Genomic DNA, 57,671 nt, shown 5'->3' with positions numbered 1-57,671 from the left:
GATTGACGCGGCCGATCTTGTTGTCCTTCAGATACTTCTTGATGACGTCGGCGACACTCGGATAATCCGCGCACGGATAGACCTGCACCGAGCCGATTTCGCCGGGGCCGGTCTCGAGCGCGAAACGCGCGTTGGTGCCGCCGATGTCGGCCAGCAGCCTCGGTCCGTCGGCGTGCTGCCCCGCGCCCGGGACAGCCTTAGTTTGCACACCAGTAGACATCGAGTCTCACTCCCTTGTCGGTTGCCAACTGCGAGATGGCATTTTTTTGTGGCGAAGCGGCGGCTGCGTTGAGCACGTCCAGCTTGCGCGGTCCTGCGATCAGCAGAAACAGATGTTTGATTTCCTTCAGCGCGGACAGCGACCAGCTGATACGCGCATGCGGCGCCGCGCCCGGATGCACGGCGACGAAGCGCTCGCGCGTGGTGATCGCGTGATCCCATTCGGGCGCGTCGGCGAAGATTGATGCGGTGTGGCCGTCCTCGCCCATGCCGAGCACCGCGACGTCGGGCGCCGCGGCAAAGCGCGGGTCGGCGTTCAGCGCGGCGACGTGCGCGTCGAGCGGCTGGCTGAAGTCGACCAGCGGCCAGAAGGTCGCGTCTTTGGCCGCGTTCTGCAGCAGCGTCGCGTGCGCGAATTGCGCATTGCTCGCGCTGTCGGTGTCGGGCACCCAGCGGTCGTCGACCAGCGTGACCGCGATCCGCGGCCAGTCGAACGCTTGCGTGGATAGCGTTTGCAGGAACGGTCGCGGGCTGCTGCCGCCGGACACGGCCAGTAGCGCCGGGCGTGTCTGCGCGGCGGCCTGTGCGGCCAGCGACGCATGTAACGCGTCGCCCACCGCCTGCGCCAGCGCGTCGGATTGGGCGCGCTGGTCGTCGAAAGCGTGAAGCTCGATCACTTCTCCTCCGTGCTGCATTCTTGTTAGATGTGCGCAATCAGCGCTGCTGCTCGCGCGCGGTCAACCAGTCAATTCTCTTCTTCGAGCCAGCAGGTGCCGTGCTGCGCGAGCATCGCGCTCGCCGCGGCCGGTCCCCACGTTCCCGCCGCGTATGGCTTGGGCGGCTTGTGCGACGCCTGCCATTCGTTCAGGATCGGCTCGACCCAGCGCCATGCGGCTTCCTGCTCGTCGCGCCGCACGAACAGCGCGAGGCGGCCGTGAATCACGTCGAGCAGCAGCCGTTGATAAGCCTCCATCTGGCCTTCGCGGAAGAACTGGTCGAACGCGAGGTCCAGATGCACGCTGGCAAGGTTCATCCCTTCGCCGGGCTGCTTGGCGAGGCAGTACAAACGGATCGTCTCGTTCGGCTGCAGCCGGATCACCAGCCGGTTCGCGCCGGCGCGCAACGCCGACGCGCCGAGCGCCGAATGCGGCACTGGGCGGAAGTTGACGACGATCTCGGCGACCCGGTCGGCGAGCCGCTTGCCGGTGCGCAGGAAAAACGGCACGCCGGCCCAGCGCCAGTTCTCGATTTCGACCTTCAGCGCGACGAAGGTTTCGGTCGTGCTATCCGGCTTCACGCCATGCTCGGTCGCATAGGCGGGCACCGGGGTGCCGCGGATCACGCCCGCATGATACTGGCCGCGCACCGCGACCTTGCCGATTTCCAGCGGATCGATCGGCTTGAGCGCGCGCAGCACGCGCAGCTTTTCGTCGCGCACCGAGTCCGAATCCATCGAGTGGGGTGGTTCCATCGCGACGATCGACAGCAGCTGCAACAGGTGGTTCTGCACCATGTCGCGCAGCGCGCCGGTATTGTCGTAGAAATCGCCGCGCGCTTCGACGCCGAGTTCCTCGGCGATCGTGATCTGGATGCTCTCGACCCATTCGCGGCGCCACAGCGGCTCGAACAGCGCATTGCCGAAGCGCAGCGCGAGCAGGTTCTGCACCGGCTCCTTGCCCAGGTAATGGTCGATCCGGTAGATCTGCTCTTCCGCGAAGATTTCGCCGACTGCGTCGTTGATCGCGTTCGACGACTTCAAATCGTAGCCGAGCGGTTTTTCGAGCACGATGCGCGCGTTCGTATTGAGTCCGACCGCGGCGAGCGCGCGGCAGATCGGCACGAACAGCGACGGCCCGGTCGCCAGGTAGAACACCCGGATGCCCGGCAGGTCCCGCAGCGCGTCGCGCAGCAGCGCGAAGTCGTCCGGTTGGCCCAGATCGATCTTCACGAACTCGATGCGCGCGAGGAAGCTTTCCCACGCGCTCTGGTCGAGTCCCTTCTTCGACACGTGCGGTTTCACGTGTTCGTCGACCCATTGCAGGTACTCGCCGCGATCCGCGACGTGCCGTGCGACCGCGACGATCTTGCCGGTCTCGGCGAGCATGCCGGGAGCACGATGGGCCTCGAACAGCGCGGGCAGGATCTTGCGCATCGACAGATCGCCGGTGCCGCCGAACAGAACAAAAGTGAAGCTTGAATCGGTTTGCATGAGTCTCCGTCGATGTCCTGAGGGGCCGCCGAGCCGACTGGACACTGAACGCGCAGCGACCGTGAAGAGCGACCGTAGTCCGATAAAATATTTTTTGACACTGAATTGTAGTTTAACTACAATCCAAATCAAGAGGTAACGCTAATTCGATCAAAAAAGCGTGCGCTGGTCAGACCGAACGCACGTTGCCCGCGACCTGGAGTACGGGCCGGAACCGGGTTGGCGTATGAGGCACCTCGAGTCTGCCGCGCGAAGCGGGCAGGCAAAAATCAAAAGAGGAGACAGTCAGTTGCATCCCGAACCACTCACCTCTTGAGCGTCCAGCGGCCGGACATCGGTCCGCCGGCACATGCCCTCGCGCATGCGCCCGACCGTGCTCGATCGCCCAGTGTTTTGCCTGTTTGAACCAACCACAGCACCCTGGCGACATCAGGGGCCATTCGTTTTTTTGTTCAGGTGTCTGGAGGAGATAAGCAATGAAATTTCGCGCGATCATGGGCGCTCTGTGCGCTGCGGGTCTGATGTGTGGCGTGTCGGCCGTGCAGGCCGCGGAGTCGATCGAAGTGCTGCACTGGTGGACTTCGGGCGGTGAATCGAAGGCCGTCGGCGTCCTCAAGGACGACATGACCAAGCAGGGCTACACGTGGAAGGACTTCGCGGTTGCGGGCGGCGCGGGCGCTGCTGCAATGACCGCACTGAAGACCCAGGTGATCTCGGGCAACGCCCCGAGCGCCGCGCAGATCAAAGGTCCGCTGATCCAGGACTGGGCTTCGCAGGGCGTGCTGGTGCCGATCGACCCGGTCACCGGCGACTGGAAGAAGAACCTGCCGCCGGAAATCGACAAGATCATGCACGCGGATGGCCACTATGTTGGCGCACCGTTCGGCGTGCACCGCGTGAACTGGCTGTACATCAACAAGGCGGCACTGGACAAGGCAGGCGGCAAGGTGCCGACCACGTGGGCTGAGTTCTTCGCGGTGGCCGACAAGATGAAGGCCGCCGGCATCCAGCCGATCGCGATGGGCGGCCAGCCGTGGCAAGACCTGACGCTGTGGGAAGACGTGGTGCTGTCGCAAGGCGCGGACTTCTACAAGAAGGCGCTGGTCGACCTGGACGAGAAGACGCTGACCTCGGAAAAGATGGTTCAGGTGTTCGACACGGTCCGCAAGATCCAGGGTTACTTCGACGCGGGCCGCACCGGCCGTGACTGGAACCTCGCAACCGCGATGGTCATCAACGGCAAGGCCGGCATGCAGTTCATGGGCGACTGGGCGAAGGGCGAATTCACCAACGCCGGCAAGAAGTCGGGCAGCGACTTCATCTGCGCGGTCGTGCCGGGTACCGAGAAGGCCTACACGTTCAACGTCGACTCGTTCGTGTTCTTCCAGCAGAAGGGCCAGAAGGCAGCCACGCCGGGCCAGCTCGCACTCGCGAAGACGATCATGACGCCCGAGTTCCAGGAACAGTTCAGCCTGTACAAAGGCTCGATCCCGGTGCGCCTGGGCGTGCCGATGGACAAGTTCGACGATTGCGCGAAGAAGTCGTACGCGGATGAGCAGGTCGCGATCAAGGCCGGCGGTTATGTGCCGTCGCTCGCGCACGGCATGGCTCAGCCGGATGCGGCAGCCGGCGCGATCTCCGACGTCGTCACGAAGTTCATGAACTCGCAGCAGGATTCGAAGACCGCGGTTCAGGCCCTCGCGAAGGCAGCGAAGACGAAGTAACGCAGTCACCGAAGCGTTGCGCCCGGCGTTCGATGTAGCACGCGCCGGGCGTGTCCTTCGGGCCGCCTCGCGTGGACCCTCGCGATTGCCGCGCGCTGTTGCGCGCCCGCTCGCGAGGTTCGACGCGAGGCGGCGCGAGCCAGGTTTCATGAAGTCACATCCAGGCCGTCGGGCCCGCGCGCGATCCGCACACGAAGCGCCCCACGGTACAGTTTCAGCAGGAGTCGAGTAGTGACTGCTTCCATCAGCGGGAACGGCAAAACGGCTGCCGTCACCCGCCGCGCGTCGCCCATGGCGGCCCTTGCCGATCGCTATATCCCGAAGCTGGTGCTCGCGCCCAGCGTCATCATCAGTCTGATTTTCGTGTATGGCTTTATCGCCATCACCGGCTATCTGTCGCTGTCCACCTCGCGGCTGATGCCGCGCTGGGAGTTCGCCGGTCTCGACCGCTATCGCGAACTGTTCGACAACGACGTGTTCTGGACCTCGGCCGCCAATCTGGGCTGGTTCGGCATTCCGTTCATCGCGATCTGTATCGGCCTCGGCCTCTTTCTCGCGATTCTGCTCGATCAGCAGATCCGTAACGAAGGCGCGCTGCGCGCGGTGTTCCTGTACCCGATGGCGCTGTCGTTCATCGTCACCGGTACCGCGTGGCAGTGGATTCTGACGCCGAGCATCGGCATCGAGAAGGTGTTTCACGACTGGGGCTGGACGAGCTTCTCGTTCAACTGGCTCGGCGACCCGGACCGGGCGATCTTCTGCGTCGTGATCGCGGCCGTGTGGCAATCCACCGGCTTCGTGATGGCGCTGTTCCTCGCCGGTTTGCGCGGCGTCGACGGCGAAATCTTCAAGGCTGCGCAGATGGACGGCGCGGGCTTGCCGACCATCTATCGCAAGATCGTGATTCCGAGCATGCGGCCGGTGTTCTTCTCCGTGCTGCTGATTCTTTGCCACATCACCATCAAGACCTTCGACCTCGTCGTCGCGCTGACCGCCGGCGGTCCGGGCACGTCGTCGTCGCTGCCGGCCATCTTCATGTACACGTTTTCGTTCAATCGCGGACAGCTCGGCGTCGGCGCGGCATCGTCGATCATGATGCTCGCCACCGTGGTGGCCGTGCTCGTGCCGCTGATGTATCTGGAATCGAGGAGCACCCGCAATGCAGCCTAAGATGACGATCAGCCGTGCCGTCATTTACGCGGCCCTGATCCTGTTCGCCCTCTACTTCCTGTTCCCGCTGTACGTGATGCTGTCGACGTCGTTCAAGGATATCGACCAGCTGCGCACCGGCAACCTGCTGACGCCGCCCACTTCGTGGAGCTTCGCGCCGTGGATCAAGGCATGGAGCGGCGCCTGTACCGGCGTGCGTTGCGACGGCATGCAGCCGTTCTTCATGAACTCGGTGCGGATGGTGATTCCGGCCGTGCTGATCTCGTCGATCATCGGCGCGTTCAACGGCTACGTGCTCACGCACTGGCGCTTCCGCGGCGCCGATCCGATCTTCACGATGCTGCTGGTCGGCTGCTTCATCCCGTTCCAGGCGATCCTGCTGCCGATGGCCCGCTTCGAAGGCATGATGGGCCTCTCGAATACCACGACGGGTCTGGTGCTGGTCCACGTGATCTACGGCATCGCGTTCACCACGATGTTCTTCCGCAACTTCTACGTGAGCATTCCGGCTGAACTCGTGAAGGCCGCGCGGATCGACGGCGCCGGTTTCTTCACGATCTTCACGAAGATCCTGCTGCCGGTATCGCTGCCGATCTTCATGGTGTGTCTGATCTGGCAATTCACGCAGATCTGGAACGACTTCCTGTTCGGTATCGTGTTCTCCGGCGTCGATTCGATGCCGATCACGGTGGCGCTGAACAACCTCGTGAACACCTCGACCGGCGTGAAGGAATACAACGTGGACATGGCCGGCGCGATCATCGCGGCGCTGCCCACCTTGCTCGTCTACATCATCGCCGGACGTTACTTCGTGCGCGGCCTGACGGCCGGTGCCGTGAAGGGCTAAGCGGGTTCAATCAGCAGAGAAGCAGGGGTGTGCCCCTTCCGGCGCGGCGGCGGTTGGTTCAATCGCGCCGCTCTCAGACAGACGTTTTCAGGCAGTACCAGAGACTAGAGGATTCACAGCATGGCAAGCCTTTCCATCCGTGACGTGTACAAGACCTACCCGAACGGGGTGCCGGTTCTGAAGGGTGTCAACATCGACATCGAAGACGGTCAGTTCCTGATTCTGGTCGGCGGCTCGGGCTGCGGTAAGTCGACGCTGCTCAACATGATTGCCGGTCTCGAGACCGTGACCAAGGGCGAGATCCAGATCGACGGCAAGACGGTGAACAACCTGTCGCCGAAAGATCGCGACATCGCGATGGTATTCCAGTCGTACGCGCTGTATCCGTCGATGACGGTGCGCGAAAACATCTCGTTCGGCCTGAACATCCGCAAGGTGCCGAAGCAGGAGCAGACGCAGATCGTCGAGCGCGTGTCCAACACGCTGCAGATCACGCATCTGCTCGACCGCAAGCCGGGTCAGCTGTCCGGCGGCCAGCGCCAGCGCGTCGCGATGGGCCGCGCTCTCGCGCGCGATCCGGTGATGTTCCTGTTCGACGAACCGCTGTCGAACCTCGACGCGAAGCTGCGCATCGAGATGCGTTCGGAAATCAAGCTGCTGCATCAGCGCCTCGGTACGACGATCGTCTACGTGACGCACGACCAGATCGAAGCGATGACGCTCGGCGACCGCATCGCGGTAATGAAGGACGGCATCGTCCAGCAGTTCGGCGCGCCGCAGGAAATTTACGACTCGCCGTCGAACCTGTTCGTCGCGGGCTTCATCGGCGCGCCGCCGATGAACTTCATCGAAGGCAAGCTGGTCGAGCAGGGCTCGGCTGTCGGCATCGAACTCGATACGGGCGTGACGCGCAAGGTGCTGGCGCTGCCGTTCGAAGCGGCGAAGCTGCGCTCGCACGTCGGCAACAAGGTGATTCTCGGCCTGCGTCCGGAGCGCATCACCGACGCGCGCGGCGCGCACGGCGACGATTCGAAACTGCAGCCGGTTGAAGTGAAGGTCGACGTGATCGAGCCGACCGGTCCGGACACGCTGGTGTTCGCGCAGGTCAACGGCAAGCGCATCGTGAGCCGTGTGCACCCGGCGTCGAACCCGCAGCCGGAGAACAACGCGACGCTGCTGTTCGATACGTCGAAGGCGGTGCTGTTCGATCCGAGCAACGAAGAGCGGATCGCGTAAGCGGTGGCTGTTGCGCTCGCTGTAAAAGCGTAGCGAAACGAAGCGAAAACCCCATGCGTTGTAGAGCGCATGGGGTTTTGTTTTTGCGGCGGCGGATTGGCGCGAGATGGGGCGGGCGGCGCGCAGCTCGCGAACGCGCTAGGCCGCCGCTGCCGGCACGCGCAGATCCGGGTTATTGGCCGCCAGCTCGCTGACCCAGTCGATGAATGCGCGCAGCCGCGAACTCAGATTGTGGCGATGCGCGTACAGGATCGACAGCGGCGTGCCGGGGCTGCGGTAATTGCCGAGGATTTCCGTCAGCGCGCCTTGCTCGATCAGCTCGGCGACCATGAAGCGCGACGGCTGGATGATGCCGTGGCCGAGCACCGCGGCGCTGATGTACACGGAGCCGTCGTTGACCGCGAGCGTGCTGTCCATCGAGACCCGTTCGATCTCGCCGTTCACCTCGTACTCGAACGGGAACGTGCGGCCGGTGCGCGCCGATACGTAATTCACCGCGCGATGCTCGGCGAGTTCTTCGAGCGTCTTCGGCGTGCCGTATTTGTCCAGATACGCGGGCGACGCGCAGGTGACGATCCGCGCCACGCCGATGCGTTTGGCGACGAGGCTCGATTCCTCAGGCGTGCCCATCCGGATCACGCAATCGACGCCGTCCTGGATCAGATCGATGTTGCGGTCGGCGAGCCCGAGGCGCACGTCGATCGCCGGGTACTGGCGGTAGAAGTCGTCGAGCGCGGGCAGCAGCAGCGAGCGCGCGAGCGTGCCCGACGTATCGACGCGAATCGTGCCGGCGGGATTTTCGCGCTTGTTCGACAGCGACGACTCGGCGTCGGCGACGTCGGCGAGGATGCGCACGCAGCGCTCGTAGAACGACGCGCCGTCTTCGGTCACGCTGACCTGGCGGGTCGAGCGGTTCAGCAGGCGCACGCCGACGTGTTCCTCGAGCGCCTGGATCGTGCGGCTGACCTTCGCGCGCGGCAGGTCGAGCGATTCCGATACCTTGGTGAAGCTGTTCGCTTCTACCACGCGCGTGAAGATTTCCATCGCTTCGAAACGGTCCATGACGTGCCTTGTGGTGGTGGCCGGGAGGAGGGCGAGGCGGCCTTGCGAGTGGAAGTCTACAGGGACGAAAACGGCTTGTCTCAGAGTGGCTGGCGGGCGGCGTGGCGGCCCTGCGACGCGCGTTGCGGCTGGCGCGGCTCATGGCTCGCGGCTTACGGCTCGCGGCTCGCCGCGTTCAATCGCGATCCGGCGCGCCCAGCGGAAACAGCGGCCGGTACGGCCGCGCCTCATCGACCGCCCGCGCGAACGACGGCCGCGCGAGCAGCCGCTGCCGGTACGCGCGCACGTGCGTGAACGCGGGATCGATCGGATGGGTCCAGTCGGCGTAGAACAGCGACGGCGCGGCGCCGCAGTCGGCGAGGCTGAAGCGTTCGCCGGCCGCCCATTCGCGTTCGGCCATGTGCTGGTCGAGCCATCGGTACGCGGTGTCGAGCAGCGCGCGGGCGTCGGCGACGCCGCGCGGGTCGCGCTCGGTGTCGGCGCGCAGGCTGTCGTACACGATCCGCTGCTGCGGGGTCGATATGTAGTTGTCGAAGAAGCGGTCCAGCGTGCGCACTTCGAGCGCGGCGCGCGGGTCGGCCGGCAACAGCGCAACGGGCCCCGGATACTCAAGGCCCAGATATTCGATGATGATGCTTGCCTCGACCACCGTGCGCTCGCCGTCGACCAGCACCGGGAAGCGTTTGAGCGGCCAGAGCGCGGCGAATTCGGCCATCACCCGCGGGTCGTCGTGCGCGAGCATGCGCATCTCGAACGGCGTGCGGTTTTCGTACAGCGCGATCAGGACTTTCTGGCAGTACGAAGAGAACGGGTGGGCATAAAGCTGCAAGGGCATCGCGATCACCTCTGTGGGTTGCACACTGCGTTGGAACAGCGTCGGCGACAACGCGCCGGCGCGCGTTGCGCGCATTGTCTGTTTACCCGACGACGAATGACCACCGCGAAAATCGACAACCCGGCCCGCTCAGCCCTTCGACTGCGCCCCATGCGCGGGCTGCGCGCCCGGCTGCAGCAGCACGACCACCGCGCCAGCGCCGCCATCGTGCGGGCGCGCCTGACAGAACGCGATCACCTCGGACTTCTGCACCAGCCACGCGCGCACCTTGCCCTTGAGCACCGGCTCCTTGCCGATCGAGCCGAGCCCCTTGCCGTGAATCACGCGCAGGCACCGCAGGCCGCGCTTCACCGATTCGCGGATGAATTCCGCGAGCGCCTCGCGCGCCTCCTCGCGACGCATCCCGTGCAGATCGATCTGCGCCTGCACGATCCAGTCGCCGCGCCGCAGCTTGCGCACGACGTCGCGGCTCACGCCGGGGCGGCAGTACGACAGTGTCTCGTCGGTTTCGAGCAGCACTTCGGGATCGAATTCATCGGAGATCGCTTCGTGCAGCACCGCTTCCTCGTCGAGCAGGGTCTGCACCGGCAACGGCGGCGGCGGATTGCGGGGCAGCGACGCGCGCGGCGGGACCGCCAGCGGCGCGACTTCACCGATTTCGCGACGGAACAGATCGGCGTCGGCGGCCGCTTCGCGCTGCGCCGCTTTGGCCGCTGCCTGCTCGCGCTCGCGGCGTTGCGCATCGCCCTTCAACGCGTCGCGCAACGCGCCGAGACCCGCGAGCCCCGCCGCGCGTTCGAGCCTGGGCGCGGCGGCCGGCGCGGCTGGGGCGGGTGCGGGCCGCGCGGCGGTTTGCGGGCGTTTCGGTTCGTTCGGGTGGGGCTGGTTCTTCGGCATAGCGGCGATACATGCGAAAAAGGTCGATCGGTGGGGTGGGCGCGACGGCGCTGCGAACGCAAAAAAGGCCGCCGGCTTTTCAGCCGCGGCCTTCTCTGGTGTTTCAAACAGCCGGGCAGCGCCCCGCCGTCATTTTACCGTCGCGCGGCGGTTCAACGCTCCGCTTCCGCGCTCATCGCGTGCTCGCCGGCCATCTCGTTGATGGTCTCGAGATAGCGCTGCGCGTCGAGCGCGGCCATACAGCCGGTGCCCGCGCTGGTGATCGCCTGACGGTAGATGTGGTCCTGCACGTCGCCGGCGGCGAACACGCCCGGCACGCTGGTCGCGGTCGCGAAACCGTTCAGGCCGCCCTTCGTGATGATGTAGCCGTTCTTCATCTCGAGCTGGCCTTCGAAGATGTCGGTGTTCGGCTTGTGGCCGATCGCGACGAACACGCCTTGCAGCGCGATGTCGGTCGTTTCGCCCGTTTGCGTGTGCTTGATGCGCAGGCCGGTCACGCCCGACTGGTCGCCGGTCACTTCGTCGAGCACGTGGTTCCACTTGATCTCGACGACGCCTTCCTTCTCCTTCGCGAGCAGGCGGTCGATCAGGATCGGCTCGGCGCGGAACTTGTCGCGGCGATGGATCACGGTCACTTTCTTCGCGATGCCGGCGAGGTACAGCGCTTCCTCGACCGCGGTGTTGCCGCCGCCGATCACGGCGACGTGCTGCTGGCGATAGAAGAAGCCGTCGCAGGTCGCGCAGGCCGACACGCCCTTGCCCATGAACGCTTCTTCCGACGGCAGGCCCAGGTACTGCGCCGACGCGCCGGTCGAAATGATCAGCGAATCACACGTGTATTCGCCCGAATCGCCGATCAGGCGGATCGGCTTTTCGTCGAGCTTGGCCGTATGGATGTGGTCGAAAATGATTTCGGTGTTGAAGCGCTCGGCATGTTCGAGGAAACGCGCCATCAGTTCCGGACCTTGCACGCCATTGGCGTCGGCCGGCCAGTTTTCGACGTCGGTGGTGGTCATCAGCTGGCCGCCCTGCGCGAGACCGGTGACGAGCACCGGCGCCAGGTTGGCGCGCGCCGCGTAGACCGCCGCCGTGTAACCGGCGGGACCGGAACCGAGAATCAGAACCTTGGCGTGTTTCGTTGCAGTAGCGGGCATGATCGAATCCTTGTACGGCGCGCGGTTCGCAACTGCGAAGCCGGGCGGTTTTGAGCTGAAACAGTAGATGGGTGTTAGTGCGCCATTATAAAGGGCGGGGCGGGCGGCTGCGCCATCAAGCTTTCCGATCGCCGCGATAGGGGCGCGGTGCAAGCCGGGCGCGCGGTTAGCCGGCACGGTCGTGGAGCAACGGCCAAGTTACCGTCATTTACAGCCTTGCGCGGGGCGCAGCGTTTACAATAGGCCGGATCGAATTTTCCGGTAGCCCGGAGCGGTCCGCAGCCGCGCGCGGCGCGGCGCCGCATCGCGCTCCCGGCGGCAGTTCGGCCTGAACCGGCTACCCCAGGCAACAGGATCAATGGCAAAAGCTCCTTATTCCGCGACCGCGCAGGCATTGCCGCATCGCATGTCGCGCCTCTTCACCGAAATCCGCTGGATTCTGCAGGTGGCGCTCGGCGTGTTCCTGCTGATGTCCCTCGTCAGCTACAGCAGACACGATCCGAGCTGGACCCATTCCGCGCAAACCGATCACATCGCCAACTGGGCGGGGCGGGTCGGCGCGCGCACGTCGGACGTGATGCTGCTGCTGTTCGGGCTGTCCTCCTACTGGTGGATCGTGCTGCTCGGCCGGCATATTTCCGCCAACTACAAACGCATCACCGGTCACGAAGAGCCGCAGGACGAAGCCGCGCCGCGCGGCGTCAGCTGGCTCGCGGATGCGTTCGCGTTCATGCTGGTACTGCTGTCGTGCAGCGGCATCGAAGCGTTGCGGATGTGGTCGCTCAAAGTGCAACTGCCGGGCAGTATGGGCGGGGTGGTCGGCGACGCGGTCGCGCGCGGCATCTCGCATGCGCTCGGCTTCACCGGCGGCACGCTCGCGCTGCTGCTCGGACTCGGTATCGGCCTGTCGCTGTACTTCCGTTTTTCGTGGCTGTCGGTGGCGGAAAAGGTCGGCGAATCGATCATCTCCGCGGTGACGTTCGCGAAGCTGCGCCGCGAAGCCGGGCGCGATCGCAAGCTCGGCGAAGCGGCCGCGGTCAAGCGCGAGGGCAAGGTCGAGAAGGGCCGCGTGCGGATCGAGGAGCATGAGCCGGTGGTGATCGTGCCGCCGCTCGCCACGCCCGCGAAGTCCGAGCGCGTCGAAAAGGAGCGCCAGGTGCCGCTCTTTACCGATCTGCCCGGCGACTCGACGCTGCCGCCCATTTCGTTGCTCGACCCCGCGCCCGCCGCGCAGGAAACCATCTCCGCGGATACGCTCGAATTCACGTCGCGGCTGATCGAGAAAAAGTTGAAGGACTTCGGCGTCGAAGTCAGCGTGGTCGCCGCGTATCCGGGGCCGGTCGTCACGCGCTACGAGATCGAGCCGGCCACCGGCGTGAAGGGCAGCCAGATCGTCAATCTCGCGAAGGACCTCGCGCGTTCGCTGTCGCTGGTGTCGATCCGCGTGGTCGAAACGATTCCGGGCAAGAACTACATGGCGCTCGAATTGCCGAACCAGCGCCGGCAGACGGTGAGCCTGTCGGAGATTCTCGGCTCGACCGTCTACGCGGATGCCGCGTCGCCGCTCACGATGGGTCTGGGCAAGGACATCGGCGGCAAGCCGGTGTGCGCGGATCTCGCGAAGATGCCGCACCTGCTGGTCGCCGGCACCACCGGTTCGGGCAAGTCGGTCGGTATCAACGCGATGATCCTGTCGCTGCTGTACAAGGCCAGCGCCGAACAGGTGCGGATGATCCTGATCGATCCGAAGATGCTCGAAATGAGCGTCTACGAAGGCATCCCGCATCTGCTGTGTCCGGTCGTCACCGACATGCGCCAGGCCGGTCATGCGCTGAACTGGGCGGTCGCCGAAATGGAGCGCCGCTACAAGCTGATGAGCAAGCTCGGCGTGCGCAACCTCGCCGGCTACAACAACAAGATCGACGAAGCGACCAGGCGCGAAGAGAAGCTGCCCAATCCGTTCAGCCTCACGCCGGACGATCCGGAACCGCTCACGCGTTTGCCGAACATCGTGATCGTGATCGACGAACTGGCCGACCTGATGATGGTCGTCGGCAAGAAGGTCGAAGAGCTGATCGCGCGGATCGCGCAGAAGGCGCGCGCGGCCGGCATCCATCTGATTCTCGCCACCCAGCGGCCGTCGGTCGATGTGATCACCGGCCTGATCAAGGCCAACGTGCCGACGCGGATGGCGTTCCAGGTGTCCTCGAAGATCGACTCGCGCACGATTCTCGACCAGCAGGGCGCGGAGTCGCTGCTCGGCATGGGCGACATGCTGTATCTGCCGCCGGGCAGCGGGTTGCCGGTGCGCGTGCATGGCGCGTTCGTGTCGGACGACGAAGTGCATCGCGTCGTCGACAAGCTCAAGGAACAAGGCGAGCCGAACTACATCGACGGCATTCTCGAAGGCGGCGTGAGCGGCGAGGGCGACGAAGGCTCGGCGGGAACCGCGTCCACCGATGGCGAGTCGGACCCGTTATACGATCAGGCGGTCGACGTGGTGCTGAAGAACCGTCGCGCGTCGATCTCGCTGGTGCAGCGGCATCTGCGCATCGGCTACAACCGGGCGGCCCGTCTGCTCGAACAGATGGAGAATTCGGGCGTGGTGTCGGCGATGTCGTCGAACGGCAATCGCGAGATTCTGGCGCCGGCGCGCGAAGCCGAATAAGCGGCGTTCGTTGCGGCCGCAACGTCCGGCGTTGTGGCTCACCGCCAGGTCGATCCAGATATCGACGCACGCACCGGCCCCGGTTCCGAATTCAATCAACGGAGAAAACCCTATGCAAGCAATCGCGCAGCAGTACGCACGAGAGCGTCAAACCGGCCGTCTCGGCCAGCTCATGCGCCGCGTCGCGCGGGGCGCCGGCAGCGTGGCGATCGGCGCGTCGCTGCTGGTTGCGTCGCACGCATTCGCGAGCGGCACCGAGCAACTGAAGGCATTCGTCGCGCAGGTCCATTCGGCGCACGGCAACTTCGTGCAGCAGGAAGTGCACGCGCCGAGCAAGGCGCAGAACGCGAGCGGCGCGTTGTCCACCGCGAATCCGAACAAGCCGACCACCTCTAGCGGCACGTTCACGTTCGCGCGGCCCGGCAAGTTCATCTGGCAATACGAGAAGCCGTATGCGCAACTGCTGCAGGCCGACGGCGACAAGCTCTACGTGTACGACAAGGACCTGAACCAGGTCACCGTGCGCAGCCTCGGCAACGCGCTCGGCGCGAGTCCCGCGGCGATTCTGTTCGGCAGCAACGATCTCGACAAGAACTTCACACTGCGCGACGCGGGCGTGAAGGCCGGCATCGACTGGCTCGAACTGACGCCGAAGGCGAAGGACACGCAATTCGAGCGCGTCGGCATCGGCTTCAAGGACGGCAATCTCGAAGCGATGGAGTTGCACGACGTGTTCGGCAACGTGACGCTGTTGACGTTCTCCAACATCCAGAAGAATCCGCAATTGCCGGCCAACGCGTTCAAGTTCACGGTCCCGAAAGGCGCGGACGTGATCAACGGCTAGGCGAAGTTGCTGGCGCCGGGTGCCGGCGCTGCAGCGGTGGCCGATCGAACCGCGCTTTCGGGCGCGGTTTTTTTTGCGGGCAGAAAATCCCACTCCAGCAACTCGCGCGATCCTGCAAGCGTAATTGTTTAGTGCGAGACTAAGCGAAATGCGAAGGGCTGCGCCCGTCGTCGACGCGCCTGATTATTTTTAGGCAGCATTCTCTAACAATTTTTTGCTGCAACGCAACAAAATAACGCATACACTGGGGAAGGAGTAGTCGCTTTGAGTGTTTTGCAAAAAGGGGTGAGGCATGTCATGAACACGACTTCGTCACATGAACTGAATGGGTCTGCGTCGCTGCATGTATTCGAGCAGGAAGGCGGATGGCATTGGGGTATTACGGTTCCGCGCTCGCTGGGCAGCGGCTTCAAGGTCGTCGCTTATAGCGACAAAACCTTTATCGATGAGGCCGAAGCCCATCGGGAAGGTAATCAGGCGCTCGAGCGTTTCGCCGATGCGCCGGCCGAGGCATTCGGCCCGCAATAACGCGGATATCGCCAGAAAAACGCCATCCCATTTCCGGGCCTGCTGGCGTAGTCTTCGCAAAAGATCGATCGGTAATAAGTTCATATGCAAAAAGATTGCATATTTAATTGACTTCCGCGAGGTCAAAGGGATAATGACCGTCCCTTTTTTAGACATATCGCGCTTACTTTGACCTTCGCGGAATATGAAACCACGCACGTGTTGAGCGTGGAATTAGATGGCGTGAATTACGCCGGAACGTATCGCGTGATGACGGATACCGTCGTCGTCCACTTCGAAAACGAAACCAGATTCGCTTCCTACGCGCCGAACCGGCCGGAGACCGTCGCCCGCTGGCTGCTGACGGACCTGTGCCGCAAGGTCGAATCGCGCCGGCGCAAAGCGGCGAAGAATTAGCCCGGTATTATTACGGGCGCCGCGGTGTCGGTTATCGCCGGACACTGAATGATTCGGCGAATAAAAAAGACCTGCAAATGCAGGTCTTTTTTGTTTTCAGGCGTCACGCGAACCAGTCGCGTTTAATTCGATGCGCGCTCACGCATACGCGGTTTTGCGCGCCGACACGAACACGAAGTAGCACAGCGCGCCGATCGCGAGCGACGGCAGCGTGGCGCCGAGGTTCGGCAGCCACTGGTTGATCACCTGATACGACGCAATGCCGATCGCCCACGCGACGAACGCGCTCAGATGCCAGCCGCCCGAGAAGCCATAGCGGCCGCGCACGTCGCCGAGCACGGCGGCGTCGATGCGGCGCTTGCGCACGACGAAGTGATCCATCAGCACCACGCCGAACAGCGGCGCGAACACCGAGCCGATCAGCAGCAGGAAGTTCTGATACTTGGCCATCGGCACCAGCAGCGCGATCAGCGTGCACAGCGCACCGAATGCCGCCGACAGCAGCGGCACGCTCGCGCGCGTCCAGAACGTGCCGGTCGACACCGCGGCCGAGTGGATGTCGGCGAATGCGTTGTCGATCTCGTCGATCAGGATCAGCAGCAGCGCGAGGCCGCCGCCGGCCTGCGCGAGCGCGCTCGTCAGCAGCGCATCGCCGCCGCCCGCCGCGAGGCCGTAGACCGCGCCGAGCGCGTAGAACCAGATGTTGGCGATCCCGTAGCCGGCCAGCGTGCCGCGGAAGGTCTCGCCGGCGCGGCGGCCGAAGCGCGTGTAGTCGGCGATCAGCGGCAGCCACGATAGCGGCATCGCGACCACGAGGTCGATCGCGCCGCCGAACGGCATCTCGCCGGTGCCGGGACGCTGCATCATCTCAGCGAGGTTGTGGCGCGCGAGCAGATTCCACGTGAGCCACGCGGCGCCCGCCAGCAGCAGCCAGATGCCCCACTTGCGCAGAAAGCGCCGCACGAACGACAGAGGGCCGCTGATCGCGAGCAGCGTCGCGAGCAGGCCGAAGATCACGGTCCACACGAGCGGCATCGACAGACCGAATGCCTGCTTCGCGAGCGCGTCGGCGGAATCGCGCATCACGATCACTTCGAACGAGCCCCAGCCGACCAGCTGGACCATGTTCAGCACCGCCGGCACCGAGGCGCCGCGCACACCGAGCGTGGGGCGCAGCGACGACATCGCCGCGAGCCCGGTGTCGGTGCCGATCACGCCGGCGAGCGCGAGCAGCACGACGCCGATCACGCTGCCGAGCGCGATCGCGAGCAATGCGTGCGGCAGCGACAGCCCCGGCACCAGCAGCGCGCCCGCCTGCGCGACGAGCAGGCCGATGCCGAGCGAGAACCAGAGCGCGAACGCGTCGCCGGTGCGGAACGCGCGGCGCGCTTCGGGCACCGGCGTGAGCGGCGCGTAGGTGGAGCCGGCATCGCCGGCGACTGAGTCTTGAGCCATCTGAGGTTGTTCCTGTTGGTGTTGCGGTGAATCCGTGCCGGCTCTCGCGCGTACGCGGTCACTGTCATAATGCAGGACGTTGCCCCGCGCCTGCGCGGACCGTGTCCGCCAGCGCCCGGAAAAGCCGGAAAGCCGAGATTATCCCCAAAACGTCATGTTTGAAGAAACCCGTGCCAATGTTCCGCTCGCCGAACGCCTGCGGCCACGCAATATCGACGAAGTGATCGGCCAGACGCATCTGCTCGGCCCGAACAAGCCGCTGCGGGTCGCGTTCGAATCCGGCGAAGCCCATTCGATGATCCTGTGGGGCCCGCCCGGCGTCGGCAAAACCACGCTCGCACGCTTGATGGCCGATGCGTTTCACGCGCAGTTCATCGCGTTGTCGGCGGTGCTGTCGGGTGTGAAGGATATCCGCGAGGCGGTCGAGACCGCGCAGATTCATCGCGCGAACGGCCATCAGACGCTGGTGTTCGTCGACGAGGTGCATCGCTTCAACAAGAGCCAGCAAGACGCGTTCTTGCCGCACGTCGAGTCGGGACTGTTCGTGTTCGTCGGTGCGACGACCGAGAATCCGTCGTTCGAAGTCAACAGCGCATTGCTGTCGCGCGCGGCGGTCTACGTGCTCAAGAGCCTGACCGATGACGAGCAGCGCGAACTGCTCGAGCGCGCGCAACGGGAACTGGGCGGCCTCACGTTCACCGACGAAGCGCGCGCCGCGCTGATCGGTTCCGCCGACGGCGACGGCCGCAAGCTGCTGAACAATCTCGAGATCGTCGCGCGCGCGGCCGCGCAGCAGAAGACCACCGAGATCGACGGTCCGCTGCTCGGCAGCGCGCTGGCGGAAAACCTGCGCCGCTTCGACAAGGGCGGGGACGCATTCTACGACCAGATCAGCGCGCTGCATAAGTCGGTGCGCGGCAGCAACCCGGACGGCGCGCTGTACTGGTTCTGCCGGATGCTCGACGGCGGCGCGGACCCGCGTTATCTCGCGCGCCGCATCGTGCGGATGGCGTGGGAGGACATCGGTCTGGCCGATCCGCGCGCCGCGCGCATCACGCTCGATGCCGCCGAGACCTATGAGCGCCTGGGCACGCCCGAAGGCGAACTGGCGCTCGCGCAGGCGGTCATCTACCTGGCGGTCGCGCCGAAGTCGAATGCCGGCTACAACGCGTACAACGAGGCGCGCCGCTTCGTCGGCAAGGACCAGTCGCGGGCGGTGCCGGTGCATCTGCGCAACGCGCCGACCAGGCTGATGAAGGAACTCGGCTACGGTCACGAGTACCGTTACGCGCACGACGAACCCGATGCGTACGCGGCCGGCGAGACCTATCTGCCGGACGGGATGCGCGAACCGCATTGGTACGAGCCGACCCCGCGCGGGCTCGAAGGCAAGATCGGCGAGAAGCTCGCGCGGCTCGCCGAACTCGATGCGCGCTGGCGCAGCGAGAACAAGCCGAAAAAGGGCTAAGGCCGCAGCGTTGGTTCTCGCCGTGCAGCCGCGCGAGCGCGCGGTGCGCACCGGTGCGGCGGCGCTGCACCGGAGGCCCGTGCCGGTGCGCTAAAATCGCGGTTTCATACAACGAACATCCGTCCCATCCCATGCTCGACATCCAGCTGCTGCGCAAAGACCTCGACGGCGTCGCAAAGCGCCTCGCCGACCGCGGCTATATCCTCGACGTCGCGGCGTTCACCGCGCTCGAAGCGGAACGCCGCGATACCCAGACCCGTACCGAAGAACTGCAGGCGCGCCGCAACAGTCTGTCGAAGCAGATCGGCGCGATGAAAGGGCGGGGCGAAGACACGTCGGCGGTGATGGCCGAAGTCGGCGGTATCGGCGACGAGATGAAGGCGTCGGCGGTCAAGCTCGAAGACATCCAGAAGCGTCTGTCGGATCTGCTGCTCGGCGTGCCGAACCTCGCGCACGAAAGCGTGCCGGTCGGCACCGACGAAACCGGCAACGTCGAAGTGCGCCGCTGGGGCACGCCGCGCCAGTTCGACTTCGAGGTGAAGGATCACGTCGACGTCGGCGCGCCGCTCGGCCTCGATTTCGAAACCGGCGCGAAGCTGTCGGGCGCGCGCTTTACGCTGTTGCGCGGGCAGATTGCGCGGCTGCATCGTGCGCTTGCGCAGTTCATGATCGACACGCACACGCTGCATCATGGCTATACCGAGGTGTACACGCCGTACATCGTCAATCCGGACATTCTGTTCGGCACGGGCCAGCTGCCGAAATTCGCCGACGATATGTTCCGCGTCGAGAAGGGCGGCGACGAGAACACGGTCACGCAGTATCTGATTTCGACGTCGGAAATCTCGCTGACCAACACGGTGCGCGAGAGCATCGTCGAAGCGGGCGAGCTGCCGATCAAGCTGACCGCGCATTCGCCGTGCTTCCGCTCGGAAGCCGGTTCGTATGGCCGCGACACGCGTGGTCTGATCCGTCAGCATCAGTTCGACAAGGTCGAGATGGTGCAGATCGTTGCGCCGGAAAAATCGTACGACGCGCTCGAAGAGATGGTCGGCCATGCGGAGACGATCCTGCAGAAGCTGGAGCTGCCGTATCGCGTGATTACGCTGTGCACCGGCGACATGGGCTTCTCCGCCGCGAAGACCTACGACCTCGAAGTGTGGGTGCCGGCGCAGAACACCTATCGCGAGATTTCGAGCTGCTCGAATACCGAGTCGTTCCAGGCGCGACGGATGCAGGCGCGATATCGCAATGCACAGGGCAAGCCGGAGTTGCTGCATACCCTCAATGGTTCGGGTCTCGCGGTGGGCCGCACGCTGGTCGCCGTGCTCGAGAATTTCCAGAACGCCGATGGCTCGGTGACGGTGCCGGCGGCGCTGCGGCCGTACCTTGGTGGGGTGGAGCGGCTGGAAGTGCCGGCCGCCTGAAACAGTTGCTGGCCCGCGCGCAGACACTGACTGAGTGCCTGCCCGGCAGCGCCGGGTTCCTCTGACGGTGCGGCCACGGGCTTCCAGGTCTGCCAAAAATTTAAAAGTTTTTTCGGCGAGGGGCTTGGAAAACAGAATCGAACTGTTCTATAATCTTTTTCTCCCAAGCAGCGACCCGCTTGGATCCGACAAAGAAGTAAAGTTGGAATACCCGGAAAGGTGGCAGAGTGGTCGAATGTACCTGACTCGAAATCAGGCGTACGGTTTCCCCGTACCGTGGGTTCGAATCCCACCCTTTCCGCCAAAATTCATGAAAAAGCCCCGCAAGTGATTGCGGGGCTTTTTTGTTTTTGGTTGCTTGTACATCGATCCCGTTGGTCCTCGCTGTGGACCAACCTCATGGTCTGCGTGTGCAAGGAGCCGGGAAGCGGCGAGCCCAGAACTTATCTGGCCCACCGCACGGTTATCACCCCACCCGAAACCCCTCCATCACCTCCCTCAACCCCTTCGCCTGATCCGCCAGCGACGCAGCCGCCGCCGCACTTTCCTCAACCAGCGCCGCATTCTGCTGCGTGACCTCGTCCATCTGCGTAATCGCAATTCCCACCTGCTGGATCCCGTCGCTCTGTTCGCGCGACGCCTGCGCGATCTCGCCGACGATGCTCGTCACCCGCGTGATCGCCGCTTCGATCTGCTGCATCGTGCCGCCCGCGTCCTCGACGAGTCCCGCGCCGCGCTCGACCCTCGACGTCGAATCCGCGATCAACGCGCCGATCTCGCGCGCCGCGGCCGCCGAGCGTTGCGCAAGGCTGCGCACTTCGCCGGCCACCACCGCGAAGCCGCGTCCTTCATCGCCGGCGCGCGCCGCCTCGACCGCCGCATTGAGCGCAAGGATGTTCGTCTGGAACGCGATGCTCTCGATCGTGCCGATGATCCCGGTCATCTGCGCGGAGCCGGTGTGAATCGCGCGCATCGTTTCGATCATGCTGCCGACCGCGTCGCGCCCGTGCGCGGCGAGGTTCGACGCGCCGCGCGCGAGTTCGCTCGCCTGCTCGGCATTGCTCGCGTTCAACTGCACGGTCGCGGTCAGCTGTTCCATCGCCGACGCGGTTTCGCCGAGCGAGGCCGCCTGCTGCTCGGTGCGCTGCGATAGATCCTGATTGCCCACGGCGATCTGCTGCGTCGCCGACGCGATCGCGGTCGAGCCCGAGCGCACCGCCGCGACCGTCCCCAGCAGCCGCTCCTGCATCGCCGCCAGCGCGCGCAGCAGCGTGCCCATCTCATCGTTCGCATGCACGGCGGCGCGCGTGCTCAGGTCGCCCGCCGCGATCGCATCGAACTGCCGCAGCGCGCTCGCGAGCGGCGTCATGATCGCGCGACGCAGCGAGCGCCAGCTCACAAACGCGACCGCGAGCGCGAGCGCGATGCTGGCCGCGCAGGTCGCGAGCATCGCGTGAAACAGCGCGTTGGAACGCGCGCCGGCTTCGCTCGCCTCGCTGTCCAGGTAGCTCTCGAGCTTGCCCTGGCTCGTGTTCATCGCGGTGTACAGCGCGATCAGATGCTGCGCGCGGCTCTCGTCCATCCAGCCGGTGTCGCCGCCGCGGATCGCGTCGATCAATCGGTCGATGCCGTCGTGGCGCACCGCGTTGCGTTTCGCGTCGAGCTCGTCGGTCAGCGCGGCGAGCTCGCCGGCCTTCGGCAGCGCGCGAAACTCGGCCCAGCGACGGTCCGATTCCGCGAGCAGGGCGTTCGCGCGCTCGAGCTGCATCGCCAGTTGCGTCGAGTGCGGATTGGCCATCGCCCAGTCGAGCCCGAAGCGCGCCCGCGACATCGCGGTGCCCGACTTGCCCAGCGCGACCACCGACGCGTAGTGCACCGCATACGCGTCGCGCTGCGCGCGATTGCTTTCGGCCATGCCGACGATCCCGATCGCGCCGGTCGCGATCAGCAGCAGCGCGAGGAACGCGATCGTCGCGGCGATGCGGGCATTGAGCGTGAGATTTTTCATGAGAAGTGGCCGCCTCCATGGTTGCCGGAATAGCTAAAAGCGTTTCTTGTATGGAACAAATGGTCATCAAAGGAACATTTGTCCCTGTATATCGGCAGAGCAGCGCGGAGTATTTAGCCCGGAGGAGCGTCCTGCCGTAGCCCACAGGCGTTCCAGGGAAAACGCGAGTTTCGGCCGTTTTTGTGGCTTTTCAGTCACGCACGAGACGGACGGCAACTTTTTCGGGCGGCCGTGTCATTGCCGGACATTTCGTCCACCCCAAGAATTTGACCCATCGCGTCCGGCGTGACGGACACAGCGGGCGGCGATTTTCTGCAGGGGAGACCGAGCATGCAATTCACACTGAACGGAAAGCCGTTCGATTTCGATGGCGATCCCGACACGCCGCTGCTGTGGGTGATCCGCGACGCCGCGGCGCTCACCGGCACCAAGTACGGTTGCGGCATCGGCGCTTGCGGCGCGTGCACCGTGCATCTGGAAGGCGAGGCGACGCGTTCGTGCGTGCTGCCGGTATCGGCGGTGGCGGGGCGCAACATCACCACGATCGAAGGACTGTCGGCGGACATCTCGCATCCGGTCCAGCAGGCGTGGATCAAGCAGGACGTGCCGCAGTGCGGCTACTGCCAGTCGGGGATGGTGATGGCCGTCGCCGCGCTGCTCAAGCAGCATCCGCATCCGACCGATGCGCAGATCGACCAGGGCGTGACCAACCTGTGCCGCTGCGCGACCTATCACCGTATCCGCGAGGCCGTCCATGTCGCAGCCAATTCCTGAGCGCGCGGCGCAGCGCACGGCAGCGCAGATCGCCGGGCAAGGCGTCGATGAGCCGCGCCGTGCGAGCCGGCGCGCATTCCTGAAGCGCGGCGCGGCGAGCGGTTTCGCGATCGCCGGCAGCCTCGTGCTGCCGCTCGCGTGGAGCACTCACGGCGCGGCGGCTGAAGCGGCCGAAACAGCCGGAACTGCCGGAAGCGCAGCCCTCGCCGGCGCCGACGGCTTCCACGAAATCAACGACTGGGTGCGCGTCGATCCCGACGGCCGCACGATCATCGGCCTGTCGCAATGCGAGGTCGGCCAGGGCGTCTACACCGGCTTGCCGCAGGTGCTCGCCGACGAGATGGACGCCGACTGGCGCCGCGTCAGCGTCGAGTTCGTCACCGGCCGCGACGCGTACCGCATCTCCGCGGCGAACGAAATGCCGCAGCAGTTCGTCGGCGCGTCGATGTCGGTGACGATGTTCTACACGCGCTTGCGCACGGCTGGCGCGCAGGCGCGCGCGGCGTTTCTGAAGGCCGGCGCGCAGCATCTCGGCGTGCGCACCACGCAATGCACGGCAAAAAGCGGTCGCGTGATTCACGTGCAAACGGGCCGCTCGGTCGGCTATGGCGAACTGCTCGACGCGGTCGCGAAGCTGCCGCTGGACCCGCAGCCGCGTCTGAAGCCGCAGTCCGCGCATACGCTGATCGGCCAGCCGCTCGGCAAGCTCGACACGCCGCTGAAGGTCAGCGGCCGCGCGCAATACGGCGTCGACGTGAACGTGCCCGGCATGCTGAACGGCGCGCTGAAGATGGCGCCGACGCTGAACGGCAAACCGGTCGCCGTGCGCAATCGCGACGCGGTGCGGGCGATGCCGGGCGTCGTCGAAGTCGTGCAGGCGAAGGACGCGATCATCGTGGTCGCCGCGACCTACTGGCAGGCGAAGAAGGCCTGCGATGCGCTCGATGTGCAATGGGACGACGCCGCCACACCCGCCTTCGACAGCCCCACGATCCTCGCGCAGCGCAAGGCCGCGCTGATGTCGGAGCAGGCGGTCGTCGCGACGCGGATCGGCGACGCCGCCGCGCAGTTCGCCGCCGCCCCCGCTCACCGGCACACAGTGGTCGAAGCGGACTACCACACGCCGTACATCGTTCACGCGACGATGGAGCCGGTCAACGCGACCGTGCACGTGCGCGAGCACGAGATCGAAGTGTGGGGGCCGATCCAGGGGCAGGACAAGGTGCGCTGGACGCTCGGCGCGATTTTCAAAATGCCGGCCGACAAGGTGATCGTCAACACGACGTTCCTCGGCGGCAGCTTCGGGCGCAAGTACGTGCCCGACTTCGTGATTCACGCGGCGGTGGCGTCGAAGGCGGTCGGGCGTCCGGTCAAGGTAATCCGCTCGCGCGAGGACGACATCCGCCACGGCTTCTATCGACCCGGCGTGTCGGCGCGCATGCGCGCGGTGCTCGGCGCGGACGGCTATCCGCAGGCGATGCATCTGCGCGTGGTCGGACAGTCGCTGTACTGGGCGATCAAACGCGACTTCTACGAGAAAGCCGGCGGCTGGGACGAAACGATGCTCGACGGTCTGTACGACCTCGGCTATCGCGTGCCGAACCTGACGGTCGATTCGGTGACCGTCACGCAGCCGGTTCCGGTGAGCTTCATGCGCAGCGTCGGCAGCACGTCGAGCGTGTTCTTTCTCGAGAACTTCATCAACGAACTCGCGCATGCGGCCCATATCGATCCGCTCGCGTACCGGCGCACGCTGCTGCGCGACGATCCGCTCGCGTTGCGGGTGCTCGAACGCGCGGCGGCCAAAGCGGGTTGGTCGAGCAGGCCGGCGCCCGGCGTGCATCGCGGTCTCGCGTATTGCCTCTACACCGGGCGCGGCGGCGCGTTCACGACCTACGTCGCGGTGATCGTCGAGCTGCGGCTCGCGAACGGCAACGCGAAGCTCGAACGGGTGGTCTGCGCGGTCGACTGCGGCCGCGCGATCAACCCGATGCTGATCCGCCAGATGATGGAAGGCGGGATCGGCTTCGCGCTGACCAATACGTTCAGGAGCGAGATCACCTTCAAGGACCGCGCGGTCGAGCAGCAGAACTTCGCCGACTACCCGCTGCTGACGCTCGCGCAGATGCCGAAGGTCGAGGTGGTGATCGTCGACAGCGATCGCGCGCCGCAAGGTTGCGGCGAGGTCGTGTTGCCGCCGGTTGCGCCGGCGGTCGCTGAGGCGCTGTTCCACGCGAGCGGTACCCGTTTGCGCACGATGCCGCTGGAACAACCGCTCGCCTGAGCGGCTGATCCGTGACTCACGTTGCACCGATTCCCGATTCACCGTTTCCCGTCGCAGCTTCACCTTTACGAATAAAAGAGATCCCATGATTCGCCCACTGATCGTTCCTTTCGTTGCCGTTTTCGTCGCGACCGCGGTAAGCGCGGCGCACGCCGAGCCCGCCGTCGATGCCGCGCGCGCTCAGGACCTCGCCAGACAGCACGCGTGCTTCGGCTGCCACGCGATCGACAAAAAGCTGGTCGGTCCCGCGTATCGCGACGTCGCCGCCCGTTACGCGGGCAAGCCCGGCGCGCTCGCGACGCTGGTCGCGCACGTGCAGAACGGCAGCTCCGGCGTGTGGGGCGCGGTGCCGATGCCGCCGAACCGGCTCAGCGCCGCCGATGCGCAAACGGTCGTGCAGTGGATTCTCGCCGGCAGCAAAACCAACTGAGCGTGCGGGCCGATGTGACGCCATGGGCGTTCGCATTCGCGGCGCTCGGCGCGAGCGCCGGCAGCAGTGACAGGCCGCAGTAAACAACACAGCAAAAACCGCAGTAAAGAGCCGGGCCCGAGAGAAGGTCCGGCTCGCTTCCAGATTAATAAGTACAACTTTCAAACCGGCTTGGAGAATAACATGAAGAAGTTCTGCGCGGCAGCGGTGCTTGCAGGCACGGCGGGACTGGCGTTCGGCCAGAGCAGTGTGACGCTGTACGGTATCGTCGATACCGGCGTCGAGTACTACAACAACGCGGCCAAGGGCGGCAGCTTCGTCGGTATGCCGACGCTGACCGGCGAAGTGCCGTCGCGCTTCGGCCTGCGCGGCGTCGAAGATCTCGGCGGCGGCTACAAGGCCTTCTTCGTGCTCGAAAACGGTTTCGCGCCGTCGACCGGCGGCCTGAACTACGGCGGCCGTCTGTTCGGCCGCCAGGCGAACGTCGGCGTGACCAGCGACTACGGCACGCTGACCCTCGGCCGCCAGATGAACATGTCAATGTACGTGCTTCTCAATGCGGACGTGATCGGCCCGTCGATCCATTCGATGGCGAACTTCGACTCCTATCTGCCGAATGCGCGCAGCGACAACGCGGTCGGCTACCTCGGCAAATTCCGCGGCGTGACGGTCGGCGGCACCTATAGCTTCGGCCGCGACGCGGCGGGGCCGGCCGGTCCGTCGGCGACCAACTGCGGCGGTCAGGTGGCGGGCGATGCGCTCGCGTGCCGCCAGTACACCGCGCTGCTCGCGTACGACGCCGGCTGGGGCGGCGCGGCCGCGTCGTACGACGTGATGTATGGCGGCACCGGCGCGAGCGCGCCGCTCACGAGCCGCAACGACACCGACAAGCGCGTGGTGGTCGACGGCTACCTCACCTATCACGGCGGCAAGGTCGGCGCCGGCTGGATTCGCCGTAACACGTCGGCGGCCACGCACGCGCAAACCGATCTGTTCTTTCTCGGCGCGAACTACTTCGTGACGCCGGCGCTGTCGTTCGACGCCCAGGGCCTGCGCTATATCGTCCGCTCGCAGTCGAGCTCGACGATGGTCGTCGGCCGCGCGAACTATCTGCTATCGAAGCGCACCACGGTATATTCGTCGCTGGCGTACATGTTCAACAGCCCGCTCGCGGCCAATGCGGTGGCGGCGGCCGGCTCGGTGACGCCGGGCGCGAACCAGCTGGGCGTGATGGTCGGCATCCAGCAGCGCTTTTAATCACATCATGGGGTAGACGGGAAATGGCGGTGGACCTGCTTAGCGACACTCTCGCGGATCTGCGCGCGGACGCGGTCGTGACCGGCCATTTTTCGTTGACCGCGCCGTGGGCATTGCTGAAAGCGGCGGTCGACGGCGCGGCGTTTCGCACCGTGTTCGGCGATCCGTTCTACGTCATCGTCGAAGGGATGGAGCCGGTGCGCGTCGAGACCGGCGACTTCGTGCTGCTGCCGCATGGGCACGAGCACGTGCTGGCGTCGTCGCCGGAAATCACGCCGGTGCCGTTCGACAACCTGATGGCCGATCAGGGAATCCATCCCAGCTTCGACACGCCGCTGCACTTCACCGCGGGCGGCGGCGGCTCGGTCAGCGATCTGTACACGGGCATCATGACTTACCGCGAGGCGATGCGCAGTCCGCTGTTCAGCGTGCTGCCGCCGCTGATTCACGTGCGCGCGAACGACCCGGCGGTCGGACCGTGGCTTGCCGGCACGCTGATGGCGTTCATCCGCGAATCGATGGCCGCGCAGCCGGGCTGGGCGGTCGCCGCCGCGCGGCTCGCCGACGTGCTGTTCGTGCAGCTGCTGCGCGCGCATCTGGCCTCGGCGGTCAATCACACCGGCTGGCTGCGCGGGCTGATGGACCCGCAGGTCGGCAAGTCGATCGCGCTGCTGCACCGGCAGCCGGAGCGCGGCTGGACCGTCGAATCGCTGTCGGCGGCGGCCGGCATGTCGCGCTCGCGCTTTAGCGCGCGCTTCGTCGAACTGGTCGGCGAAACGCCGATCGGCCACCTCACTTCATATCGCATGTATCTGGCGAGCGGCGCGCTGCGCGACCCGCGGCGGCGGCTGATCGAGATCGCCGAGAGCGTCGGCTATGCGTCGGAGAAGGCGTTTATCCGCGCGTTTCGTCGCTGGTCGGGACTCGCGCCGAAACAGTACGCGCGCAATCTGCGCGATCCGTACGATATGGCGAAAAGCGCGGGCACGAACGCGCTGACGCGGCCCGGGACTTAACCAGAAAGACCCGCTCCCGGGCTCCCCGCCCGGCACCTGCGAACTGCCTCCTCTCCCGCTTTAGCCGGATTGCCCGCGGTGGCGCCGCGATCCTCTGTACAATTGCCCCAAAATCGCCCGGGCGGGCGGCGCTTGAGCGCTGCCGGGAATTCGGCCGGGCGGCTCGTTTCGCGCTTCGCCTCGCGCCTCACCCCGACTGAATTCATGGCCATTACCTACAAAACTCCCGACGATATCGCGAAGCTGCGCATCAGCGGCCGCCTCGCCGCCGACGTACTGGCGATGATCGGCGAACACATCAAGGCCGGCGTGTCCACCGACGAGCTCGACGCGCTGTGCCACGACTACATCGTCAATACCCAGAAAGCGATCCCCGCAAACGTTGGCTACCTGGGCTTTCCGAAGACAGTCTGCACGTCGGTCAACAGCGTGGTGTGCCACGGCATCCCGAATCGCAACGAGGTGCTGAAGGACGGCGACATCATCAACATCGATGTCGCGGTCATCAAGGACGGCTATTTCGGCGACACCAGCCGGATGTACTGCGTCGGCCAGCCGAGCCCGGTCGCGCGGCAACTGATCGATACGACCTACGAGGCGATGCTCGCCGGTATCCGCGAGGTGAAGCCGGGCGCGACGCTCGGCGACGTCGGCTACGCGATCCAGAAGGTCGCGCAGCGCGAAGGCTTTTCGATCGTGCGCGACTACTGCGGCCACGGCATCGGCAAGGTCTATCACGAGGATCCGCAGGTGCTGCATTACGGCCAGCCGGGGCAGGGCGTGCGCCTGAAGCCGGGCATGGTCTTCACGATCGAGCCGATGATCAACGCGGGGCGCGCCGGCACTTCGGTGCAACGCGACGGCTGGACCGTGGTCACCAAGGACCGCTCGCTGTCCGCGCAATGGGAGCACATGGTCGCGGTCACCGACACCGGCTACGAACTGCTGACGCCGTGGCCGGACGGCACCGGCCACTACGAGGCGCCGTAAGCGCACGGGCGCGGCGCGCGAAGTCAGCGTCGAGGCGGCCGGCAACGGCCGCCGTGCAGCTGGTTCGCGCCCGCGGCGAACACTTCGCGCGGCCGTCCGGTTCGAGCAAGAATAAATTGACTCGCCGGCCGGTTCGGTTAAAGCTACGCGTTAGGGTTTCCAGGGGTTTTTGTCTGCATGAGTCCGTCACTGACCGTTCGCCGCATCACTGCTGAGCAGGGCGCCGTTTTTCGCGAGCTCCGTACCGCATCGCTGCGGGAGGCGCCGTATGCGTTCGGCGCGACACTGGAGGACGCGTTGTCGGCCGACGCCGCCAGCTTCGACGCCACCGCGGCGGACCACGCGGTATCGCGTACCGCCGGCACGTTCATCCTGTACACCGAAGGTCATCCGGCCGGCCTGATCGAGGCGCGTCTCGATCAGGCCGGCGAGCATCGCGCGTTCGTTGGCGAACTGTGGGTCGCACCGGCCGTGCGTCATCTGCGCGGCGGCGAATTGCTGGTCGATACCGCGAGCAACTGGCTCGCCGCTGCGGGCGCGACCGAAATCTACGCGTGGGTGGCCGACTCGAACCGCAACGCGATGCGCTTTTACGAAGCGCTCGGCTTCGGTCCGGCCGGCGAGCACCGGCGCGTGCAGCGTGCGCCCGAGCAGGTCGAAAGCCTGCTGGTGTGGCACGTGCCGGCCGATTCGGGCGCGCCCGCAGAGTAACTCTTTGCGAGCGGCGCGCGGGCTGGGCCGGTTGGGTTCATCGTCGTGCAGCGCAGTTGCCGCTTGCTCTTCCGCGTCCGTTGCCGCTTCGGCGTCGGCTTCCGCTGCCGCTTCCACTTCCGCTGTTTGCGCAGCCGCTGCGTTCTTCTCCCGCCGCCTTCATCCCGTCCGTCACGCGTAGTGCCGGCGCACGTGTGACGCGCACGTCGACAGCTCGCTCACAAAACCGCTGATTTCTGCGGGAAAAAACCTGGCCGCGCGTGCGTACGCCTGTAAAATACGCAAAATTTTTTGCCGAACGCTATGTCGCCCAAGAAATCGCCCTTTTTCGAACTGCGCAGCGGCTCTGTCGACACGCTGATGTTCGTGGTCAAAACGACCGACCTCGATGCGATGCGTGCCGAACTGACCCGGCGCTTCGAGGCGACTCCCGAGTTTTTCGCTAACGACGTCGTCGCGATCGACGTGCGCCGCCTCGCCGGCAATGAGCGCGTGCCGCTCGCCGAGATCGCGCAATTGCTGGACAGCGTGCGGATGCGTCCGGTCGGCGTGGTCGCGAATGCGGAGCAGGGATGGGCGGCCGAGTCGGCGTTGCCGCTGCTCGAAGCGCGCGACCGCCGCGGCGCTCCCGCAAAGCAGGCCGATGAAGACGGCGCGACGCCAGCCGCCGCAGCGGACCAGGGCAACGCAGGCAACGCAGGCGACGCACAAGCCGCCGCCAACGCAAACGCGGCCACGGCAAGCGCCGCCGCGAGCGCACCCGCATCGAGCGACTCCCCCGAACCGGTGCGCCTCGCCACCTCGTCGCAAACGATGGTGGTCGAAAAGCCGCTGCGTTCCGGCCAACGCATCTACGCAAAGGGCGATCTGGTCGTGCTCGGGCTCGTCAGCTACGGCGCCGAGGTGATCGCCGAAGGCAACATCCATATTTACGCGCCGTTGCGCGGCCGCGCATTGGCCGGCGTGCAGGGCAATCACGACGCGCGCATCTTCTGCACGTGTCTCGAGCCGGAACTCATCTCGATCGCCGGCATCTATCGAACCACCGAGAACCCGCTGCCGGCCGACGTGCTCGGCAAGCCGGTGCAGATCTGGCTCGACCAGGAAAAACTGATGATCGAACCGCTGCGGCTCACGTAACGCGACGCATGGCGCGCGCTGCCGCGGGGCGATGGCGGCACGCGACGCCGCGGCGCAACGGGCCGCGCATCAATTGACGCATTTGACGAACACAAGGTAAGGGTAATGGCAAAAATCATTGTGGTGACTTCGGGCAAGGGTGGCGTGGGCAAGACGACCACGAGCGCGAGTTTTGCATCGGCCCTCGCATTGCGCGGCAGCAAAACCGCCGTGATCGACTTCGACGTCGGCCTGCGTAACCTCGACCTCATCATGGGCTGCGAGCGCCGTGTGGTGTACGACCTGATCAACGTGATCCAGGGCGAAGCGAACCTGAACCAGGCGCTGATCAAAGACAAAAAATGCGAGAACCTGTTCATCCTGCCGGCCTCGCAAACGCGCGATAAAGACGCGCTGACGATGGAAGGCGTCGAGAAGGTCATCAACGATCTGATCGCGATGGACTTCGAATACATCGTCTGCGATTCGCCCGCCGGTATCGAATCGGGCGCGCTGCTGGCCATGCACTTCGCCGACGAAGCGCTGATCGTGACGAATCCGGAAGTGTCGTCGGTGCGCGACTCCGATCGCATTCTCGGCATCCTGTCGTCGAAGACCAAACGCGCGATCGAAGGCAAGGAGCCGATCAAGGAACACCTGCTGATCACCCGCTACAACCCGAAGCGCGTCAGCGAAGGCGAAATGCTGTCGCTCACCGACATCCAGGAAATTCTGCGCATCGATCTGATCGGCGTGATTCCGGAGTCGGAAGCGGTGCTGCACGCGTCGAACCAGGGTCTGCCGGCCGTGCATCTGGACGGCACCGACGTGGCCGAAGCCTATAAGGATGTCGTGTCGCGTTTCCTCGGCGAGCAGAAATCGCTTCGCTTTGTCGATTACCAGAAGCCCGGGCTGCTGCAGCGCCTCTTCGGCACCAAGTAAGGGGGGCGCACGTAATGTCGATACTCTCGTTTTTGCTGGGCGAGAAAAAGAAGTCCGCGTCGGTAGCGAAGGAGCGCCTGCAGTTGATCATCGCGCACGAGCGCGCCGGCGGTCACGCGCCCGCCGATTATCTGCCTGCGTTGCAACGCGAACTGGTGGCCGTCATTTCGAAATACGTGAAGATCTCCGACGACGATATCCGCGTGAGCCTCGAGCGTCAGGACGATCTCGAGGTGCTCGAAGTGAAGATAGAAATTCCGCAGGCCTGAGCGGCGGAGTGTCGGAACGGTCGCGCTGCTGGCGCGGCCGTTTTGCTTTGTGCGCCGCGCGTGGCGCGGCGCGCGTCCCGCGTTGCGTTGCGTCGCGCTGCGCGTTTCTCGCGGGCCGGTTAGCGGCGCGGCGTCGCGGTGGCGTCGCCGCTTTCCGCCTGCGGTTCGAGCGGCTCGACCTGCGGCACTTCCGGTACCGGCGCGGGCACCGGCTGCGGCAGCGGCGCCATATAACGCTGCGCGAGCGATTCATACAGCGGCGGCGCGAACAGCCGCGCGACGCGGCTCGCAATCAACGCGGTGGCCATCAGCGAAATCACCAGCGCGTGGCCATCGATCATTTCCATCACGATCACGAACGACGTGATCGGCGACTGCGTGACCGCGGCGAGATAGCCGACCATCGCGAGCGCGATCAGCATCGGCAGTTGCATCGAGCCGAACACCATGTGCAGCAGATTGCCGAAGCCCGCGCCGATCGACAGCGACGGCGCGAAGATGCCGCCCGGAATGCCGGGCAGGTACGAGCCGACCATCGCGATCATCTTCAGAAACGGATAGAACACCGATAGCTGCTCGTGGCCGTCGAGCAGTCCGCGCGCCTCCGAATAGCCGCTGCCGAACGTGGTGCCGCCCGACGCGACGCCGACCACCGCGATCGCGAAGCCGCACAGCGCGGCGAACACGATCGGCCGCTCGCCGTGCAGCTGCCGCAGCGGCGCCGGCAGCCAGCGCGCGGTATTGAGCAGCAGCCAGCCGAACGCGCCGCCCGCGATGCCGGTGACGAGCGCGGTCAGCAGCACCGCCACCGCGAGCAGGTCGGGGAAATGCGCGCCGATCTGGATCGTGCCGAAATACGTGTAATTGCCGTTCAGCCCGAGCGCGATCACGCCGGCGATGATGATCGCGGTGATCAGCACGCCGCTCGCGCGCGCCTCGAAGCTGCGCGTCAGTTCCTCGATCGCGAACACGATCCCGGCGAGCGGCGTATTGAACGCGGCCGACAACCCGGCGGCGGCGCCGGCCAGCACCAGTTGCCGCTCGATCAACGCATTCGAGCGCGGGTAGAAGCGGCGCAGATTGAACATCAGCGCGGCGCCGACCTGCACGGTCGGTCCTTCGCGGCCGATCGTGAAGCCGCCGAGAATGCCGAGCAGCGACACGCCGATCTTGCCCAGCAGGATCCGCAGCGTGAGCAGCCGCTTGCCGGATTCGCTGGTGTTCGAATGCAAGGTCGCGATCACCTGCGGTATCCCGCTGCCCTCGGCGCCGCGAAAGAACTTGCGGGTGAGCCACACCGCGAGCGCGGCGACCGCGGGCGTGATCAGCAGCGGCGCCCACCGATAGCGCAGCATCACGTCGCGAAACGCGTCGTAGCCCCAGTCGATCAAACGCGCGTACAGCACCGCGACCAGACCGACGGCGATCGCGCCGAGCCAGAACACGCCGTATTGCCGCCACAGCCGTTTGGCGCGGCGCAAGAGAATGGAAGACTGGAAAGCGAAGGGCTGGGACATAGTGGATAGTGGGCGTCAGAGGGCGCGGTCAGTTTGCATCACAGCTGGAATGCGCGGGCGTTCTCCGCGCAAAACAGGCACTAGTGTAAGACCCGCGTCGCGAATCCGGCATATGAAGGGTTGATGAAATGTTTGAATGAAGGGAACTGTCAGCTGTGCCGAACGATCCCTTGTAACGAGCCGTTATGGACACGGGGTTCCAGCAAATGCCGGGTTCAGCGGAACAGCGCCGACTCGTCGGCTAGAATGATCTGAACTTCGAACAACGAACAATCTCGATGAAGCGCATTCTGATCGTCAAGGTCACTTCACTCGGCGACATCGTGCAGGCATTGCCGGTCGTTGCCGACATCAAGCGGGCGTTTCCCGGCGTGCAGGTCGATTGGGCGGCTGACGAAGCGTTCGCGGAACTCGTGCACTGGAGCCAGGGCGTCGATCGCGTCCTGTGCGCGCCGCTGCGCCGCTTCAAGAAAACGCGCCGCTGGAGCGACCTGAAAGCCATCTGGGCGTCCATCGCCGAACTGCGCGCGTATCGTTACGACTACATCATCGACATTCACGGCGTCTACAAGAGCGCGATCATCGCGTTCCTCGCGCGCTCGCGCCGGCGCATCGGCTATCAGTCGCAGGATCTCGGCGAGCGTGGCGCCGCGTTTGCCTACACCGGCCGCTTCGGCCCGCGTCCGCAGTGCGATGCATGGCACGGCATGCGCATCAGCGCGAGCGAGGCGCTCGGCTATCAGGTCGACGGTGCGCCGGTCTACAACCTGCGCGTGCCGGAACCCGTCGTTCGGCCCTTGCCGGACGAAGCCGCGCCTGTCGCGGCGTTTTTTCACGCGACGTCGAAGGACGACAAGAAGTGGCCGCTCGGCCATTGGAGCGCGCTCGGCCGCGAATTGGCCGAACGCGGTTTTCGCGTGGTGCTGCCGTGGGGCTCGGACGGCGAGCGCGAGGCCGCCGGACAGATCGCCGCCGAGGTGCCGGGCGCGACCGTGCTGCCGCGCATGAGCGTGACCGAAGTCGCGCAGATGATCGACGCGTGCGAGCTGGTCGTCGGTACCGATACGGGTTTCGTGCACCTCGCCCACGCGTTGCACAAGCCCACCGTGATGATCTTCGTCGCGACGTCGCCGGCGCATTGCGGCGTCCATGCGCCGTATCGGTCGATCTCGATCGGCGATGGCCAGTCGGTGCCGCCGCTCAGCGCGGCGCTCGAAGCGATCGACCATGTGTACGCGAATGCCCCGGCGCTGCCACTACAGCAGCGCTCGGCCGCCGCCGCGGCCTGACACGGCTGCATTTGCACGTTCGCGCAATCGTTTGCCACAAAGAAAAGAGGCGTGCCGCGCAGTGCCGCCCTTGCGGGCGGCGCATGCGTGGCCGCGCCTCGAAAAACGCCCGCGTCGGGGAACGTCGGGCGAAGAGAAATCGCGCACGGACCGCGAATAAAGCGCGATTGAATCGCGGATGGATCGCGGCTCAATCGCCGCTAGCTCGATTACACGGCTGTTAAATCTGTCGCTTTTCGTTGACCTCTTAAGCGGCCGTTACCGGCAGCGCGGCGCGCCTGTGCACGCGGGTCGCCACAGCTTCGGCAAGCACTGCGCGCGTGCGCCGCCACTTCAAAAGAGCGCCGATGCGCGGCCAGCCGGGCATGCATCGCGACAGCATGTTCAACGCAGTATAGGCGGTGTTTGTGCGCGCTGCCGGCGCGCTGCGCCGGCGCCTCCCGCGTCCACCGGAAACGCCGCGCCGCGCGCGCCGCTCCTGTAACACAGCGGTGATCTTCCTTTACAAATGGCAACGCTCGCGCCGCCGCGCATCGGTTCCAATCGGGTCATTCGGGGATTTCGGCTCGAATCAATCTGACTCGATGGAGAACAACATGAAACGCTTGATCCTGACTCTGATCGCCGGTACGGTCCTCGCCTCGGCACTCGGCGGCTGTGTGGTCGCGCCGGCGCCGGGCTATTACTACGGCGGCGGCCCGTACTATCACCACGGCTACTACCGTTGAGCATGACGCAAGCGGCGGCCTGAGCCATCCGGTTCAGGCCGCAGTCGCTAGGCCACTAGCATTTCGAACGCGACGACCGCGGCAATCGCCGCGACGTTCGCGACCAGCGCATCGACGACGATGCCTCTCCACGTGGCGGGACGGAACAGCACTGCGAGCAGTAGAGCGCCGAGCAGGGCCAGCGCGATGATCACGACGATGTCCGCGTTATGCAGATGGACGTTCATGCGAATCTCCCTGGTTTTTATGGGGTTATGTCAGGGAGTATAGGCAGGCAAAACGCACGCGCAAGGCGGGGGATTCACCCAGGCCGGGCCGGGTCGAATCCCGCCGCAGCCGATCATTTCATCAGGCTTTCATCGCGCGTTTCGCGCATGCACAGTACGCCGATCAGACTGACCGCGGCCGCCGTCGACACATACGCGCCGACCCACGGCAGCCCGCCGTGCGCGGCCAGCACCGACGCGATATACGGCGCCACCGACGCGCCGAGAATGCCGCCGAGGTTGTACGCGACACCGGCGCCGGTATAGCGCACGTTGGTCGGGAACAGCTCCGGCAGCAGCGCGCCCATCGGCGCGAAGGTCACGCCCATCAGGAACAGCTGGATCACGAGGAACAGCAGCACCAGCAGCGGCTCGCCGCTGCCGAGCAGCGGCGCCATCGTGAAGCCCGACAGGATCGCCGCGATGATGCCGACGATCAGCACCGGCTTGCGGCCGAAGCGGTCGCTCGCACGAGCCGACAGCGGCGTCGCGATCGCCATGAACACGACCGCGATGCACAGCAGGCCGAGGAAGGTCTGACGCGGGATGTGCAGCATGCTGACGCCGTACGACAGCGAGAAGGTGGTCGCGTTGTAGAACAGCGTGTAGCAGACCACCATCGACAGCGCGCCGAGCACGGTCGGCACCCAGTGTTGCGAGAACAGCGTCGCGATCGGCACCCGCACGCGTTCCTTGCGTTCGATCGCGGCCTGGAACGCCGGCGTTTCGGCGATTTTCAGACGCACGTAGAGGCCCAGCGCGACCAGCACCGCGCTGACGAGGAACGGCACGCGCCAGCCCCAGCTGCGGAACTGCTCGTCCGACAGCGACAGCGAGAGCGCGAAGAACAGGCCATTGGACGCGAGAAAGCCGATCGACGGGCCGAGCTGCGGGAACATGCCGAACCAGCCGCGTTTGCCGGCCGGCGCGTTTTCGGTCGCGAGCAAGGCCGCGCCGCCCCATTCGCCGCCGAGACCGATGCCCTGGCCGAAGCGCAGCACGCACAGCAGGATCGGCGCGAGGCTGCCGATCGAGTCGTAGCCGGGCACGAAGCCGATCAGCGTGGTGGACACGCCCATCACCAGCAGCGATGCGACCAGCGTCGATTTACGGCCGATGCGGTCGCCAAAATGGCCGAACAGGAACGAGCCGATCGGCCGCGCGACGAACGCGATGCCGAACGTGACGAACGCCGACAATGCTTGCGCGGTGGCCGAGCCGTGGGGAAAAAATACCGGTCCGATCACGAGCGCGGCGGCGGTCGCGTAGACGTAGAAATCGTAGAACTCGATCGCGGTGCCGATGAAGCTCGCGAAGATGATCCGCGCGTTGCTGTTGCGCCCGCTAGCGGGCTGTGCCGCGGAAATCGGCGATGTGGACATGCAGGGTCTCCAATTGTCGTGAGGCCGCGGGGGCTGAGCCGCGCTGGTGTCGTCGCGGCGATGCGCGAGCGAGCCAGGCGGCGCGCATGAGGGCGGCGTCCTCTTTCAGTGTCGAGGCGGCGCCGCTCGCGGATGGCGCCGCGGCACTGCACTCGGCCCGGGCGCCGCGCCGGCGGGTACGCGGGCGGCGTGAGCGATGCCGGAGGGCTCCGGCGCAGGGAATCGGAAAATTATAGCGAGCGCGCTTGTTGTGCAGCAATGGCGGCGTGGGTGGGGCTTTAATGAGTGCGCTTGTTAGCGCGCTCATCAGTGCACGCTTTAGCGCACTCCTTGGCGCGCCGCATCGCTTCACGCGCCGCTCGCGCTCACTCGAAGTTTTCCGCCTGCGGCGACGCGAGTTCGCGCAACTGGAATTTGCCGTTGTCGTTGAACAGCCAGTCCTCGAACAGTTCGAGTTGACCGCGGCCGTTCAGCAGTTTGCCGGGCGGCGTCGGCAGCGGCGACGAGCGGCGCAGCGTCGCGAGCGCGGTGGCCTCGGCTTCGTCGTCGCCGTTGGTGCGATACACGGCCGACTGCACGATGTGACCATTGCGGTCCACCGTGAACGACACCACCACCAGCGAGCGCAGCATCGCCTGCGGCTTGCCTTGCAGCACATACGACGGATTGCGTTCGACGATGCGGCGCGCGACCGCGTCGCGGTATTCGTCGAGCGTCGCGCTGTTGATCGCGGCGACCGGCGTGCTGACCGTTTGCGGGTGGGGCAGCGTGATCGTGCAGCCGGCCACCGTCGCGACGGCGAGCGCGATGATAAGCACGCGCGCCATGCTCGCTAAGCGCACTGAATTCGCGGGTGCTGCGGTGGCGATGCATGAGCTTGCGCGGTGGAGCAGAGAAGGAGTGCGGTGGAGCATCGTCGGAGAACAGCGCGGAAGGAGGGTAATTTGATGGTAGTCAAAAACCGCCAGGATTCAATTGGCGTTCGCCCGCCTGTACCGGCGAAAAAAAAGCGAACCGCCAACCGGTTCGCTTTTCCTGTGCGCCGTGACGCGCACTACTCACGAGCCGCAAGCTTGCACTCGCAGCCCGCCGTCATAAACATCACTGCAACGCCGCGCGCGCCGCCTTCACCGCGGCCAGCACCTGCTGCGGCGCGGTGCCGCCCGGATGATTGCGGCTCGCGACCGAGCCTTCGAGCGTCAGATACGAGAACACGTCTTCACCGATCAGCTGCGCGACGTTCGGCAGTTCCGCGCGCATTTCGTCGAGCGTCAGGTCGGCGAGATCGCAGCCGCGATCCGCGCACACGCGCACCGCGAGCGCGACCGCTTCGTGCGCGTCGCGGAACGGCAGGCCGCGCTTGACCAGGTAGTCGGCCAGATCGGTCGCGGTCGAGAAGCCTTGCAACGCGGCCTCGCGCATCGCCTGCGGCTTGACCGTGATGCCGGCGACCATTTCCGCGAAGATGCGCAGCGTGTCGGCGACCGTATCGACGGTGTCGAACAGCGGCTCCTTGTCTTCCTGGTTGTCCTTGTTGTACGCGAGCGGCTGGCCCTTCATCAGCGTGAGCAGCGCCATCAGATGGCCGTTCACGCGGCCGGTCTTGCCGCGCGCGAGTTCGGGCACGTCCGGGTTCTTCTTCTGCGGCATGATCGACGAACCGGTGCAGAAGCGGTCGGCCAGATCGATGAAGCCGACGCGCGGGCTCATCCACAGCACCAGTTCTTCGGAGAAGCGCGACACGTGCGTCATCACGAGTGCCGACGCGGCCGTGAATTCGATCGCGAAGTCGCGATCCGAAACCGCGTCCAGCGAGTTCGCGCAGATGCCGTCGAAGCCGAGCGTTTTGGCGACCGCGTGACGGTCGATCGGATAGCTGGTGCCGGCGAGCGCCGCCGCGCCGAGCGGCAGACGGTTCACGCGCTTGCGGCAGTCGAGCATGCGTTCGGCGTCGCGCGAGAACATCTCGACGTACGCGAGCAGGTGATGGCCGAAGGTAACCGGCTGCGCGACCTGCAGGTGCGTGAAGCCCGGCATGATGGTCGACGCGTTCTGTTCGGCGATTTCGAGCAGCGCGACGCGCAGATCCTTCAGCAGGCCGCCGATGCGATCGATCTCGCCGCGCAGCCACAGACGGATGTCGGTCGCGACCTGGTCGTTGCGCGAGCGGCCGGTATGCAGGCGCTTGCCGGCGTCGCCGATCAGCGCGGTCAGGCGCGCTTCGATGTTCAGGTGAACGTCTTCGAGATCGAGCTGCCACTCGAATTCGCCGCGCTCGATTTCACCCTTGATCTGCGCCATCCCGCGCTGGATCGCGGCGAGGTCGTCGGCGGAGATGATCTTCTGCGCGGCCAGCATCGAGGCGTGCGCGAGCGACCCTTCGATGTCGACGAACGCCAGACGCTTGTCGAAGAAAACCGACGACGTGTAGCGTTTGACGAGCTCCGACATCGGCTCCGAGAAGCGAGCCGACCAGGCTTCGCCTTTTTTGTGCAGTTGGGACGTCATGGTGTTGGGCGGTAAAAACGAGCGGTGAGGAGGCCGGCGACGCGAACGCACATGCAGTGCGCAAAGGCGTCGCCGCGGCGAAGAAAGAGAGGGATTTTAACACCGGGCGGGGGCGTTCCAGACGCCAGCGGGGCGCTCCGGCGGGCGCGCTTATTCGCGCACCAGCACGACCAGTTTCAGGTCCTCGCGATGCGCGGGCTTGAAGGTGATCTGGTCGTAGACGACGCGCCCGTCGCGCGGATGATCGAACTCGCGCCGGCCGCCCTCGCGCTCGCCGACGTCCTGCGACGCCCAGAAACGCGCGAACTCGTCGCTCGCGGTGCTCAGCGAGTCGATCAGCGCGCGCGTCGGCGCGTCGTTCAGATGGCGAATCGAGTCGGCGCGAAACTCGGCGGCCAGCCGCCGCGCGCGGGTTTCCCAATCGACGATCAAGCTTCGCGCGGCCGGCTCGGTGAACGTATAGCGCAGCAGGTTGCGATCGTGCGCGCCGTCGAGCCAGCCGACGAACAGATCGGCCGCGCGCTCGTTCCACGCGAGCGCGTTCCACTGCCGGTCGAGCACGTAGGCCGGCGTGCTGACCAGTTGCACGGTTTCGAGCAGGGTGGCGGGGGCATCGGCGGCGCCCGGGTCGGGCTCGGCCGGATCGCGCTGCGCGGCCAGTTCGAACAGATACGCGCGCTCGGCGCGCGAGAGCTGCAACGCGACGGCGATTCGCGCGAGCGCATCGGCCGAGGCCGACACCGGCCGGCCCTGTTCGATCCACGTGTACCAGGTCGGGCTCACGCCGCACAGCTGCGCGACTTCCTCGCGCCGCAGCCCGGGCGTGCGGCGGCGCGGCCCCGGCGGCAGACCGACCGCCTGCGGCGACAGCCGCTCGCGATGGGCGCGGATGAAGTCGCCGAGCGCGCGGGCCGGGGTGGCGTCGAGCGGCGGCGGGTGGTCGGCGGAAGGCGGGGTGGTCATGCTGGCGGGCGCGGCGAGGGGTAATGGAGATACCAGAATAATTGCTTGATTAATACTGGTACATGAGCGGGCTCTATTGTAGCGGCAGGCGTCGCGCGATGCGTTGCGGCTCGCCCGTGGGGCCGTGCGCCGAAGCCGGCGCGCAATACAAAAAAACCGGGCGCGGCCCTGGTAGGCCACGCCCGGCTGTCGTGCTGCCGCTGCGGTCTTTCACTCAACGTCAACCGGTATTGCGCAACCCCGCCGCGATCCCGTTGATGCTCAAATGAATCCCGCGCCGCACGCGCTCATTCGTATCGCCCGCGCGATAGCGCTTGAGCAGTTCGACCTGCAGGTGATTGAGCGGGTCGAGATACGGGAAGCGGTTCTTGATCGAACGCGCGAGCAGCGGATTTTCCGCGAGCCGCTCGTTCTTGCCGGTGATCTCCGACAACACCTTCGAGGTGCGCTCCCATTCCGCGACGATCCGCTCGAACACGTGCTTGCGCAGCTTCTTGTCGGTGACGAGCGCCGCGTAGCGCGAGGCGACCGCGAGGTCGGTCTTCGCCAGCACCATGTCCATGTTCGACAGCAGGTTCGCAAAGAACGGCCAGCTCTTGTGCATCTTCTTGAGCGCCGCGAGCCGGCGGCTGCGCTCGGCCTCCGACGGCGCGCTGTCCAGATGCTCGGCGACCGCGCTGCCGAAGCCGTACCAGCCGGTCAGGAGCAGCCGGCATTGACCCCACGAGAAGCCCCACGGAATCGCGCGCAGATCTTCGATCTTGCGCTGCTTCGGATCCTGCAGCTTGCGCGACGCGGGGCGGCTGCCGATGTTCAGCTCGGCGATCTCGGCGATCGGCGTCGACTCGAAAAAGTACTCCTTGAAGCCGGGCGTCTCGTAGACCAGCGCGCGATACGACGCCATCGCCGCATCGGAGAGCTGCTGCATCGTTTCCTCGAACTGCGGCAGCTCGGCTGGCAGGTGGCTGTTCGGCAGCAGCGACGCTTCGAGCGTCGCGGCGACGACCGTCTCCAGATTGCGCCGGCCGATCTGCGGATTGGCGAACTTGCTGGCGATCACTTCGCCCTGTTCGGTCAAGCGGATCTGACCGTCGACGGTGCCCGGCGGCTGCGACAGGATCGCCTGATAGGTCGGGCCGCCGCCGCGCCCGACGGTGCCCCCGCGCCCATGGAACAGGCGCAGCGTGATGCCGCGTTCGTTGAACAGCGACACCAGCGCGAGTTCCGCGCGATACAGCTCCCAATTCGAAGTCAGGAAGCCGCCATCCTTGTTGCTGTCGGAGTAGCCGAGCATCACTTCCTGCTCGTTGCCCTGGTGTTCGATCAACGCGCCGGCGCCGGGCAGCGCGATCAGATCGCGCATGATGTGCGGTGCGTTGCGCAGATCGGGGATCGTCTCGAACAGCGGAATCACCATCAGGCCCGCGTGCGCCGGATCGTCGGGGTCGCCCAGGCGCCCGCGCAGCAGGCCGGTTTCCTTTTGCAGCAGCATCACTTCGACCAGATCGCTGACGGTCTCCGTGTGCGAAATGATGTAGTTGCGCACCGCGCGCGCGCCGAATTTTTCGCGCGTCACGCGCGCCTCTTCGAGCACGCCGAGCTCGCTTTTCACGAGGTCCGAGTAGTCCGCGTACGGGATCCGCAGCGACCGCGGCTGCGCGAGCTCACGCAGCAGCACGGTCAGCTTGTCGGCTTCGGAGAGCGCCGCGTAATCGGCCTCGACGCCGGCGCGCTTCATCAGCTCGGCGATCACCGCTTCGTGAATGTCGGAGCTCTGACGCAGATCGATGCTGGCCAGATGGAAGCCGAACACTTCGGCCGCGCGCGCGAGCGGCGCGAGGCGCGGGGCGGCGAGCGGCGCGCCGTGATGCTCGGCGAGCGAGTCCATCAGCACGTGCAGGTCGCGCACGAAGTCGGCCGAGTCGTCGTACGGAATGGCCCGGATCGGGCCGGCGCCGCGGCCCGCGCTGCGCAGCGGCACGGCGCCTTCGCCCAGGCGCACCCGCGCGCTCGCGGCGAGCCGCGTGTACATGCCGATCAGCGCGCGGCGGTACGGCTCGTCGGTGCGGAGCGGCGACTGGTCGGGCGAGATCGCCGCGAGCTCTTTCAGTGCGTCGCTCGCGCCGGCCAGCAGGTTCGACACCGACAGTTCGGCGCCGAGCTTGTGCACCTGTTCCAGATAGTGCTCGAAGATCACCGCGGCCTGGCGGGTGATCGCGTTTTCGAGCGTTTCGGCGGTCACGTTCGGATTGCCGTCGCGGTCGCCGCCGATCCAGCTGCCCATCTGGAAGAACGGCGGCAGACGCGCTTCGAGACCGTGCTCTTTGAGCGCCTCTTCGATGTCCGCGTAGAGTGCCGGCAGTTCTTCGAGGAAGGTGCTGCGGTAGTACGACAGCGCGTTTTCGATTTCATCGGCGACGGTCAGGCGCGCGTCGCGCAGCATCCGCGTCTGCCACAGCGAGGTGACGCGCGCGCGCAGCATCGCTTCGTTGTGCGAGCGCTCGCGCTGGGTGAGCGGCTGGTCGCGCTCGGCGAGCAGCCGCGCGATGTCGTGCTGCGCGTCGAGAATGCTCTTGCGCTGCACTTCGGTCGGGTGCGCGGTCAGCACCGGCATGATCAGCGCGTCGTTGAAGAACTGCTGCAACACCGGGGTCGCAGCCGCGCCTGCGGCCGCGAGCCGTTCGAGCGCGTGGGCGATCGTGCCGGGCTGCGACGCCGAGCCGGCCAGCGCGTGAATCCGGTGACGGCGATTGCGGTGACGGTCCTCTGCGATATTCGCGAGGTGCGAGAAGTAGCTGAACGCGCGCACCACGCTGACCGTCTGCTCGGGCGTCAGCGAGCGCAGCTTCTTGTCGAGCGTCTGCGCGGCGGCGCTGTCGTCCTCGCGACGGAAGCGCACCGCGCTCTGACGGATCGTCTCGACCACGTCGAACACCGCGTCGCCTTCCTGCTCGCGCAGCACGTCGCCGAGCAGGCGGCCCAGATAGCGGATGTCCTGGAACAGCGGGTGGTCCTTGTTCTCGCGGGTGCGGGCGGGGGGCGTTGCCGCTGCCGCTTCGGCGGTAGCCGGCACGGTCTCGACGGCGTTTTGCGGCACCGCTTTCAGCTTCGCCTTTTTCGCGACGCGCGGCGGCGCGGCCTCGCCGGCGAGCGCGTGGATCTGCGCTTGCGTTGTCGCGGACGCGGCCTTCGCCGGCTTGCGCGCTTTTACTGTGCCAGCCTCGGCGTCGGCCCCGGGGCTAGACGCTGGCGCGGCCTTGCCGGCTTTGGCGGTTTTCTTCGGCTTGTCCGCCTTGACCGGTACCGAGGTCTGCGCGGCCTTCGTGGCCTTGGCGGCGAGCGCGCGCTGGCCGGTGCGGGTGGTCGCGCGCTCGGCGGCCGGCGGTGTGCCGGGAGCGGCGGCGGTGCCGGCGGCAGCGTCGGCGTGGGCGGCGGATGCCGCGGCGTCAGCCGGGCGAGCGGTGGGCGAAGCAGTGTTGCGGCGCGCGGCGCGCGCCGATCCGGAAGACGTCACGATGGGTTTCCTCAAGGAAGCCTGTTGATTGATGAACTGCGACTGCGGAACTGCAACCAGCAAACTGCAACGTGAACTGCATGCAACGGGACTGCGAAGGGACTGCCGGCGCGGCGAGACGAAAGCAATCCGCAAGGATAACGATCGAAGCAGCGTGCGCCGCGTGCGTGCAAGCGGCCGCGCGATGCCGCGAAACCGATAGAGGAGAAGGGAGCGGGTGAGGCCGTCGGCCCACACCGAATGCGTTGAGTGTGCCGCACTGCATCATCGCGCAAACCGCCGCGCGGTGCGCGAACGACCGTACGTGGCAAGCCGTGACCGGGGGCCTTCGCCCGTGACGCGAAGCCCGTCTCCTCCGTCGATACCGCTTGAGCACGGCACCTTTGCATAGCCCGGCAATACAAGGGCGCAAGCAAACGCGCGTGCTAACATTGATTGTTATTCCATCCCGAATTCAAGCAGCAAGCCAATGAATACCGAGACGTTTTCCGCGCCACCCCACACGCTGGTCATTGCGTCGCGAGAGAGCCGCCTTGCCATGTGGCAGGCCGAACATGTGCGATGTGCGCTGCACAAATTATATCCATCTTGTGACGTAAAAATCCTCGGAATGACGACACGGGGGGATCAGATTCTGGACCGCACGCTATCGAAGGTCGGCGGCAAGGGTCTGTTCGTGAAAGAACTCGAAGCCGCGCTCGCCGATGGCCGCGCGCATCTCGCGGTGCACTCGTTGAAAGACGTGCCGATGGAACTGCCGGAAGGCTTCGCGCTGTCGACCATCATGGAACGCGAGGACCCGCGCGACGCGCTGGTCTCCAATCAGTACGAGTCGCTCGCCGCGTTGCCGGCCGGCGCGGTGGTCGGCACTTCTAGTCTGCGCCGCGAAGCGATGCTGCGGATGCGTTATCCGCATCTCGAAGTGCGGCCGTTGCGCGGCAATCTCGATACCCGGCTCGGCAAGCTCGATCGCGGCGACTACGCGGCGATCATTCTTGCCGCCGCCGGTCTGAAGCGGCTCGGTCTGGCCGAGCGGATCCGCGCGCTGCTCGATCCCGAGGACAGCTTGCCGGCCGCGGGGCAGGGCGCGCTGGGCATCGAGATTCGCGCCGATCGCGCGGACGTCGCCGCGTGGCTCGCGCCGCTGCATCACCCGCACACGGCGGCGGCGGTCGAAGCCGAGCGGATGGTCTCGCGGGCGCTCGGCGGCAGTTGCGAAGTGCCGCTGGGCGCGCACGCAACGTGGCACGACGGCGCGCTGCATCTGCGCGGCATCGTCGCGACGCCGGACGGGCAGCGCGTGCTGAGCGCGCAGGCGTCGTCGCCGGCGCCGAACGTCGAGCGCGCGCTGGCGCTCGGCAAGGAGGTCGCCGACGCGTTGGTGCAGCAGGGTGCGCTCGAGATCGTGCGCGCGCTCAGCACCGCGAGCGGTCCCGCCGCTGGCTCGGCCGGCGCGGCAGCCGGCGCGGCAACCCAGCCCGCGCCCGGCGCGGCGACCGGCGAGTGATGAGCGCCGCCACGCCTGACCGGGCGCCCTTCACGGTCGTGATCACACGGCCGGCGGGTCAGTCGAGCGAGTTGGTCGAACAGCTCGAAGCGGCCGGCCTCGCAACCCTCGACTTCCCGCTGATCGACATCGCCCCGGTGGCCGACGACGCGCCGTTGTGCGACGCGCTCGCGTCGCTCGAACGCTATGCGCTGGTCGTGTTCGTGTCGCCGAACGCGGTCGATCACGCGTTTGCCCGCCACGCCGCGATCTGGCCGCATGCGCTGCCGATCGGCGTGGTCGGTCCCGGCAGCGTGCGCGCGCTCGCGCGCCACGGGATCGCGCAGCCCGAGCACCGCGTGATCAGCCCGGCCGCCGGCGCCGACGACGAATCCACCAGCTTCGACTCCGAGAGCCTGTACACGGCGCTGGAGGCCGCGTTCGGCGAGACCGGCTTCGAAGGCAAGCGCGTGCTGATCGTGCGCGGCGACGGCGGCCGCGAATGGCTCGCCGAGCGGTTGCGCGAAGCGGGCGCGCAGGTCGACACGGTCGCCGCGTACCGGCGGATCGTGCCGGAGCCGTCGATCGGCGCATGGGCGCGCGTGCACGAACTGCTCGCCGGCGCGCCGCACGCGTGGCTTCTGACCAGCTCCGAAGGCGTGCGCAACCTTCACGAACTCGCGCACGAACACCTGACCGCCGACGAGATCGCGCAACTAAAACACGCGCCGCTCGTCACGCCGCACCCGCGAATCGCGCAGACCGCGCGGGCATTGGGTTTTGATAGGATTACGGTGTCCGGCGCGGGCGACGAGCGGATCGTGCGCGCCGTCGTCGAACTCGTTGCCGCCGTGCCGACCGTCGTACCACCGGTATCGTCCAACCCGGCTCATTCACCGGCTAAATCACGCATGACTGAAACGAACGCCTCCACGAACGCCTCACCCCAGCCGTCCGCAACCGCACCGTTGCCGCCGAATCAACCCTTCACGCCGTTCGAAGCGCAAAAGCGCACAAGCGCGAGCGGACCGCTGCTGTGGCTGGCCATCGTGGTGCTTGCGTGCGCGGCGGGCGTGGGCGGCTATGCGCTGAACCGCAAGGTGGTGCGTACCGAGCAGCAGCTCACGCAGCTTCAGCAGGCCAACGACACCCAGGCCAACGAGTTGCGCATCAAGATGGAACAGGCGCTCGCGACCGTGCATCAGTCGGACTCGCAGGTCGCGCAGCTCGAAGGCAAGCTCGCCGATGCGCAGGCCGCGCAGCAGGCGCTGCAACAGCAGTACGCGGATCTCGCGCGCAATCGCGAAGACTGGACCCTCGCCGAGGTCGGCCAGATGCTGTCGGCGGCGAGCCAGCAGTTGCAGCTGACCGGCAACACTCAACTCGCGCTGTTCGCGCTGCAAAGCGCCGACACGCGTCTGGCCGCATCGGACAGCCCGCAGGCGGTCGCGGTGCGCAAGGCGATCGCGCAGGACATCGACAAACTGAAGGCCGCGCCGTCGACCGACCTGACCGGCCTCGCGATCAAGCTCGACAACGCGATCGACCACGTCGACAGCCTGCCGCTGTCCGGCGAAGCGCCGATCCCGCACGCCACCCCGCACGCGGCTTCGTGGGCCGACACCGCGAAGGTCGCCGCCGCGACCGGCAAGCCGCGCTGGGAAGTGTGGTTCGACGAAGTCACGCACGGCATCGGCGAGCAGTTGAAGAGCCTCGTGCAGGTGCGCCGGATCGATAACGCCGACGCGATGCTGACCACGCCCGATCAAGGCTACTTCGTGCGGCAGAACCTGAAGCTGCGTCTGCTGTCCGCGCGCCTCGCGCTGCTCTCGCGCAACCAGAGCACGCTGAAGTCCGATCTGCAGGCCGCCCAGGCATCGCTGACGCGTTACTTCGACGCGTCGTCGAAAGACACGCAGACGGTCATCGATCTGGTGAAGCAGGTGGACGCCGGCTCGGCCGCGGTCGCATTGCCGACCCTCGACACGAGCCTGCAGGCCGTCAATCAATACCGGAACCGGGGTTAATCATGGCGATCCGGGGACTTCTTTGGCTCGCGGCGCTGTTCGCCATCGCGGTGCTGCTCGCGGTCGGCGGCCGCTTCGACGCCGGCCAGATCATGCTGATCTATCCGCCGTACCGCGTCGACATGTCGTTGAATCTGTTCATCGTCGGGCTCGTCGTGCTGTTCATCGTGCTGTATGCGCTGCTGCGGATCATCCGCAATATCTGGCGCATGCCGCAGCGGGTCGCCGCGTATCGCGCGCGCCAGCGCGTCGCGAAGGCGCATGCGGCGCTGCGCGACGCGATCGGCAACCTGTATGCAGGGCGTTTCTCGCGCGCTGAAAAAGCCGCGAAGAATGCGCTCGCGAACCGCGACAACAAGGGCGCGGCCGGCTTGATCGCGGCCACCGCCGCGCATCGGATGCATGAATACGGGCGGCGCGACGAATGGCTCGCGCAGATCGACGACGCCGACTGGCAGGACGCGCGCCTGATGGCCACCGCCGACATGCGCGCGGACGGCCGCGACGCCGACGGCGCGCTGAACGCGCTGACCGAAATGCAATCGCAGGGCGCGCGCCGGATTCACGCGCAGCAGATCACGCTGCGCGCGCAGCAGCAGTTGAAGAACTGGAGCGAAGTGCTGAAGCTCGTGAAGACGCTGGAAAAGCGCGAAGCGATTCACCCGGCGGTCGCGGTGCGGCTGCGTCAGCAGGCGGCGGAAAATCTGCTGCGCGACCGGCGTCACAACGCCGACGCGCTGCTCGAACTGTGGAGCTCGCTGTCCGCTTCCGAGCGTCATTCGCCGCGTCTGGCCGATGTCGCCGCCGAGCTGCTGGTCGCGCTGAACCGGCCGCAGGAAGCGCGCAAGATCGTCGAGGAAGCGCTTGCGCAGAACTGGGATGCGCGTCTGCTGCGGCGCTATCCGGACACCGCTGCCGGCGACGCGCTGCCGCTGATCCAGAAGGCCGAGGCATGGCAGAAGGACCGGCCGGAAGACGCCGACCTGATGTTCGCGCTGGGCCGCCTGTGTCTGCATCAGCAGTTGTGGGGCAAGGCGCAGTCGTTCCTCGAACGCGCGTTGAAGCTGGCCGACAACGAGACGCTGAAGATTCGCTCGCACCGCGCGCTGGCCCGTCTGCATGAGCAACTGGGCGATACCGACAAGGCTAGCCAGCACTATCGGGAAAGCGCGTTGTCGATGAACGTGACGTGATGATGGCTTTCAGTCGGTAATGCGTCTGAAGGCGACGCGCGGTTGTGAAGCCGCCATCGATCGCTAGCAATCTCCAGAGAATGGCCGCAGCCGATGCTGCGGCCATTTTTTTTCGCGCTTATTCTTTGTTCCGACGGCAACGCCTCGCGACCGCCGACCCCGCGAAATATCCATCGCGTGGACACAAGCGTGATCTATTATCAAAAGTTGTGAGCAATACGACTGCGGTTGCGATGCTGCCCGACCGGTCCCAGTTCCGCAATGCTTCAACGGCCCGGATGGCAATCCGCGAATCGCGCGATCGAGTGCAGATGGCGTGGAGGAAGGGCGATGGTTCGCACAGAAATCCTGGACGCGCTGCGTCCGTATACGGAGCCGTTTCGCGTCACTCGAGGCAATGATTTCTTCCTGAAGGATTTCGATCCCGGCGATACGCTGGGACTCAAGATGCATAAGCAGGAGGCAGTGCAACTGCTGCAACGCGGCTCGAAATGGCTCGCGATGGAGCAGGAAATTCTCTACGCGCAGGATTCGTGGTCCGTGCTGCTGGTGTTTCAGGCGATGGACGCGGCCGGCAAGGACGGCACGATCAAGCACGTGATGTCGCGTGTCAATCCGCAGGGCTGCGAGGTCGTGTCGTTCAAGCAGCCGTCGGCCGAAGATCTCGCCCACGACTTCCTGTGGCGCTATCACGCGAGGGTGCCGCGGCGCGGGAAGATCGGAATCTTCAATCGTTCGTACTACGAGGAAGTGCTGGTCGTCCGCGTGCACTGGCATCTGCTCGACGCGCAGAAGCTGCCGCCCTCGAATCCCGGCAGCGATCTCTGGCAGGAGCGGCTCGCCGACATCGCGCGCTTCGAGGACTATCTGACCCGTCAGGGCGTGGTCATCCTGAAGTTCTATCTGAACCTGTCGCGCGGCGAGCAGAAGAGGCGCTTCATGGAGCGGCTCGACAAGCCCGACAAGCAGTGGAAGTTTTCCGCCGCCGACATTCGCGAGCGTCGTTATTGGGACGACTACATGCACGCGTACGAAGACGCGATTCGCGCGACCGCCAGCGAGGCGGCGCCGTGGTTCGTCGTGCCCGCCGACGATAAGCCGTTCACGCGCCTGATCGTCGCGGCGGCGATCGTCGAGGCGGTCGAAAAGCTCGACCTCGAATATCCGCGGGCGACGCAACAGCAGCTCGACGATCTGGCCGCGGCGCGCGATGAGCTCAATGCCGAAGAAGGGCAACCGCAACCGCAACACTGCAACCGGAGAGACGAGGATGAGCGCAGTTGAGAAGACAGCTTCTGCAACCGACGCGACGCCGTGGCATGCGTTACCGGCGAGCGAGATCGAGCGGCAGTTCGACGTCGATCCCGCGCAGGGTCTGGCCGCGACCGAGGCGAGCGCGCGGCTGGACAAGTACGGGCCGAACCGCTTGCCGCAAGGCAAGAAGAAAGGACCGGTTGCGCGATTCCTCGCACAACTGAACAACATTCTGATCTACGTGCTGCTGGTGGCCGGCTTCGTCAAATTGATGCTCGGCCTGTGGCTCGACGGCTCGGTGATTCTGGCCGTCGTGATCCTCAACTCGCTGCTCGGCTTCCTGCAGGAAGGCCGCGCCGAGAAAGCGCTCGATTCGATCCGCAACATGCTGTCGGCCGAAGCACGCGTGCTGCGCGGCGGCGCGGTCCGGCTGGTGCCCGCCGAGGAACTCGTGCCCGGCGACATCGTGCTGCTCGAATCGGGCGACCGGATTCCGGCCGACCTGCGGCTGGTCGAAGCGAAGAATCTGCGTACCGAGGAAGCGGCGCTCACCGGCGAATCGGTGCCGGCCGAAAAAATCACCGCGCCGGTTGCCGCGAAGGCGACGGTCGGCGACCGCGAGAACATCGGGTTCTGCGGGACGATGGTGCTGTCGGGCCGGGCGAGCGGCATCGTCGTTGCGACCGGCAGTCAGACCGAACTGGGCCGCATCAACCAGATGCTCGCTGAAGTCAGCGTGCTGGAGACGCCGCTGCTGCGTCAGATCAAGAAGTTCGGCTACGTGATCACGATCGCGATCGCCTGCGTCAGCGTGCTGCTGTTCTCGTGGGGCCACTGGCTCGGCCACATGACTTTCGTTCAGTTGTTCCAGGCGATTGTCGGGATCGCGGTGTCGGTGATTCCGGAGGGCTTGCCGGCCCTGATCACGATCACGCTCGCGATCGGCGTGCAGCGGATGGCCCAGCGCAACGCGATCATCCGGCGGCTGCCCGCGGTCGAAACCTTGGGCGCGGTGTCGCGCATCTGCTCGGACAAGACCGGCACGCTGACGTTGATGGAGATGATGGTGACGTCGGTCGTGACCGCCGAACGCGGCTACGACGTGACCGGCGACGGCTACGCGTACGAGGGCGAAGTCAGGGCCGACGGCAAGCCGCTCGGCAGCGCGCCCGAAGTGCTGAAGCTGATGGGCCGCGTATCGCTGCTGTGCAACGACGCCGAGCTGTTCGAGCAGGACGGCGCGTGGAAAGTGGAGGGGGACCCAACTGAAGGCGCGCTCTATCCGTTCGCGGTCAAACTCGGGATGGACCGCGCGGCGGAAGCCGGCGCCGCGCCGCGCATCGATGCGATTCCGTTCGAGTCCGAGCACAAGTTCATGGCGACGCTCAATCGCTCGGCCGAGGGCGAGATGCTGCTGGTGAAGGGTGCGCCGGAAGTGATCCTCGACCACTGCGACCGGCAGCAGAGCGCGCAAGGTCCGGTGCCGCTCGATCGCGACTATTTCGCGCGGGAAGGGGACCGGCTCGCCGCGCAAGGCGAGCGCGTGCTGGGGCTCGCGTGGCTGCCGGACCCGGGCTTGCCGGTGGGCGGCCTCGGACCGCAGGACCTGCCGCGCCATCTGGTGCTGCTCGGCCTCGTCGGGCTGATGGACCCGCCGCGCAAGGAGGCGATCGACGCGGTGCGCGAATGCCACGGCGGCGGCATTCGCGTGACGATGATCACCGGCGATCACAAGATCACCGCGGCGGCGATCGCGCGGATGCTCGGCATCGGCGACGGCAAGACGGCGGTGGCCGGCACCGAGATCGAAGCGATGAACGATGCGCAGTTGCAGGAATGCGTGCGCGACGTCGACGTGTTCGCGCGCGCGAGTCCCGAGCACAAGCTGCGCCTCGTCAAGGCGATCCAGGCGAACCGTCAGGTGGTCGCGATGACCGGCGACGGCGTCAACGATGCGCCCGCGCTGAAGAAGGCCGACATCGGCGTCGCAATGGGCATTAAGGGCACCGAAGTGACCAAGGAAGCGGCCGGCATGATTCTCGCCGACGACAACTTCGCGTCGATCTCGGCGGCGGTGAAGGAGGGGCGCACGGTCTACAACAACATCGAAAAAGCGATGCTGTTCATGCTGCCGACCAATATCGCGCAGGGCGCGGTGATCGCGGTGGCGATCCTGTTCGCGTTCACGCTGCCGATCACCGCGCCGCAGATTCTGTGGGTCAACATGATCACCTCGGTCGCGCTCGGCCTGACCGTTTCGTTCGAGCCGCACGAGGCCGACGTGATGCGCCGGCCGCCGCGCTCGGTCGACCGGCCGATCGTCACGCGCTTCGGCATCTGGCGGATTCTGTTCGTCGGCGCGGCGCTGGTGGTCTATACGCTGGCGACATTCTTCTGGATGAAGGGGCAGGGCGCGTCGGATCCGATGGCGCGCACGGCGGCCGTCAACGCGATCACGCTTGGTCAGGTGTTCTATCTATTGAATATCCGTTATCTGATCGACTCGTCGCTGTCGGTGCGCGCGCATTTGGGCAATCGCTACCTGTGGTACGGGATCGCCGGGGTCGTGGTGCTGCAACTGCTGTTCACCTATGCGTTGCCGTTCAACCTGATCTTCGATACGCAGGGGTTGCCGGCGTCGGCGTGGTTGTGGCTGATCGGGGGCGGCATCGTGTTTTTCCTCGTGGTGGAACTCGAGAAGCTGGTGATTCGCTGTATCCCGGCGTTGAAGGGGGCGGTGACGTCGCAGGACACGGTGGTCATGCACAACGAAGCGGTGCGTTGACGCGCGGCGCACGGCGCGGCCGCTTCGACGACGAAGCCCGTCCCGATAGCTGGGAGCTGTTCACCGGCCGGCACCGCAATGCGGTGTAGGGCGCGATGGCGCTGGCGGTCGCGGGGGCAATTGCGTGGTTGTGCGATCGTAAGCGTTCCTGATGGACTATGCTGTCCATGACAGCGCCGTTACACATTGCGTGTCGCGGTGTGCTCGACCATAAATATCGACAAATGCACGCGCACAGTCCGCTTCCTCGCGATCCCCAGACCGCGCCCGGCGCACGCCGCTGGCTGCGGTGGTTGCCGGGCGTGACCGCCTTCAGGGAATACCAGCTCGCATGGCTGCCGAGCGACCTGACCGCCGGCATCGTTCTGACGACGATGCTGGTGCCGGTCGGGATTGCGTATGCGACCGCCTCCGGCGTGCCGGGGGTGTACGGTCTGTACGCGACGATCGTGCCGCTGCTCGCTTATGCGTTGTTCGGCCCGAGCCGGATTCTGGTACTCGGTCCCGACTCCGCGCTGGCGGCGCCGATTCTCGCCGTCGTCGTGCAGGTCGCCGCGGGCGACCCGGCCCGCGCGATTGCGGTGGCCAGCATGATGGCGATCGTCTCCGGTCTGTTCTGCATCGTGATGGGCTTGCTGAAACTGGGCTTCATCACCGAATTGCTGTCGAAGCCGATTCGCTACGGCTACATGAACGGCATCGCGCTCGCGGTGCTGATCAGCCAGTTGCCGAAGCTGTTTGCGATCTCGGTGGACGAGCGGGGACCGCTGCGCGACATCGTGAGCCTCGCGCAGGCGATCGGCGAAGGCAAGGCAAACTGGTACAGCTTCGCGGTAGGCGCGGGAAGTCTTGTGTTGATTCTGATTCTGAAACGCTTCGAGAAAATCCCGGGCATTCTGATCGCGGTGATTCTGGCGACGCTGTGCGTGACCGTGTTTCATCTGGACAGCGTCGGCGTGAAGGTGCTGGGCAAGATTCCGCAGGGCCTGCCGACCTTCGCAATACCTTGGGCCAGCGACGCCGATCTGCTCAAGATCGTGCTCGGCGGCTGCGCGGTCGCGCTGATCTCGTTCGCGGATACCAGCGTGCTGTCGCGCACGTTCGCCGCGCGTTTTCGAACCCGGGTCGATCCGAATCAGGAGATGGTCGGGCTCGGCGCGGCCAATCTCGCGGCAGGGCTGTTTCACGGCTTTCCGATCAGCAGCAGTTCGTCGCGCACGCCGGTCGCCGAGGCGGCCGGCGCGAAGACCCAATTGACCGGCGTGGTCGGCGCGATTGCGGTTGCGCTACTGCTGATGGTCGCGCCGAATCTGTTGCGGTATCTGCCCAATAGCGCGCTGGCGGCGGTGGTGATTGCGGCGGCTATCGGCCTTTTCGAAATCAACGATCTGAAGCGGATTTACCGGATTCAGCAATGGGAGTTCTGGCTGTCGATTGCCTGTTTTGCCGGGGTCGCCGTTTTCGGCGCGATTCCGGGGATTTGCTTCGCGGTGGTGATCGCGGTGATCGAATTTCTGTGGGACGGCTGGCGGCCGCATTACGCGGTGCTGGGTCGCGTCGAGGGTTTGCGCGGCTATCACGACATCCAGCGTTATCCGCAAGCGGAACGGATTCCGGGGCTCGTGCTGTTTCGCTGGGATGCGCCGCTGTTCTTCGCGAATGCCGAGCAGTTTCAGGAGCGCTTATGCGAAGCGGTCGCCGCTGCGCCGGGGCCGGTGCGGCGCGTGGTGGTGGCGGCGGAACCCGTGACGAGCGTGGATGTGACTTCCGCCGATATGCTGCGCGAGCTGACCCGCACGCTCGGTGAGCAGGGGATTGCGCTGCATTTCGCCGAGATGAAGGATCCGGTTCGGGATAAGCTCCGGCGCTTCGAGTTGACCGATTTGCTCGAGGACCGGTGCTTTCATCCTACTGTGAGTAGTGCGGTGGATGCGTTTGTGGGTGGGGAGGGGGACCGGTGATGTTGCCCATTTGCGAGATTCGGTTTGGCTGCTCATGCGGCCCGCGGTTAGCGGCGTATCGAGGTTGATTGCGAATAGTCGCGGCTGAGGATAACGTCCATTAAAACAGGCGTCTTCCGTGCATTCTCCTTCGTGGCGTGAGGGTTGGGGTCGCCGAACGCGAGTTCGACATCCACGGGGAATTTGCTGGTGGGTTGGCTCGAAGCACGATAACGATAGCCATGCAGAAGAACCTGTGGTGGCGTCGTTCCCAAATCATTACCAGGCTGGCGATTGCCGCTGCTGTCTATCCAATATCCGCGGGCCAGCGGATACAGGTCCTCCAGCGTAGAGCGGCTGATTCCCGCCATGAGGGGACTAAACCGGATGGTGAATACGGTTGGAACCAACTTCACCGTTGTGTGGTTGGATTTGCAATCGCTCGGATCGCCTTCCATCAATAGCGTGATTTGCGTGGCGGGAAAACTCGGATTCTCGAAAGCATACTCGCGGCCTACCGGGCCAACCGCCGGGTTCGTGGCGAAGTGGCGGCCGAATATGACGTGGGCGGGATCGAACGGCTGGTTTTCCCGTAGGATCGCCATTGCGGTCGTCAGTATTCCGAGTGCCGTCTCACGCTGTGAATCCGTAACTGTCTGGCTCATCTTGGTTCCTTGCTCCGACGGCTCTAAGGGCGTCGACATACTGGGCTGTGCATGTGCGGGGATTGCGATCAAAAGGATCGTCAGGATCTTTCCAGTAAGCTTGGACCACTTCCGCGTAAGCGTCGGCGTCTTCTTCATGGAGTTGGTTCCGGTAGCCGGTTTCGAATCTCCGGGGCTCTCGACTGGAGCTTCACCGGGTCGCCTGCCGTGCAAGACGGGCTCTCTCAGCGGTGTCTCTGCGCTTTTTCGGAATAGTCGCGAGTCAGAAAAGCGCCCATGAAGACAGGTGCTTTTTGCATGTCTTTTTCTGAAGACTGCGGATTCGGATCCCCAAAAGACAATTCGACGTCCACGGGAAAGCGGCTCGTCGGCAAATTCGACGCGCGGTAGCGGTAGCGATGCAGCAAAACCCGAGGCGGCACCACTCCCATATAGTTGCCGTACCGTCGGTTGCCCTCTGCGTCGATCCAGTATCCGACGTCAAGGGGAAACATCTGTTCCAGGGCCGAGCGCGTAATTCCCGCCATTAGAGGAGTGAACCGGATTGTGATGGATGTCGGAACCTGCTTGACGTTCCTGCGATCGCTCGCAGGATCATCTGGGTCAGCACCTACCGTCACGGTGATTTGAGTCCGAGGAAAAGCCTTGTTTTCGAAGGAATACTCCGTGCCTACCGAACCCCAAACAGGAACCGAGGCAAAGTTGTCGCCGAATATGGTGTGTGCGGGATCGAATGGTTCATCGTCCCGCAGGATGGTCATTGCGGTCGTCAGTATGCTGAGCGCCATGTTGCGCTGAATCTCAGTAACCGATTTGCTCACGTCAATTCCTTGCTCCGACGGCTCTAACGGCGTCGGCATACTGGGCTGTGCATGTGCCGGGATTGCGAACCAGAGGATCGTCAGGATTTTTCCAGTAAGCCTGAACCACTTCCGCGCAAGCGTAGGCGTCTTCTTCATGGAGTTGGCTCCGGTAGCCGGTTTCGAATTGGGCCATTTTCCTTGCAACTTCCGGAGTTACTTTCAGAAGATCGCATACCTTCTTAAGGGCAACCGGGATATCTCGCTTGACATACTCCCACCCCGGCTTGTCCTGCACGTACGAAATGAGCCAGTAGTAGTGAAATACAAGCATCGTATGCAGTCCGATATGGACGCGCTGATCATTTGGTAGCGATGTGTTTCCAGCCGTCGCTAGAGCACTTTTGAGTGTCGACGAGGAATAGACGTCTCTTATAGCCGTTAGATCCAGGTAGTCGTCGGGAAAGTGCTTGAGGATAGAAAGCATCCAGAAATACTGCTGACAGTGGCGGCACTCGTGATACAGCGTGTCGGCAAACGCTCTGAGTCGATCATCCAGGAAACTCTGTCGGTGTCGGGCCTCGATGATGCGCGCTATCTCGCTTTCGTTTATGGCGATTAGCCAGTCCTCTGCGATAAATGCGGCGCTGACGTCTTGTCGGAGGTTGTACCGTATTGCCCAATCGGGACTGACGATCTCAATTCTGGGTATAACACCGGCACCTTTTGACGATTCAGAAGACTCCTGTCGCAATCCAAAGGGCCCAGAGCCGAGCGCGTCCCCTAATTTCCCGATCACAGCGCTTTGAATCATGCTTCTCAATTTCGGCGTCAACGGCCATACCATTCCGGCCCAATCGATTGCCTTGAGGGCGGATTTTATCGCGGCTGTATAGGCCTTTGTTACTGGGTACTCGACGTCCCGTCGCATCGACATGCCGGCCGGCGCATCACCCTGTCTGGCGCCGTTGACGAAGTGATGGAATCGCAGCCCGAAATTCATCGGATCGCATGAAACGAATTCGGGCGGTTTGTCTTCGGTTGTCGCGCCCTGACTCGGAGTGGTCACGGCTTTCGCTGCGACCTGGACACTACGCTTCTCGGCGTTGGGTATCGCGCCCGCAAATGGCTGGTCTGCTTCTCTGATCACCACACCTTTACTCATCGCGATGACCTTGTCCGGCTCGCTCGCAGCGAGCAGTTCGATCGTCGCGAATGTTGGCGTGTTGCTCGTGACCAGGCGGGTTTCTCCGAGCGTGTTCGTCACGCCGTGAACTACCCGGCCATCGTCGAGCGTGATCCGGTACGGCTGGTTCGTTAATGCGAAGCCGCTATCGTGTTCGATCAGCACGTAATGCGCGGCCAGCCTGCCAGGCTTTTCCCGCGTGACCGGCATGCTGACGGGCCACGGTGCC

General features: G+C 65.4%; 46 protein-coding genes, 1 tRNA gene and 1 pseudogene (1 of these 48 running past the window's edge). 29 read left to right on the top strand and 19 right to left on the bottom strand.

The genetic code is table 11. The annotated features are described in order from the left end of the window. From LJ656_RS03815 to zwf, 3 genes are all read right to left on the bottom strand, one after another. Positions 1-220: the beginning of a bifunctional transcriptional regulator/glucokinase gene (locus LJ656_RS03815; protein WP_230507957.1), read on the bottom strand. 1,697 nt of this gene lie to the left of the window's left edge; 220 of the gene's 1,917 nt are visible here — the first part of the coding sequence; its start codon is at positions 218-220; its stop codon lies beyond the left edge, outside the window. Next, entirely contained in the window at positions 198-896 is a 699-nt protein-coding gene (pgl, locus tag LJ656_RS03810) for a 6-phosphogluconolactonase (RefSeq protein WP_230507956.1), read from the bottom strand. The genes LJ656_RS03815 and pgl overlap by 23 nt, the downstream gene beginning before the upstream one ends. A gap of 68 nt (positions 897-964) precedes the next feature. After that, positions 965-2,428 (bottom strand): glucose-6-phosphate dehydrogenase, encoded by a 1,464-nt coding sequence (gene zwf / locus LJ656_RS03805; protein ID WP_230507955.1) that lies wholly within the window; start codon positions 2,426-2,428, stop codon positions 965-967. Between the two features lie 476 nt (positions 2,429-2,904). Here zwf and LJ656_RS03800 point away from each other — a divergent pair, with 476 nt between their 5' ends. The 4 genes from LJ656_RS03800 (at position 2,905) to LJ656_RS03785 (ending at position 7,405) form a co-directional block, all read left to right on the top strand. Then, the gene (locus tag LJ656_RS03800; RefSeq protein WP_230507954.1) at positions 2,905-4,152 is read left to right on the top strand and encodes an ABC transporter substrate-binding protein; all 1,248 of its coding nucleotides are present in this window, start codon (positions 2,905-2,907) and stop codon (positions 4,150-4,152) included. A gap of 231 nt (positions 4,153-4,383) precedes the next feature. After that, a complete protein-coding gene (locus LJ656_RS03795; protein WP_230507953.1) occupies positions 4,384-5,322 on the top strand; it encodes a carbohydrate ABC transporter permease in 939 nt (312 codons plus the stop codon). After that, the gene (locus tag LJ656_RS03790; protein WP_230507952.1) at positions 5,312-6,169 is read left to right on the top strand and encodes a carbohydrate ABC transporter permease; all 858 of its coding nucleotides are present in this window, start codon (positions 5,312-5,314) and stop codon (positions 6,167-6,169) included. The genes LJ656_RS03795 and LJ656_RS03790 overlap by 11 nt, the downstream gene beginning before the upstream one ends. Positions 6,170-6,289: 120 nt before the next feature. Next, positions 6,290-7,405: an ABC transporter ATP-binding protein gene (locus LJ656_RS03785; RefSeq protein ID WP_230507951.1), complete on the top strand. Its 1,116-nt coding sequence runs from the start codon at positions 6,290-6,292 to the stop codon at positions 7,403-7,405. 138 nt (positions 7,406-7,543) lie between these two features. Here LJ656_RS03785 and LJ656_RS03780 read toward each other — a convergent pair whose 3' ends face one another. The 4 genes from LJ656_RS03780 to trxB form a co-directional block, all read right to left on the bottom strand. Continuing rightward, complete coding sequence (locus LJ656_RS03780; protein ID WP_230507950.1) at positions 7,544-8,467, bottom strand: LysR family transcriptional regulator; 924 nt, start codon at positions 8,465-8,467, stop codon at positions 7,544-7,546. Positions 8,468-8,642: 175 nt separating this feature from the next. Further along, positions 8,643-9,302: a glutathione S-transferase family protein gene (locus LJ656_RS03775; RefSeq protein ID WP_230507949.1), complete on the bottom strand. Its 660-nt coding sequence runs from the start codon at positions 9,300-9,302 to the stop codon at positions 8,643-8,645. Between the two features lie 129 nt (positions 9,303-9,431). After that, positions 9,432-10,199: a Smr/MutS family protein gene (locus tag LJ656_RS03770; protein WP_230507948.1), complete on the bottom strand. Its 768-nt coding sequence runs from the start codon at positions 10,197-10,199 to the stop codon at positions 9,432-9,434. Between the two features lie 152 nt (positions 10,200-10,351). Then, positions 10,352-11,353: a thioredoxin-disulfide reductase gene (trxB, locus tag LJ656_RS03765; RefSeq protein ID WP_230507947.1), complete on the bottom strand. Its 1,002-nt coding sequence runs from the start codon at positions 11,351-11,353 to the stop codon at positions 10,352-10,354. Positions 11,354-11,711: 358 nt separating this feature from the next. On the opposite strand from trxB, the gene LJ656_RS03760 reads away from it, so the two are divergent. The 4 genes from LJ656_RS03760 to LJ656_RS03745 all read left to right on the top strand — a co-directional run bounded on the left by LJ656_RS03760 (position 11,712) and on the right by LJ656_RS03745 (position 15,789). Further along, complete coding sequence (locus tag LJ656_RS03760) at positions 11,712-14,021, top strand: DNA translocase FtsK (protein ID WP_230507946.1); 2,310 nt, start codon at positions 11,712-11,714, stop codon at positions 14,019-14,021. Between the two features lie 112 nt (positions 14,022-14,133). Next, positions 14,134-14,865, top strand: a complete 732-nt coding sequence (gene lolA / locus LJ656_RS03755; RefSeq protein ID WP_230507945.1) for an outer membrane lipoprotein chaperone LolA — start codon at positions 14,134-14,136, stop codon at positions 14,863-14,865. A 297-nt stretch (positions 14,866-15,162) separates the two neighbouring features. Beyond that, positions 15,163-15,393: a hypothetical protein gene (locus tag LJ656_RS03750; protein ID WP_230507944.1), complete on the top strand. Its 231-nt coding sequence runs from the start codon at positions 15,163-15,165 to the stop codon at positions 15,391-15,393. A gap of 168 nt (positions 15,394-15,561) precedes the next feature. Next, complete coding sequence (locus LJ656_RS03745) at positions 15,562-15,789, top strand: hypothetical protein (RefSeq protein ID WP_230507943.1); 228 nt, start codon at positions 15,562-15,564, stop codon at positions 15,787-15,789. 138 nt (positions 15,790-15,927) lie between these two features. Here the strand turns inward: LJ656_RS03745 and cytX are convergent, their stop codons facing one another. Continuing rightward, complete coding sequence (gene cytX, locus LJ656_RS03740; RefSeq protein ID WP_230507942.1) at positions 15,928-17,244, bottom strand: putative hydroxymethylpyrimidine transporter CytX; 1,317 nt, start codon at positions 17,242-17,244, stop codon at positions 15,928-15,930. Between the two features lie 154 nt (positions 17,245-17,398). Between cytX and LJ656_RS03735 the strand changes: the two genes are divergently transcribed. From LJ656_RS03735 to LJ656_RS03725, 3 genes are all read left to right on the top strand, one after another. Beyond that, positions 17,399-18,712, top strand: a complete 1,314-nt coding sequence (locus tag LJ656_RS03735) for a replication-associated recombination protein A (protein ID WP_230507941.1) — start codon at positions 17,399-17,401, stop codon at positions 18,710-18,712. A 131-nt stretch (positions 18,713-18,843) separates the two neighbouring features. Further along, positions 18,844-20,139, top strand: a complete 1,296-nt coding sequence (gene serS / locus LJ656_RS03730; RefSeq protein ID WP_230507940.1) for a serine--tRNA ligase — start codon at positions 18,844-18,846, stop codon at positions 20,137-20,139. 213 nt (positions 20,140-20,352) lie between these two features. Beyond that, positions 20,353-20,443, top strand: a tRNA-Ser gene (locus LJ656_RS03725). A 162-nt stretch (positions 20,444-20,605) separates the two neighbouring features. On the opposite strand, the gene LJ656_RS03720 is transcribed toward LJ656_RS03725, so the two are convergent. Beyond that, the gene (locus LJ656_RS03720; RefSeq protein WP_230507939.1) at positions 20,606-22,147 is read right to left on the bottom strand and encodes a methyl-accepting chemotaxis protein; all 1,542 of its coding nucleotides are present in this window, start codon (positions 22,145-22,147) and stop codon (positions 20,606-20,608) included. 330 nt (positions 22,148-22,477) lie between these two features. Here LJ656_RS03720 and LJ656_RS03715 point away from each other — a divergent pair, with 330 nt between their 5' ends. From LJ656_RS03715 to minE, 10 genes are all read left to right on the top strand, one after another. After that, complete coding sequence (locus LJ656_RS03715; RefSeq protein WP_230507938.1) at positions 22,478-22,921, top strand: (2Fe-2S)-binding protein; 444 nt, start codon at positions 22,478-22,480, stop codon at positions 22,919-22,921. Continuing rightward, positions 22,902-25,205, top strand: coding sequence for a xanthine dehydrogenase family protein molybdopterin-binding subunit (locus LJ656_RS03710; protein WP_230507937.1), 2,304 nt, complete (start codon positions 22,902-22,904; stop codon positions 25,203-25,205). The genes LJ656_RS03715 and LJ656_RS03710 overlap by 20 nt, the downstream gene beginning before the upstream one ends. Before the next feature lie 85 nt (positions 25,206-25,290). Further along, positions 25,291-25,635, top strand: a complete 345-nt coding sequence (locus LJ656_RS03705) for a c-type cytochrome (RefSeq protein ID WP_230507936.1) — start codon at positions 25,291-25,293, stop codon at positions 25,633-25,635. 183 nt (positions 25,636-25,818) lie between these two features. Beyond that, positions 25,819-26,892 carry a porin gene (locus LJ656_RS03700; RefSeq protein WP_230507935.1) on the top strand — a complete coding sequence of 358 codons (1,074 nt, stop codon included), beginning with the start codon at positions 25,819-25,821 and terminating at the stop codon, positions 26,890-26,892. A gap of 23 nt (positions 26,893-26,915) precedes the next feature. After that, positions 26,916-27,908 (top strand): AraC family transcriptional regulator, encoded by a 993-nt coding sequence (locus LJ656_RS03695; protein WP_230507934.1) that lies wholly within the window; start codon positions 26,916-26,918, stop codon positions 27,906-27,908. Positions 27,909-28,112: 204 nt separating this feature from the next. Then, on the top strand, positions 28,113-28,898 hold the full coding sequence (map, locus tag LJ656_RS03690) for a type I methionyl aminopeptidase (protein WP_230507933.1): 786 nt from the start codon (positions 28,113-28,115) through the stop codon (positions 28,896-28,898). Positions 28,899-29,075: 177 nt separating this feature from the next. Next, positions 29,076-29,609, top strand: coding sequence for a GNAT family N-acetyltransferase (locus LJ656_RS03685; RefSeq protein ID WP_230507932.1), 534 nt, complete (start codon positions 29,076-29,078; stop codon positions 29,607-29,609). A 303-nt stretch (positions 29,610-29,912) separates the two neighbouring features. Beyond that, positions 29,913-30,749: a septum site-determining protein MinC gene (gene minC, locus LJ656_RS03680; protein WP_230507931.1), complete on the top strand. Its 837-nt coding sequence runs from the start codon at positions 29,913-29,915 to the stop codon at positions 30,747-30,749. A 105-nt stretch (positions 30,750-30,854) separates the two neighbouring features. Then, on the top strand, positions 30,855-31,670 hold the full coding sequence (gene minD / locus LJ656_RS03675; RefSeq protein ID WP_013088749.1) for a septum site-determining protein MinD: 816 nt from the start codon (positions 30,855-30,857) through the stop codon (positions 31,668-31,670). Between the two features lie 14 nt (positions 31,671-31,684). Then, the gene (gene minE / locus LJ656_RS03670; protein ID WP_008922443.1) at positions 31,685-31,939 is read left to right on the top strand and encodes a cell division topological specificity factor MinE; all 255 of its coding nucleotides are present in this window, start codon (positions 31,685-31,687) and stop codon (positions 31,937-31,939) included. A 119-nt stretch (positions 31,940-32,058) separates the two neighbouring features. Here the strand turns inward: minE and LJ656_RS03665 are convergent, their stop codons facing one another. Beyond that, on the bottom strand, positions 32,059-33,456 hold the full coding sequence (locus LJ656_RS03665) for a chloride channel protein (protein WP_230507930.1): 1,398 nt from the start codon (positions 33,454-33,456) through the stop codon (positions 32,059-32,061). Between the two features lie 278 nt (positions 33,457-33,734). On the opposite strand from LJ656_RS03665, the gene waaC reads away from it, so the two are divergent. Continuing rightward, positions 33,735-34,745, top strand: coding sequence for a lipopolysaccharide heptosyltransferase I (gene waaC / locus LJ656_RS03660; RefSeq protein WP_230507929.1), 1,011 nt, complete (start codon positions 33,735-33,737; stop codon positions 34,743-34,745). Between the two features lie 596 nt (positions 34,746-35,341). Further along, complete coding sequence (locus LJ656_RS34860) at positions 35,342-35,473, top strand: hypothetical protein (RefSeq protein ID WP_256701762.1); 132 nt, start codon at positions 35,342-35,344, stop codon at positions 35,471-35,473. 47 nt (positions 35,474-35,520) lie between these two features. Here the strand turns inward: LJ656_RS34860 and LJ656_RS03655 are convergent, their stop codons facing one another. From LJ656_RS03655 to ppc, 6 genes are all read right to left on the bottom strand, one after another. Continuing rightward, on the bottom strand, positions 35,521-35,700 hold the full coding sequence (locus LJ656_RS03655; protein ID WP_230507928.1) for a hypothetical protein: 180 nt from the start codon (positions 35,698-35,700) through the stop codon (positions 35,521-35,523). 113 nt (positions 35,701-35,813) lie between these two features. Next, the gene (locus LJ656_RS03650) at positions 35,814-37,121 is read right to left on the bottom strand and encodes an MFS transporter (RefSeq protein WP_230507927.1); all 1,308 of its coding nucleotides are present in this window, start codon (positions 37,119-37,121) and stop codon (positions 35,814-35,816) included. A gap of 365 nt (positions 37,122-37,486) precedes the next feature. Next, complete coding sequence (locus LJ656_RS03645) at positions 37,487-37,948, bottom strand: TonB family protein (protein WP_230507926.1); 462 nt, start codon at positions 37,946-37,948, stop codon at positions 37,487-37,489. 274 nt (positions 37,949-38,222) lie between these two features. Next, entirely contained in the window at positions 38,223-39,629 is a 1,407-nt protein-coding gene (argH, locus tag LJ656_RS03640; RefSeq protein WP_230507925.1) for an argininosuccinate lyase, read from the bottom strand. Between the two features lie 150 nt (positions 39,630-39,779). Continuing rightward, positions 39,780-40,592 (bottom strand): helix-turn-helix transcriptional regulator, encoded by an 813-nt coding sequence (locus tag LJ656_RS03635; RefSeq protein ID WP_230507924.1) that lies wholly within the window; start codon positions 40,590-40,592, stop codon positions 39,780-39,782. Between the two features lie 220 nt (positions 40,593-40,812). Further along, positions 40,813-44,106, bottom strand: coding sequence for a phosphoenolpyruvate carboxylase (ppc, locus tag LJ656_RS03630; protein ID WP_230507923.1), 3,294 nt, complete (start codon positions 44,104-44,106; stop codon positions 40,813-40,815). Between the two features lie 469 nt (positions 44,107-44,575). Between ppc and hemC the strand changes: the two genes are divergently transcribed. The 6 genes from hemC to LJ656_RS03600 all read left to right on the top strand — a co-directional run bounded on the left by hemC (position 44,576) and on the right by LJ656_RS03600 (position 54,812). Next, on the top strand, positions 44,576-45,613 hold the full coding sequence (gene hemC / locus LJ656_RS03625; RefSeq protein WP_230507922.1) for a hydroxymethylbilane synthase: 1,038 nt from the start codon (positions 44,576-44,578) through the stop codon (positions 45,611-45,613). Next, on the top strand, positions 45,613-47,619 hold the full coding sequence (gene hemDX / locus LJ656_RS03620) for a fused uroporphyrinogen-III synthase HemD/membrane protein HemX (protein WP_230507921.1): 2,007 nt from the start codon (positions 45,613-45,615) through the stop codon (positions 47,617-47,619). The genes hemC and hemDX overlap by 1 nt, the downstream gene beginning before the upstream one ends. Before the next feature lie 2 nt (positions 47,620-47,621). Further along, a complete protein-coding gene (locus tag LJ656_RS03615; protein WP_230507920.1) occupies positions 47,622-48,812 on the top strand; it encodes a heme biosynthesis protein HemY in 1,191 nt (396 codons plus the stop codon). A gap of 330 nt (positions 48,813-49,142) precedes the next feature. After that, positions 49,143-50,096, top strand: coding sequence for a polyphosphate kinase 2 family protein (locus LJ656_RS03610; protein ID WP_230507919.1), 954 nt, complete (start codon positions 49,143-49,145; stop codon positions 50,094-50,096). Next, entirely contained in the window at positions 50,083-52,851 is a 2,769-nt protein-coding gene (locus LJ656_RS03605; RefSeq protein ID WP_230507918.1) for an HAD-IC family P-type ATPase, read from the top strand. Before LJ656_RS03610 ends, LJ656_RS03605 begins: the two co-directional genes overlap by 14 nt. Positions 52,852-53,075: 224 nt before the next feature. Continuing rightward, a complete protein-coding gene (locus tag LJ656_RS03600) occupies positions 53,076-54,812 on the top strand; it encodes a SulP family inorganic anion transporter (protein WP_230507917.1) in 1,737 nt (578 codons plus the stop codon). Between the two features lie 47 nt (positions 54,813-54,859). On the opposite strand, the gene LJ656_RS03595 is transcribed toward LJ656_RS03600, so the two are convergent. From LJ656_RS03595 to LJ656_RS03585, 3 genes and pseudogenes are all read right to left on the bottom strand, one after another. After that, positions 54,860-55,594 (bottom strand): hypothetical protein, encoded by a 735-nt coding sequence (locus LJ656_RS03595; RefSeq protein WP_230507916.1) that lies wholly within the window; start codon positions 55,592-55,594, stop codon positions 54,860-54,862. A gap of 86 nt (positions 55,595-55,680) precedes the next feature. Continuing rightward, positions 55,681-56,277 (bottom strand): hypothetical protein, encoded by a 597-nt coding sequence (locus LJ656_RS03590; protein ID WP_230507915.1) that lies wholly within the window; start codon positions 56,275-56,277, stop codon positions 55,681-55,683. A 1-nt stretch (position 56,278) separates the two neighbouring features. Further along, positions 56,279-57,671: pseudogene (locus LJ656_RS03585) on the bottom strand (type VI secretion system Vgr family protein); the annotation flags it as partial.

The organism is Paraburkholderia sejongensis, assembly GCF_020880815.1.
Taxonomy (GTDB): domain Bacteria; phylum Pseudomonadota; class Gammaproteobacteria; order Burkholderiales; family Burkholderiaceae; genus Paraburkholderia; species Paraburkholderia sejongensis.
This window is presented reverse-complemented; position numbering and strand designations above follow the sequence as displayed.

Excerpts from the sequence above, each read along its gene's own strand:
- zwf (WP_230507955.1), bottom strand. The coding sequence starts at position 2,428 with ATGCAAACCGATTCAAGCTTCACTTTTGTTCTGTTCGGCGGCACCGGC.
- LJ656_RS03800 (WP_230507954.1), top strand. The coding sequence starts at position 2,905 with ATGAAATTTCGCGCGATCATGGGCGCTCTGTGCGCTGCGGGTCTGATG.
- LJ656_RS03790 (WP_230507952.1), top strand. The coding sequence starts at position 5,312 with ATGCAGCCTAAGATGACGATCAGCCGTGCCGTCATTTACGCGGCCCTG.
- LJ656_RS03785 (WP_230507951.1), top strand. The coding sequence starts at position 6,290 with ATGGCAAGCCTTTCCATCCGTGACGTGTACAAGACCTACCCGAACGGG.
- LJ656_RS03780 (WP_230507950.1), bottom strand. The coding sequence starts at position 8,467 with ATGGACCGTTTCGAAGCGATGGAAATCTTCACGCGCGTGGTAGAAGCG.
- LJ656_RS03775 (WP_230507949.1), bottom strand. The coding sequence starts at position 9,302 with ATGCCCTTGCAGCTTTATGCCCACCCGTTCTCTTCGTACTGCCAGAAA.
- LJ656_RS03770 (WP_230507948.1), bottom strand. The coding sequence starts at position 10,199 with ATGCCGAAGAACCAGCCCCACCCGAACGAACCGAAACGCCCGCAAACC.
- trxB (WP_230507947.1), bottom strand. The coding sequence starts at position 11,353 with ATGCCCGCTACTGCAACGAAACACGCCAAGGTTCTGATTCTCGGTTCC.
- LJ656_RS03760 (WP_230507946.1), top strand. The coding sequence starts at position 11,712 with ATGGCAAAAGCTCCTTATTCCGCGACCGCGCAGGCATTGCCGCATCGC.
- lolA (WP_230507945.1), top strand. The coding sequence starts at position 14,134 with ATGCAAGCAATCGCGCAGCAGTACGCACGAGAGCGTCAAACCGGCCGT.
- LJ656_RS03750 (WP_230507944.1), top strand. The coding sequence starts at position 15,163 with ATGAACACGACTTCGTCACATGAACTGAATGGGTCTGCGTCGCTGCAT.
- cytX (WP_230507942.1), bottom strand. The coding sequence starts at position 17,244 with ATGGCTCAAGACTCAGTCGCCGGCGATGCCGGCTCCACCTACGCGCCG.
- LJ656_RS03735 (WP_230507941.1), top strand. The coding sequence starts at position 17,399 with ATGTTTGAAGAAACCCGTGCCAATGTTCCGCTCGCCGAACGCCTGCGG.
- serS (WP_230507940.1), top strand. The coding sequence starts at position 18,844 with ATGCTCGACATCCAGCTGCTGCGCAAAGACCTCGACGGCGTCGCAAAG.
- LJ656_RS03720 (WP_230507939.1), bottom strand. The coding sequence starts at position 22,147 with ATGAAAAATCTCACGCTCAATGCCCGCATCGCCGCGACGATCGCGTTC.
- LJ656_RS03715 (WP_230507938.1), top strand. The coding sequence starts at position 22,478 with ATGCAATTCACACTGAACGGAAAGCCGTTCGATTTCGATGGCGATCCC.
- LJ656_RS03710 (WP_230507937.1), top strand. The coding sequence starts at position 22,902 with ATGTCGCAGCCAATTCCTGAGCGCGCGGCGCAGCGCACGGCAGCGCAG.
- LJ656_RS03705 (WP_230507936.1), top strand. The coding sequence starts at position 25,291 with ATGATTCGCCCACTGATCGTTCCTTTCGTTGCCGTTTTCGTCGCGACC.
- LJ656_RS03700 (WP_230507935.1), top strand. The coding sequence starts at position 25,819 with ATGAAGAAGTTCTGCGCGGCAGCGGTGCTTGCAGGCACGGCGGGACTG.
- LJ656_RS03695 (WP_230507934.1), top strand. The coding sequence starts at position 26,916 with ATGGCGGTGGACCTGCTTAGCGACACTCTCGCGGATCTGCGCGCGGAC.
- map (WP_230507933.1), top strand. The coding sequence starts at position 28,113 with ATGGCCATTACCTACAAAACTCCCGACGATATCGCGAAGCTGCGCATC.
- LJ656_RS03685 (WP_230507932.1), top strand. The coding sequence starts at position 29,076 with ATGAGTCCGTCACTGACCGTTCGCCGCATCACTGCTGAGCAGGGCGCC.
- minC (WP_230507931.1), top strand. The coding sequence starts at position 29,913 with ATGTCGCCCAAGAAATCGCCCTTTTTCGAACTGCGCAGCGGCTCTGTC.
- minD (WP_013088749.1), top strand. The coding sequence starts at position 30,855 with ATGGCAAAAATCATTGTGGTGACTTCGGGCAAGGGTGGCGTGGGCAAG.
- minE (WP_008922443.1), top strand. The coding sequence starts at position 31,685 with ATGTCGATACTCTCGTTTTTGCTGGGCGAGAAAAAGAAGTCCGCGTCG.
- LJ656_RS03665 (WP_230507930.1), bottom strand. The coding sequence starts at position 33,456 with ATGTCCCAGCCCTTCGCTTTCCAGTCTTCCATTCTCTTGCGCCGCGCC.
- waaC (WP_230507929.1), top strand. The coding sequence starts at position 33,735 with ATGAAGCGCATTCTGATCGTCAAGGTCACTTCACTCGGCGACATCGTG.
- LJ656_RS34860 (WP_256701762.1), top strand. The coding sequence starts at position 35,342 with ATGAAACGCTTGATCCTGACTCTGATCGCCGGTACGGTCCTCGCCTCG.
- LJ656_RS03655 (WP_230507928.1), bottom strand. The coding sequence starts at position 35,700 with ATGAACGTCCATCTGCATAACGCGGACATCGTCGTGATCATCGCGCTG.
- LJ656_RS03650 (WP_230507927.1), bottom strand. The coding sequence starts at position 37,121 with ATGTCCACATCGCCGATTTCCGCGGCACAGCCCGCTAGCGGGCGCAAC.
- LJ656_RS03645 (WP_230507926.1), bottom strand. The coding sequence starts at position 37,948 with ATGGCGCGCGTGCTTATCATCGCGCTCGCCGTCGCGACGGTGGCCGGC.
- argH (WP_230507925.1), bottom strand. The coding sequence starts at position 39,629 with ATGACGTCCCAACTGCACAAAAAAGGCGAAGCCTGGTCGGCTCGCTTC.
- LJ656_RS03635 (WP_230507924.1), bottom strand. The coding sequence starts at position 40,592 with ATGACCACCCCGCCTTCCGCCGACCACCCGCCGCCGCTCGACGCCACC.
- hemC (WP_230507922.1), top strand. The coding sequence starts at position 44,576 with ATGAATACCGAGACGTTTTCCGCGCCACCCCACACGCTGGTCATTGCG.
- hemDX (WP_230507921.1), top strand. The coding sequence starts at position 45,613 with ATGAGCGCCGCCACGCCTGACCGGGCGCCCTTCACGGTCGTGATCACA.
- LJ656_RS03615 (WP_230507920.1), top strand. The coding sequence starts at position 47,622 with ATGGCGATCCGGGGACTTCTTTGGCTCGCGGCGCTGTTCGCCATCGCG.
- LJ656_RS03610 (WP_230507919.1), top strand. The coding sequence starts at position 49,143 with ATGGTTCGCACAGAAATCCTGGACGCGCTGCGTCCGTATACGGAGCCG.
- LJ656_RS03605 (WP_230507918.1), top strand. The coding sequence starts at position 50,083 with ATGAGCGCAGTTGAGAAGACAGCTTCTGCAACCGACGCGACGCCGTGG.
- LJ656_RS03600 (WP_230507917.1), top strand. The coding sequence starts at position 53,076 with ATGCACGCGCACAGTCCGCTTCCTCGCGATCCCCAGACCGCGCCCGGC.
- LJ656_RS03595 (WP_230507916.1), bottom strand. The coding sequence starts at position 55,594 with ATGAAGAAGACGCCGACGCTTACGCGGAAGTGGTCCAAGCTTACTGGA.